The sequence below is a fragment of the Streptomyces sp. NPDC055815 genome (assembly GCF_053616475.1).
The window spans coordinates 1-57,671 of the sequence record NZ_JBSHDU010000013.1 but is presented as its reverse complement, the minus strand read 5'-3'; the positions used below and the strand labels follow the sequence as shown (position 1 = coordinate 57,671).

Below are 57,671 nucleotides of genomic sequence, written 5' to 3'. Positions count from 1 at the left end.
CGTCCGGCTTCGTCTTGATGATCTCGAAGGCGGGCCGGATGGTCGCCGCCGTGGAGTGCACGGACCCCGAGACCATCCCGTCGGCCAGACCCTCCTGGACCATCAGGGTGCCGAAGTAGTTCACGTCCGAGACGACGTCGTACGCCAGCTCGACGGTGACGCCCTTGTGGGCCCGCAGCGCCGCGTACTGCTCGGCGAAGGTGTCGCGCAGCTCGGAGGTCTGCGGGTCGATCAGCTGCGTGTCGCCCAGGTTCACGCTCAGGTCGGCGGCCTTCTTGCGGATGGCCTCGACGTCGCCGAGCAGCGTCAGGTCGCAGACGTCACGGCGGATCAGCACGTCGGCGGCGCGCAGCACCCGCTCCTCGGTGCCCTCGGGGAGCACCACCCGGCGCCGGTCGGCCCGCGCCTGCTCGAGCAGCTCGTGCTCGAACATCATCGGGGTGACCCGGCCGCTGCGCGCGACGGAGACCCGCTTGAGGAGGTCGGCGGTGTCCACGTGCCGCTCGAAGAGACCGAGGGCGGTCTCCGCCTTGCGCGGGGTGGCGGCGTTCAGCTTGCCTTCGAGCGCGAACAGCTCGGCGGCGGTCGGGAAGCTGTTGCCGGGCACGGAGATGACCGGGGTGCCGGGCGCGAGGCGGGCCGCCAGGGTCAGGATCTCCTCGGTGGGCCGCTCGTTCAGGGTGAGCAGCACGCCGGCGATCGGCGGGGTGCCGGCCGAGTGGGCGGCGAGCGCGCCGACGACCAGATCGGCCCGGTCCCCGGGGGTGACGACCAGACAGCCCGGGGTCAGCGCGTTCAGGAAGTTCGGCAGCATCGCGCCGCCGAAGACGAAGTCCAGCGCGTCCCGGGCGAGCCCGGCGTCGTCGCCGAGGACGACGGTGGCGCCGAGCGCGTGGGTGATCTGGGCGACGGTCGGGGCGGCGAGCGCCGGCTCGTCGGGCAGGACGTAGCAGGGCACGGGGAGCCGGGCCGCGAGCCGCTCGGCGATCGCCTCGCGGTCCTCGCCGGCCACCCGGTTGACGACCATCGCGAGGACGTCGCAGCCGAGGCCGTCGTACGCCCGGAAGGCGTTGCGCGCCTCGGCCCGTACGGACTCGGCGGGCTGGCCCTTGCCGCCGACCACGGGGATGACGGAGGCGCCGAACTCGTTGGCGAGGCGGGCGTTGAGCGCGAGCTCGTCGGGGAGCTGGGTGTCGGCGAAGTCGGTGCCGAGGACGAGGACGACCTCGTAGTCGCGGGCGACGGCGTGGAAGCGGTCGACGAGCCGGGACACCAGCTCGTCGGTGCCCTGCTCGGCCTGGAGCGCGGAGGCCTCGTGGTAGTCCATGCCGTAGACCGTGGAGGGGTCCTGCGTGAGCCGGTAGCGGGCGCGCAGCAGGTCGAAGAGCCGGTCGGGACGGTGGTGCACGAGTGGCCGGAACACCCCCACCCGGTCCACCTGGCGGGTGAGGAGCTCCATGACTCCCAGCTCGACGACCTGGCGGCCGTCTCCGCGGTCGATCCCGGTCACGTACACGCTGCGCGTCACGCCGTGGTCTCCTGTCCAGTCCTGCGGAAGGGGCCGAGCGGTGCCCTCGCGGCACCTTTGCGCGGCCCGTGCGTCAATCGACAGTGCTCAGAAAGCCCCGATAGGGCGGCATTACCCCCTTGACAATACCCCCGCCAATGGTTAGGTCGCCCGCCGGACGAAGGGCTCCCTCAGCCGGGCCCAAAGGCCTCCGCGGAGCCTCCGCAGGGGACGCGCGGACCGGCGACGAGCGCACCCGTCACGCGGAGCGTGTGAGAATCGAGGTGGCTCATAACGGACCGCGACCGAGCAGGAGACACAGCACGATGCGCATCGGAGTTCTCACCGCAGGCGGCGACTGCCCCGGCCTGAACGCAGTGATCCGGTCGGTCGTGCACCGGGCCGTCACCCACTACGGCGACGAGGTCATCGGCTTCGAGGACGGCTACGCGGGCCTGCTCGACGGCCGCTACCGCCCCCTCGACCTCAACGCCGTCAGCGGCATCCTCGCCCGCGGCGGCACCATTCTCGGCTCCTCCCGCCTGGAGCGCGACCGCTTCCGCGCGGCCTGCGACAACGCCAAGGAACTCATCGAGAAGAGCGGCTTCGACGCGCTCGTCCCGATCGGCGGCGAAGGCACCCTCACCGCGGCCCGGATGCTCCACGAGGCCGGCGTGCCCGTCGTCGGCGTCCCCAAGACCATCGACAACGACATCTCCTCCACCGACCGCACCTTCGGCTTCGACACCGCCGTCGGCGTCGCCACCGAGGCCATGGACCGGCTCAAGACCACCGCCGAGTCCCACCAGCGGGTGATGGTCGTCGAGGTGATGGGCCGCCACGCCGGCTGGATCGCCCTGGAGTCCGGCATGGCCGGCGGCGCCCACGGCATCTGCCTGCCCGAGCGCCCCTTCGACCCGGCCGACCTGGTCAAGATGGTCGAGGAGCGCTTCTCCCGCGGCAAGAAGTTCGCCGTCATCTGCGTCGCCGAGGGCGCCCACCCCGCCGAGGGCACGATGGACTACGGCAAGGGCGCCATCGACCAGTTCGGCCACGAGCGCTTCCAGGGCATCGGCACGGCCCTCGCGTACGAACTGGAGCGCCGCCTCGGCAAGGAGGCCCGGCCCGTCATCCTCGGCCACGTCCAGCGCGGCGGCACGCCGACCGCGTACGACCGGGTGCTCGCCACCCGCTTCGGCTGGCACGCGGTGGAGGCCGTGCACCGCGGCGACTTCGGCCGGATGACGGCCCTGCGCGGCACGAACGTCGAGATGGTGCCGCTGGCCGACGCCGTGACCCAGCTGAAGACGGTCCCGGCGGACCGCATGCGCGAGGCGGAGTCGGTCTTCTAGCGGCTTCCGGAGGACCCGGACGACGGGGCCCCGGCCCGGACGACGGGGCCCCGGCCCGGACGACGGGGCCCCGGCCCGGACGACGGGGCCCCGGCCCGGACGACGGGGACCCGGCCCGGACGACGGGGCCCCGGCCCCGAACGGCCCGGCCCGAACGGCCCGGCCCGAACGGCCCGGCCCGAACGGCCCGGCCCCGAACGGCCCGGCCCCGAACGGCCCGGCCCGCCGGGACCTCCGCCCCGATCTCTCCCGGATCCGCTCCGGGACCCCGCAGCACCCGAGTGGCCCCCCCCCGCCCCCCCGGGCAGGGGGGGGCCCCCCCCCGGCCCCGCCAAACCCCCGGCCCCCCCCGCCCCCCCCCCGCGCCCCCCCCCCCCCGCGCCGCCCCCCCCCCCCCCCCCCCGTGGACGGTCGGGGCCACTCCGCGTGCCCGGCATTCCCCCGGAAATGCCGGATTCCACTCTTGAGCCAAGGCGCGAGATCAACAAGGCTTGGGCCTGTCCCGGACATGTCCCGACCGTGTCCGGCCGAGGGGGGAGACGCGGATGACACCGGGGGAGCACGCTCCTGATCCACGGGAGGCACGGAGCCCCGCCGAGTTCCTCGCACGCCTCCAGGCCCTCAAGGAGTGGTCGGGCCTGACCTTCCGCGAGCTGTCGGCGCGCGCGGAGACGAACGGCGACGTGCTGCCGCGCTCCACCGTGGCGAACATGCTGTCCCGCCCGACCCTGCCCCGCGAGGAACTGCTCACCGTCTTCGTCCGCGCGTGCGGGATCGCACCGGGCGAGGTGGAGGCCTGGCTGACGGTACGGAAGGACCTCGCGCTCAGAGGGGTGTACGAAGCGGGCCCGGCGGCCACGGGCCCTGCCGCCGCCGAGGCCCCCGCAGAACCGCCCACCTGGCCCGGCACCCCCGAGGCCCCCCGACCCGGCGACGCCCGGCCGGGGCCCCGGTCCCGGCTACGGCGCGGCCTCGTCGCGGCCGTCGCGCTCGCGGGGCTCGTGCTCGCCGCCGTCAGCGTCGTCGCCTTCCTGAAGGACGGCCACGCCGGGCATCCGCCCCGTACCCCCACCGCCCCCGCCGCCGGGGACGTCCGCATCCGGGTGACCGGCACCGATTTCTGCCTCGGCGAGCGGCGCGGCACCCGCACCGGCCAGATCCACCAGCTGCCGTGCGCCGGCGCGGGCCTCCCGGGCTACTCGCTCGCGGACCTGGGCGGCGGCCGGTGGAGGATCGTTTCGCACCACCCCGACTTCGGCCCCGGCTGCTCCGGCCTACCCTCCGGCGGCCGGATACCCGACGCCGCGTACGAGGACTCCGAGTGCGGCGACCCGACCCGCGTCGAGGCCTTCACCCTGGAGGCGCACGGGACCCCCGTCGAGGGCTACCGGATCGTCCCGGTGGGCTCCGCGACCCCCGGCAGCTGCGTCACCGTCGTCGGCGACCGCTCGACGGCCTGGGCCCGGCTCGCCCAGGCGCCGTGCGCGCCGGACGCGGCGGGCCAGCTCTTCGACTTCGACCGGGACGACTGACGGGCCGGGCTCCGGGCAGCGGGCCCTCCTGACGCCGGCGGACGCCGGGCGGCCGCTACGGGACCTCCACCAGCCGGGCCCTGAGCGCCGTCACCACCGCCGGATCGAGACCGACGTGGCCGGTCGCGTACCCGTACACCGAGCCGTACCGCTCCCGCAGGTCCGCGAGGAACAGCCGGATGATGTCGGCGGGCGCGCGGCCGTAGCCCGGCCAGCGCGGTTCCCGGCCCGGGTGCGTGGCCTTCCAGTCCTCGATCAGCCGCTCCGTGGCGAGTTCGGTCAGCGCGAAGTCCGCGAGGATCTCCTCGTCGGGGACCTCCAGGAGGCCGAGGACGACGGCCGCGAGCAGACCCGTACGGTCCTTCCCGGACGCGCAGTGGAAGACGAGCGGCTCCTCGGCGGCGGCGATCAGCTCCAGGGCCGCGCGCAGCTCCGCCGCCCCGTCCTCGGCGACCTCGGCGAAGCGGTCGGCGAGGTAGCGCCACGGGTCGAGGGCCGGGTCGATCGCCTCCTGGTCGTAGGGGCGGTGCTCGATGGAGAGGTTGTGCCAGGAGACCTCCTCGGCCTCCGGCAGGCGGCCCTTGCCGGCGATCTCCCACGGATAGCGCAGGTCGATCACCGTGCCCACGCCCAGCGCGCGGAAGCGCTCCAGGTCGGCCGGGCCGGCGTCCGCGAGCTTGCCGAGGGAGTCGGAGCGGTAGAGGGTCCCCCACCGAACGGTTCCGCCGTCGGCGGTCCGATAGCCGCCCAGATCACGGAAGTTGTGGAGTCGCTCGAAGGGTATGTGTCGCATCACGGCGCCACTGTACGGGGCGGCCGGAGCGCGGGACCGGTCCGACGGCTACGGGCCGACCGCCGCCCAGAAGTGGCCGGTGATCCCGTCCAGATAGGCGCGCCCCTCGTCGCCGGTCCCCTCGGCGGCCCGCCCCCAGCTGCTGATCGCGACCATCCGCGCGTGGTACTCCGCGTGGAGCTCCCGGAGCGCGGCCTCCACGACCCGCTTCGGCAGCGGCACCAGCTTCGCCGCCGGCTTCACGTACGCCTGCCAGCGGGTCGTCGCCGCGTCGCGCAGCAGCTCGGCGAGGGGCTCGTCGCCGCCGGTCGCGGTGACCAGGGCACGCGGGCCGAGACCGAGCGCCTCGCCGAGGGCGAGCGTCTGGCGTTCGGTGCCGTTCCAGCGGCCCTCGTCCTCCATCCGCTGGTACGCGGCGGGCGAGACGCCCGTCCGCCGGGCCAGCTCCTCGACCGAGAGCCCGCGCGCCACCCGGTGCTCGCGCAGGCTCGTGGGCGCGGCGATCAGCTCCGCGGGGGAGCACCACAGGACGCCCGCGAGGGCGGTGAGCTCCTGCTCGCCCGGGACCGCGAGGCCGCGCTCCCAGGCGACCACGGTCTCGGGGTCGACGAAGAGGCCGTACTGCGCCCGCAGGCCGTAGGCGACATGGCCGGGCGCCATGCCGAGGGCCTCGCGGAGACGGTGCGCGGCACGGGCGTCGAAGGGAGGGGAGGGTGGGTGCACCCCGTCACGGTAGATACAAAAAGTGACGGTTGGCTACGGTGCGTTCCCCCAACGTGCGTCGTCGTAGGAACATGGGAACCAGGCGGTAACCCGGGGGCGTTCAGCGCGCCCGGCCGTCGAGCCAGCGGTACTGGAGCTCGGGCCGCCCGATCTGCCCGTACTGCGGGGCGCGCACGGCCCGGCCCTCCGTGACCAGGTGCTCCAGATAGCGGCGCGCGGTGATCCGGGAGATCCCGACGGCCGCACCGGCCTCGGCGGCCGTGAGCCCCGCGGGGGTGGCGCGGAGGGTGCGGGTGACCGCTTCGAGCGTCGGGGCGCTCAGCCCCTTGGGGAGCGTGGCGGGGTGCGGGGCCCGGAGCGTGGCGAGCGCCCGGTCCACCTCGTCCTGCCCGGAGGCCTCCCCGGCGGACGCCCGGAACTCGGCGTACCGCACGAGCCGGTCCCGGAGGGTCGCGAACGCGAAGGGCTTCAGGACGTACTGGACGACGCCGAGGGACACGCCCTCGCGGACGATCGCCAGGTCGCGGGCCGAGGTCACGGCGATGACGTCGGCGGAGTGCCCGGCGGCCCGCAGTGCGCGCAGGAGCTGCAGGCCGTGGCCGTCGGGCAGATAAAGGTCGAGCAGGATCAGGTCGACCGGCGTCCGGTCGAGGATCCGCACGGCGGCGGCCCGCGAGTGCGCGACCCCGACGACCTGGAAGCCCTCGACGCGCCCGGCGTACAGCGCGTGGGCGTCGGCCGCGACGGGATCGTCCTCGACGACGAGGACACGCAGCGGAGCCGTACTCACGCGCCCACCTCCTCTTCCACCGACAGCGTGGCCGGGACGACCGGCGGCCCCGGCAGCGGCAGTCGCACGGTGAACTGGGCACCGCCCTCCGCCGCGTCCGCGACGTCCAGAGTGCCCCGGGCGCGGGTGACCGCCTGGCCCACCAGGGCGAGGCCGAGGCCGCGGCCGGGCCCACGCGTGGTCCAGCCCCGGCCCAGGACCGCCTCCCGGTCGGCGGGGCGGACGCCCGGGCCGCTGTCGCCGACCCGGAGCAGCAGCTCCCCGTCGCCCGCGCGGGCCGCGACGGTGACCGTCACGCGCGCGTGCGGGCTTCCGCCGGCCGCCTCCACCGCGTTGTCGATGAGGTTCCCGAGGATCGTCACCAGGTCCCGCGAGGGCAGCGCCGCCGGCACCCGGCCGTCGTCGATGCGGCTGTCCTCGGTGAGGACCAGCTCCACGCCCCGCTCGTTGGCCTGCGCCGCCTTGCCGAGCAGCAGTGCCGCGAGGACCGGTTCGCCGACGGCGTCGACGACCCGGTCGGTGAGCGCCTGGGCCAGCTCCAGCTCCGCCGTCGCGAACTCCACCGCCTCCGCCACCCGGCCCAGTTCGATCAGCGAGACGACCGTGTGCAGCCGGTTCGCCGCCTCGTGGGCCTGCGAGCGGAGCGCCTCCGTGAAACCCCGCTCGGAGTCCAGCTCGCCGGAGAGCGCCTGGAGTTCGGTCCGGTCCCGGAGCGTGACGACCGTGCCGCGCCGCTCCCCGCCCACCACCGGGCGGGTGTTGACCACCAGCACCCGGTCGGCCGTCAGATGCGTCTCGTCGACGCGCGGCTCCGAGGAGAGCAGCGCGCCGGTCAGCGAGGCGGGCAGGCCCAGCTCCGCGGCCGGACGGCCGACGACGCCCTCGTCCAGAGCGAGGAGCTCCCGGGCGCCGTCGTTGATGAGGGCGATCCGCCGCCGGCCGTCGAGCATCACGAGCCCTTCCCGCACGGCGTGCAGCGCGGCCTCGTGGTAGTCGTGCATCCGGCTCAGCTCGGTGGCGTTCATACCGTGCGTGTGGCGGCGCAGGCGCGCGTTCACGACGTACGTCCCCGCGCCGCCGAGCGCGAGCGCCGCGCCCGCCATCCCGAGCAGGGCGGTCACCTGCTCCCGTACCTGCTCGCTGATCTTGTCGATCGTGATGCCCGCGCTGACCAGGGCCACGACCCGGCCGCCGTCGAAGACGGGCGCCACCGTCCGCACGGAAGGACCGAGGACGCCCAGGTGCGTCTCCGAGTAGAACCGGCCCTGCCGGGCCTCCTCTATGTGACCCAGGTACGTGCGGCCGATCTGCGCCGGCTCCGGGTGCGTCCAGCGGGTGCCGTCCGGGGCCATGATCACCACGAAGGCGACGCCCGCGTGCCGCCGCAGCGACTCCGCGTACGGCTGGAGGGCGGCCGTCGGGTCGGCGGAGCGGGCGGCGGCGACGACGGACGGGGAGTCGGCGACGGCGGCGGCGGTCGCCGTGGCCTGCCGCCGCGCGGTCTCCTCGGCCTGCGCCCGGTCCGTGAGGTACGCGAACACCGCGCACCCCGCCACGACGACGGCCACCAGCACGACCTGCATCGCGAAGAGCTGGCCGGCGAGGCTGCGGGGGCGGGGGAGGGGGAGTCGCATGCGGGTAAGTGTGCACGTGGGAACGTGCGCGGGCGGCACCTCGTTCCCGAATCGTGCCCTTGCCGCCGGGGGTGCGCCACCGGGCCCGTCGTTTCGGCCGTGAACGAAACGTACGCAACCGTGACCCGGGTCACAGGCTGATGGATAGTCGCGGAGGTCCACCGGGACGTGGACACCCATCAGCACGAGGAGGACCCCGTGGCCGCAAGACGGGACCGCACCCACTATCTGTATCTGGCCGTCATCGGCGCCGTACTGCTCGGCATCACGGTCGGGTTCCTGGCGCCGGGCGTCGCCGTCGAGCTCAAGCCGCTCGGCACCGGCTTCGTCAACCTGATCAAGATGATGATCTCGCCGATCATCTTCTGCACGATCGTCCTCGGCGTCGGATCGGTACGGAAGGCCGCGAAGGTCGGCGCCGTCGGCGGCCTCGCCCTCGGCTACTTCCTCGTGATGTCCACCGTCGCACTCGCGATCGGTCTGCTCGTCGGCAACCTCCTGGAGCCCGGCTCCGGACTCCACCTCACCAAGGAGATCGCCGAGGCGGGCGCGAAGCAGGCCGAGGGCGCGAGCGAATCGACCTCGGACTTCCTCCTCGGGATCATCCCGAAGACCCTCGTCTCGGCCTTCACGGAGGGCGAGGTCCTCCAGACCCTCCTCGTCGCCCTCCTCGCCGGCTTCGCGCTCCAGGCGATGGGCACGGCCGGGGAGCCGGTCCTCCGCGGCATCGGGCACATCCAGAAGCTCGTCTTCCGCATCCTCGGCATGATCATGTGGGCCGCGCCGGTCGGCGCGTTCGGCGCGATCGCGGCGGTCGTCGGCGCGACCGGCGCCGCGGCCCTGCAGTCGCTGGCCGTCATCATGATCGGCTTCTACGTGACCTGCGGGCTCTTCGTCTTCGTCGTCCTCGGCACGCTGCTCCGCGTCATCGCCGGCATCAACATCTGGTCGCTCCTGAAGTACCTGGGCCGCGAGTTCCTGCTGATCCTCTCGACCTCCTCCTCGGAGTCCGCGCTGCCGCGGCTCATCGCGAAGATGGAGCACCTGGGCGTCAGCAAGCCGGTCGTCGGCATCACCGTGCCGACCGGGTACTCCTTCAACCTCGACGGCACCGCGATCTACCTCACGATGGCCTCGCTGTTCACCGCCGAGGCGATGGGGAACCCGCTCTCGATCGGCGAGCAGATCTCGCTCCTCGTCTTCATGATCATCGCCTCGAAGGGCGCGGCGGGCGTCACCGGCGCGGGCCTCGCCACCCTCGCGGGCGGCCTCCAGTCGCACCGGCCCGAGCTGGTCGACGGGGTCGGCCTGATCGTCGGCATCGACCGCTTCATGAGCGAGGCGCGCGCCCTCACGAACTTCGCGGGGAACGCGGTGGCGACGGTGCTCGTCGGCACGTGGACGAAGGAGATCGACAAGGCGCGGGTGTCGGAGGTGCTGGCGGGGCGGGTGCCGTTCGACGAGACGACGCTGGTGGACGACCACGGGGCGACGGTGCCGGACCAGCGCACGGACCAGGGCGAGGAAAGGGCCCGCACGGGCGTCTGACGGCACGGCCGCGGAGCCCCGGGCCACGGCCTCCCGGGCCTTGGGCACCCGGAGGCCGGTGCCCCACCGCCCGCGTGGGACCCGCGCCCGCGCTGGGCGGCGCCCCGGCCCACCGCCGTGTGGGCAATCGTCCCGCAGGGCGGGACGGGTGGGCACACGGGACGGCGCCCTCTCGCGGCGCCTCCGCCTTCCGTGCCTGGACCCGCACCCCGATGCGCGGCGCACGACGTGGTGCGGGTCAGGGCGCGGAAGCCTCGGGCGCCGGCAGGGGCGCCGTTCCGTTGTGCCCACCCGTTCCGCCCCGGCGGAACGCATGCCCACAACGGGCGGAAACGCGCCCACAACGGGCGGAAACGCGCCCACAACGGGGGCGGAAGCGGGCCCGCAGCGAACCCCCGTGTCCCGGGTCTTGAGCCGGATCCGGGGCTCGGGTGGAGGACGGCCCCCATCCAGGGGGCCGTCCTTCGTGCGTCAGCGACCGCCAAGCTCCGTCAGCTCCGCGCCCGTCAGCACCAGCGCCCCCGCCCCCGCCGAGTCCCGCACCGTTTCCGGGCGGCTCGCGCCCGGGATCGGGAGGACCGTCGGGGAGCGGGTGAGCAGCCAGGCGAGGGCGACCTGCTGCGGGCTGACCCCCCGCGCCCGCGCCACCCGGTGGAAGGCGCCGAACTCCGGGTCCTCCTCCAGGGCGGAGGCCCCGTCGAGGGAGCTGCGCGAGATGCCGCCCAGCGGGCTCCACGGCAGGAAGGCGAGCCCGAGTTCCGCGCAGAGCCGCAGCTCCGCCTCGCTGTCCCGCACGGCAGGGGAGTACCGGTTCTGGACGGAGACCAGCCGGTCGCCGAGGATCTCGCGGGCCAGCAGGATCTGCGGGACGTCGACGTTCGAGATGCCCGCAAGCCGGATCGTGCCCGCGTCCAGCAACTCCCGTACCGCTCCGAGCGATTCGGCGTACGGGACCGCGGGGTCCGGCTTGTGCAGCTGGTACAGGCCGATCGCCCCGCCGCCGAGCCGCCGCGCCGAGCCCTCCGCCGCCCGCCGCAGGTGCTCGGGCCGGCCGTCGACGCTCCAGTCGCCGTCGGCCGTACGGCCCCGGCCGCCCTTCGTCGCGACGAGCACGCCCGAGGTGTCGCCGCCGTACGAGGCGAGGGCCCGGGCCACGAGGAGTTCGCCCTCGCCGGGTGTGCCGCCCGGCGGGTGGTAGGAGTCGGCGGTGTCGAGGAGCGTCACCCCGGCGTCCAGCGCCGCGTGCACGGTGGCGATCGCCCGCGTCTCGTCGGGCCGGCCCTCGATGGAGAGCGGCATCGTGCCGAAGCCGATCGCCCCGACCCGTACGTCCCCCAGTATCCGGTACCGCATCAGTTCTCCGCTCCGATCGTCTCCGCGACCGCCTGCGCCAGCCATTCACCGGAATCGCGGAACGCATAACCCAGGGAAATCGCCCGGGAGTTGTCCATTCCGTAGGAGCGGGCGAAGGAGAACGGCGAGACCTCGCCGACCTCCACCCCCTGGAACACCGTCCGGCCGCCCACCAGTTTCTCGATCTCCGCGCAGATGTCGGCGGTGGTGAGCGGGCCGTGGGAGTGCGCGTTCACCGGTCCGGTGAACTCCGCCCCGACCGCCCAGGCGAGGAACGCCGCGATCTCCTCCACGTACACATACGTCGCCGGGTGGTTCACCACCGGCACCGCGATCGACTCGCCCGTACGGATCCGCCGGGCGTAGTGGTCAAGGCGGCCCGTGAAGTCGTCCGCGCCGCCCAGGACGTGCGCCACCCGCACCGAGGCCCAGGCGAAGGGCGTGCCGGCCGCGAAGACCGCCTCGGCCTGCCGCTTGCCCTCCCCGTAGTGCGCGCCGAGGAACTCGGGGTCCTCCCAGGGCAGGGCCGTGTCGACGGTCACCGTGGCCAGGTCGAGGGCGGACTCGGCGACCGGGACGGTCGAGTCCTCGTACTCGTACACCTCGACCGTCGACGTCATCACGTAGCGGGCGGTGCGCGTCGCGAACACCCGCCGGGCGATCTCCGCCTGCCGCGGGGTGTAGCAGACCTGGTCCACGACGACGTCGAACGAGCGGCCCGCGAGAACGGATTCCAGCGCGTTCTCGTCGTCGCGGTCGGCGACCAGCTGCTCGATTCCTTCCGGCGCGGCGGAAGAACCCCGATTGAGCACCGTGATGCGGTGCCCGGATTCCCGGAGCAATGCGATGAGCCGCTTTCCGAAATAGCGGTTGCCGCCGATGACGAGAACGTCCATGAATCCCAACTCCCTTGCTCGCTGGGACAAGTGTTACGTTGTGCGCTCGCCGTTTGAAGGGGGAAACATGGGAGTGCAGGCCGTCCCGCCGAAGGAACCACGGCATTCGCGCGCCGCCGCCGACGAAACCTCGGCGACCGCTTTCGACCCCATCGACCGGCAGATCCTGGACCTCCTCCAGACCGACGGCCGCATCAAACTGAGCGAGCTCGGCCGCCGCGTCCGGCTCAGCCCCGCGGCCGTCACCGAGCGCGTCCGGCGCCTGGAGGCGAGCGGCGCGGTCACCGGCTACGGCGCGCACGTCGCCCCGGCCGTGCTCGGCTACGGCATCCAGGCCTTCATCCGCGTGAACCCGCACGGCGGCTACAACCTGAAGCACCCCCGCACCCTGGAGCTGACCGCGCGCCCCGAGGTCCTGGAGGTGCACCACGTGGTCGGCGAGGACTGCTGGATCCTCAAGGTCGCCGTCACGGACACCGTCCACCTGGAGGAGATCCTGGAGCAGACCTCGGCCCTCGGCCGGACCACGACCTCCATCGTGCTGTCCTCCCCGGTGGTCCGGAAGCCGCTCCTGCCGCAGACCTCCCGCTGACTCCTTGCCCTGACGTCGGCGTCAAGGCCTACCGTCGGGGACATGCGCATCGGAGAGCTGGCCGAGCGGGCCGGGACGACCACGCGGACCCTGCGGTACTACGAGTCCCGCGGTCTGCTGACCGCCCGGCGTACGGAGCAGGGGTACCGCACGTACGACGAGGACGACCTGCGGCTGCTCCAGCAGATCAGGACCCTGCAGGACTTCGGGTTCGAGCTGGAGGAGACGCGGCCGTTCGTCGACTGCCTGCGCGCGGGGCATCCGGCGGGGGACTCCTGTCCCGCGTCGATCGCCGTCTACCGGCGGAAGGTCGCCGAGCTGGACGGGCTCATCGCACAGCTGCAGGCGGTACGCGCCCAGGTGGGCGCCCAGCTCCTGCGGGCCGAGGCGGAACTGCCGCACGGCCCTGAGCCCCGGTGCGAACTGGAAGCGGTCACGGAGACGGAGGGGTGAGGGGCATGACGACGTACGCGGAGGGCGTGGCCGAGGTCACGGACGCGGACTTCGGCACGGAGGTGCTGGGCGCCGGGCTGCCGGTCCTGGTGAAGTTCACCGCGGAGTGGTGCGGCCCGTGCCGGCAGCTCAAGCCGGTGCTCGGCGCGATCGCCGCGGAGGAGGCGGAGCGGCTGCGGATCGTGGAGATCGACGTGGACCGCAACCCGGAGACGACCATGAGGTACGGGGTCCTGGCGACCCCGACGCTCATGGTCTTCCGGGACGGCGAGCCGGTGAAGTCGATCGTCGGCGCCCGCCCGAAGCGCCGCCTCCTCGCCGACCTGGAGGACGTACTGGCCTAGGCCGTCTCTTCCGGATCTTGCCTGAGCCGCGACGGAAGAGACGGCCTAGGACACGGGCCACAGCCCGGTGCTGTGCGCCCCGACCAGGTCCCCGATCCGGCCGAGGACCTCCTCGGCCGGTGCGGCGGGGAGTCTGCGGCCGTCGCGCAGCCGGAGGGCGACCAGGTCGTCGGCGGCCTCCCGGGCGCCGACGACCGCCTGGTACGGCACGAGCCTGGCCTCCCGGATCCGGGCGCCCAGGCTGCCCCGGTCGGGGCCCGCGACCTCGGCCCGCAGTCCGCGTGCGAGGCATCGCGCGGCCAGCGCGTCCGCCTGCGGGAGTTCGGCCTCCGAGACGGGCAGGATCACCAGCTGCACCGGGGCGAGCCACGCGGGGAACGCGCCGCCGTGCTGTTCAAGCAGGTGGGCGACGGCCCGTTCGACGCTGCCGATGACGGCACGGTGGATCATCACCGGCCGGTGCTTGGCGCCGTCCGCGCCGATGTAGCGCAGGTCGAACCGCTCGGGCTGGTGGAAGTCGATCTGCACGGTCGACAGGGTGGACTCGCGGCCGGCGCCGTCGGCGACCTGGACGTCGATCTTCGGCCCGTAGAACGCGGCCTCGCCCTCCGCGGCCTCGTAGGGCAGCCCCGAGGCGTCGAGGACCTCGCGCAGCAGGGCGGTGGACCGGGCCCACAGCTCGGGGGCGGCGACGTACTTGCCGCCGGGCCCGGGCAGCGAGAGCCGGTACCGGGCGGGGACGATGCCGAGTGCCTCGTACGCCCGCCGGATCAGCTCCAGGGCGCCGGCCGCCTCCCCGGCCGCCTGCTCCAGGGTGCAGAAGACGTGCGCGTCGTTCAGCTGGATGGCCCGGACCCGGGTGAGACCGCCGAGGACGCCGGAGAGTTCGGAGCGGTACATGCCGCCGAGCTCGGCCATGCGCAGCGGCAGCTCGCGGTAGCTGTGCGGGCGGGAGCGGAACATGAGCGCGTGGTGCGGGCAGAGGCTCGGCCGCAGGACGAACTGCTCGCCGCCGAGGTCCATGGGCGGGAACATGTCGTCGCTGTAGTGCGACCAGTGCCCGGAGATCTCGTACAGCTCGCGTTTGCCGAGGACCGGGGAGTACACGTGCCGGTACCCGGCGCGGCGCTCGGCCTCGCGGACGTACTCCTCCAGGGCGTGGCGCACGACGGCGCCGTCGGGCAGCCAGTACGGCAGCCCGGAGCCGATCAGCGGGTCGGTGTCGAAGATGTTCAGCTCGCGGCCGAGCCTGCGGTGGTCGTGCACGGTGGTCTCCTCGCGTACGTGGGGCGAGTGACCACAGCGCGAAGCCCCGGGGCACTCGCCCCGGGGCTTCGTCGGTGGAACAACGGTCAGCGCGCCGGGACACTCTCCGGCGTCGTCGTCCTCATCGCAGCGCGCTTCATGCGGGGGACCGTAGCAAGGGCGGCCGCGGGGGCGCACCCGGTTTTCCGCCGGGCGGCCGGCTCCGCCGAGGCATACAGAAATACCCCGACTAGAATTGACAGTCGGGGTATTGCCTCGCGTATATTGATGAATTCCGTGTCCAGGGCTGTGTCATTGAGGCATGGCGAAGACGCGGAGAAGTTCAATAAACGCACTGTATCGCGCCGGGAGTCGAATTGTCAACCGAGGAATTTCGGAATGAGCAGCAATTCATCACCGATCTCTACGCACGACTCGACGACCTCAGGGACCAGGCCGAAGCCGCCGTCGAGCAGGCGCTCCGCACCCCCGGGGTCGGCAGCAGCCAGGGCCGCCTCGAACGGGACGTGATGGTCGCCGAGCAGTCGGGGCTGCTCGCCGCGCTCAACGCCGGGGAGAGCGGCCTCTGCTTCGGCCGGCTCGTCTTCAAGGACGGCCGCGACCACCACATCGGCCGCCTCGGCATCCGCGAGGACGACCCGAACCGCACCCCGCTCGTCGTCGACTGGCGCGCCGAGATCGCCCGCCCCTTCTACCTCGCCACCGGCTACGAGCCGATGGGCCTCACCCGCCGCCGCCACATCACCACCCAGGGCCGCGAGGTCGTCTCCCTCCACGACGAGGTCCTCGACCTCGCCGACGCCACCCGCACCGGCCACGAGAGCCGGAACGCCGACGAGGTGCTGCTCGCCGCGCTCGACGCCGCCCGCACCGGCCGCATGCACGACATCGTGCAGACCATCCAGGCCGAGCAGGACGCCATCATCCGCTCCCCGCACCGCGGCGTCCTCGTCGTCGAGGGCGGCCCCGGCACCGGCAAGACCGCCGTCGCCCTGCACCGGGCCGCCTACCTCCTCTACGCGCACCGCGAGCAGCTCGCCAAGCGGGCCGTCCTCATCGTCGGCCCCAACCCCGCCTTCCTCGGCTACATCGGCAACGTCCTGCCCTCCCTCGGCGAGACCGGCGTCCTCCTCGCCACCCCCGCCGAGCTCTTCCCCGGCGTCCGCGCCACCGGCACCGACACCCCGCGCGCCGCCGCCGTCAAGGGCGCCGGGGCCATGGCCGACGCCCTCGCCGCGGCCGTACGGGACCGGCAGCAGGTCCCCGAGCGCGGCGAGCCGCTGATCGTCCCGCACGAGGACGGCGACCTGGTCATCGACTGGGACATGGCCCTCGAAGCCCGCCACAAGGCCCGCGAGACCGTCCTCCCGCACAACCTGGCCCGCCCCTACTTCGTCTTCCGGATCCTCGACGCCCTCGCCGAACAGCTCGCCGACCGCATCGGCGCCGACCCCTACGGCGGCCCCAACTTCCTCGGCCCCGACGACATCGCCCTGCTCGCCAAGGGCATCGCCGCCAACCCCGACGTCCACGCCGCGATCGACACCCTCTGGCCGCCCCTCACCCCGCAGGCCTTCCTCGCCGACTACCTCGCCGAACCCACCCACCTCACGGACGACGACGCCGCCGCGATCCGCCGCGACGGCGGACCCTGGACCGCCGCCGACGTACCGCTCCTCGACGAGGCCGCCGAACTCCTCGGCGAGGACGACTCCGCGCTCCGCGCCGCCGAGGAGGCCGAGCGCCAGAAGCAGATCCAGTACGCGCAGGGCGTCCTCGACGTCTCCTTCGCCTCCCGCACCTACGAGTTCGAGGACAAGGAGGAACTCGACAAGGACGCCTCCGAGGTCCTCTCCGCCCACGACATCATCGACGCCGAACGCTTCGCCGAACGCCACGAGGAGGCCGACCACCGCACCGCCGCCGAGCGGGCCGCCGCCGACCGCACCTGGGCCTTCGGCCACATCATCGTCGACGAGGCCCAGGAACTCTCCGCCATGGCCTGGCGGCTCCTCATGCGCCGCAGCCCCAGCCGCTCCATGACCCTGGTCGGCGACCCCGCCCAGACCGGCGACCCGGCCGGCGTCGGCGCCTGGAAGAACATCCTCGGCCCCTACGTCGAGGACCGCTGGGACCACGTCCGCCTCGGCGTCAACTACCGCACGCCCGCCGAGATCATGGCCGTCGCCGCCGAGACCCGACGGGCCGCCGAACCCGGCTTCGAACCGCCCCGCTCGGTCCGCTCCACCGGCGTCGAACCCTGGGACCGCACCGTCGACGACCCGGTCAAGGAGGCCGCCGACGCCGTCGCCGCCCAACTCCACGAGGAGGGCAGGACCGCCGTCATCGCCCCGCCCGAGCTCCACCCCGGCCTGATCGCGGCGCTCCCCGACGCCTCGTACGGCCCGAAGCCCGACCTCACCCGCCCGGTCGTCCTCCTCGACCCCCGGCAGGCGAAGGGCCTCGAATTCGACACCGTCCTCGTCGTCGACCCCGACGGCATCCGGGAGGGCGCCACGCACGGCATCAACGACCTGTACGTGGCGCTCACCCGGGCCACTCAGCGGCTGGGCGTCATCAGGCCGGCCGTCACGCGGGCCTGAGCCAGACCGTCGCCAGCGGCGGCAGCGTCATCCGCACGCTCGCCTCACGGCCGTGCCACGGCACCGACTCGGTCTTCACCGGGTCGGTGCCGACCACGTCCGAGCCCCCGTACCGCGCCGCGTCCGTGTTCAGGACCTCCGCCCAGGCCGCGAACGCGTCCGGCACCCCGAGCCGGTAGTCGTGCCGCACCACCGGAGAGAAGTTGCAGACCGCGAGCAGCGGCGCACCGAAGGCGTCGAACCGAAGGAACGCGAAGACGTTGTCCTCCGCCGCGTCCCCCACGACCCACTGGAAGCCCTCCGGCACGGTGTCCCGCTCCCAGAGCGAGGGCGTCCCCGCGTACACCGTGTTCAGGTCACGGACGAGATCCCGCACCCCCCGGTGGTCCGCCTCCGCCCCGTACGCCGGATCGAGCAGCCACCAGTCCGGGCCGTGGTCCACCGACCACTCCGCGCCCTGCGCGAACTCCTGCCCCATGTAGAGCAGCTGCTTGCCCGGATGCGCCCACATGAAGCCCAGATAGGCGCGGTGATTGGCCCGCTGCTGCCACCAGTCGCCCGGCATCTTCGACACGAGCGACCGCTTGCCGTGCACCACCTCGTCGTGCGAGATCGGCAGGATGTAGTTCTCGCTGTACGCGTACACCATCGAGAACGTCATCTCGTGGTGGTGGTACTTGCGGTGCACCGGCTCCTTCTGCACGTACTGCAGCGAGTCGTGCATCCAGCCCATGTTCCACTTCATGCCGAAGCCCAGACCGCCGAAGCCGCCCGGACCCACCTGGTCCGTCGCCCGCGTCACCCCGTCCCAGGCGGTCGACTCCTCGGCGAAGGTGACGACGCCGGGGCAGCGGCGGTACACGGTGGCGTTCATCTCCTGCAGGAAGCGGACCGCGTCCAGGTTCTCCCGGCCCCCGAACTCGTTCGGCACCCACTCGCCGTGCTCCCGCGAGTAGTCCAGGTAGAGCATCGACGCCACCGCGTCCACCCGCAGCCCGTCGATGTGGAACTCCTGGCACCAGTACACGGCGTTCGCGACCAGGAAGTTCCGCACCTCCTTGCGGCCGTAGTCGAACTCCAGGGTCCCCCAGTCCGGATGGTGCGAGCGGCGCGGGTCCTCGTGCTCGTACAGCGGACGCCCGTCGAACTCCGCGAGCGCCCAGTCGTCCTTCGGGAAGTGCGCGGGCACCCAGTCCATCAGCACGCCGATCCCCGCCCGGTGCAGCGCGTCGACGAGGAACCGGAAGTCGTCCGGAGTGCCCATGCGGGCCGTCGGCGCGTAGAAGCCGGTGACCTGGTAGCCCCACGAGCCGCCGAAGGGATGCTCGGTGACCGGCATGAACTCCACGTGCGTGAACCCGAGGTCACGGACGTACGCGGGCAGCTGCTCGGCCAGCTGCCGGTAGGTCAGCCCCGGCCGCCACGACGACAGATGCACCTCGTACACGGAGATCGGCGCCTCGTGCGGCGGGCGGGACCCGCGCCGCTCCATCCACTCCGCGTCGTCCCAGGCGTAGCGCGACTCGGTGACGATCGAAGCGGTGTTCGGAGGGCACTCGGTCCGACGGGCCATCGGGTCCGCCCTGACCGTGTGCGAACCGTCCGGCCGCGCGATGTCGTACTTGTACACGGCGCCCTCGCCGAGCCCCGGCACGAACAGCTCCCACACGCCCGTCGAACCCAGCGAACGCATCGGCAGCGCCGTGCCGTCCCAGTGCGTGAAGTCACCCGTGACCCGGACGCCGCGCGCGTTCGGCGCCCACACGGCGAAGCGGGTGCCGGCCACGCCCTCGTGCGTCATCGGGTGCGAGCCGAGCGCCGTCCACAGCTCCTCGTGCCGGCCCTCCCCGATGAGATGCAGGTCGAGATCCCCGAGGGACGGGAGGAAGCGGTACGGGTCGTGGACGGGCATCTCGTCCCCGTCGTACCGCACCCGGAACTCGTACGCGGGCACCTTGCGCAGCAGCGGGACGAACACCGAGAAGAGCCCGTCGCCGTCGTCGTCCATCGGCAGCCGCTTGCCCTTGGTCAGGACCGCGACCTCCTTGGCCCAGGGGCGCAGCGCCCTGATCACGACCCCGCCCTTCACCGGATGCGCACCGAGCAGCCCGTGCGGGTCGTGGTGCTCCCCGGCGAGCAGCCGGGCCCGGTCGCCGGGGTCGAGCGGGGGCGCCTTACGGGGCGACTTGCCGGCCGTCTTGCCTGCGGATCGGGCGGTCACGGGGGTGCCTCCTGGGGGGTACGGGGGGTACGAATGCGCAACGGTCTTGCAGGGCCCGGGGAAACTCGGCCGAACGGGCCCCGTTGTCGCTGTGGGCGGCGCCCACACCGTTGTGGGCAGGCGTCCCGCCGGGGCGGTGCCCACCCCGTTGTGGGCAGGCGTTCCGCCGGGGCGGTGCCCACCCCGTTGTGGGCATGCGTTCCGCCGGGGCGGAACGGGTGGGCACAACGGACGGCGCCCTTGCCGGCGCCCGAGGCTTCCGCGCCCTGACCCGCACCACGTCGTGCGCCGCGCATCGGGGTGCGGGTCCAGGCACGGAAGGCGGAGGCGCCGCGGAGGGCGCCGTCCCGTGTGCCCACCCGTCCCGCCCTGCGGGACGATTGCCCACACGGCAGCGGGCGCGGGCCCCACACGGCAGCGGGGCACCGCCCACACGGCAGCGGGGCACCGCCCGCCCGGGCGCGGGCGCCACACGGGCGGGGCGCGGGGCCACAACGGGGCGCGGCGTGGGCGTCACAGGGGTGCCGCGAGGCGTTCGATGGCGGACATCGGGACCGGGAGCCAGTCCGGCCGGTGGCGGGCCTCGTAGAGGACCTCGTACACCGCCTTGTCCGTCTCGTAGGCCCGCAGGAGCGCCGGGTCGGCCCGCGGGTCCACCCCCGCCGCCTCCGCGTACCCCGTGCAGTACGCCGCCCGGCACCGCGCCGCCCACTCCGCGTTCCACGGCCGGTGCGTGCGGGCCGCGTAGTCGAAGGAGCGGAGCATCCCGGCGACGTCGCGGACGGTCGGCTGCGGGCTGCGCCGTTCGTCCAGCGGCTTCGCCGGCTCGCCCTCGAAGTCGATGACGGCCCAGCCGCCGTCGGAGCCGCGCAGGGTCTGCCCGAGGTGCAGGTCCCCGTGGATGCGCTGCACGGCGGCCCCGCCGCTGGCGGCGGCGAAGACGGCCCGCAGGCCCGGCACGTGCGGCAGCAGCGCGGGGACCGCCTGCGCGGCCGCGTGCAGCCGCCGGTCCATCGCGGCGGCCAGCTGCTCGGTCTCCGCGCGGGCGAGCCGCCGGGTCGGCAGGGCGGCGGCCAGCGCCAGGTGCACCTCGGCCGTCGCCCGGCCGAGGGCCCGCGCCTCGGTGGTGAACTCCCGCCCGTCCGCGAGCGCGTCGAGCGCGAGCCGCCAGCCGTCCCGCGAGTCCCGGAGGTAGGGCTGGAGGACGCCCAGGGTGGAGGCTCCCGATTCGAACCAGGCGACCGGGGCGGGGACCCGGGCGCAGCCGGCCCCGGCCAGGGCGAGCGGCAGCTCAAGGTCGGGGTTCGCCCCCGGGCTGACCCTCCGGAAGATCTTCAGGATGAACGAATCCCCGTAGACGATCGAAGAGTTGGACTGCTCCGCGTCCAGCATCCGGGGGGCGAGCGCCGGGGGCAGGGCCGTCGTGGCGTGGAAGCGCAGCGGGCCCGTCCGGCCCGGGGTGCGCAGCCGCTCGTACAGGAGCCCCGCGAGGCGCGGGTCGCGCAGCCCCTCGTACACCGCCCGCCCGGCGAGCGGGCCCTGCCGGATCCGTCCGATCAGGGCGGGGCCGAGGCGGGGCGGCAGCTGGGTCCGTACGCCGAGGAGGAGTTGGTAACAGTCGGCGGGCGATCCGGCCGGGCGGCCCGGCTGTTCGACCCGTACGAGGAGATGGAGGAGGCCGGGTCCCGCGCCGTCCAGGGGCAGCAGCTCGGTGGCCGCGTCCAGCGTGAATCCGGTGACCCGGCGGCCCTTGCCCGCGAACCAGCGCTGCCGTGGCAGCCATTCGTGGAGCAGGGGGGCGAGGGACGGAAGGAGGGCGTCCGGGGCCCGGGTGGTGGATGCGGTCTCCGGCATGGCATCGCGTCCTTTCCCCGGGGCGCGCAAGTGGCTTTCGTATGCGTTCAAATGCGCAGAGTGTCCCGGATGGCGGCTGTGACTGTCCGGATGTGCGGGACGTGTCGGAAAGGGAAGATCCGTATGGGCCCGGCAAGAAGGCCCGGATGGACCTGAATGGCGTGGATCGTGTGTCGTTCACAGTGCCCAGAGTGGGGCGGGGGAAACCGCCCCACTCCGGGCGAGCGAGAACTGGCCCTCGCTCAGGCCCTCTTGAGACGGAACCAGTAGAAGCCGTGTCCCGCAAGGGTCAGGAGGTAGGGCAACTGGCCGATGGCCGGGAACTTCACCCCGCCGATCAGCTCCACGGGCCGGGTGCCGTCGAAGCGGCGCAGGTCGAGCTCGGTCGGCTGTGCGTGCCGCGAGAAGTTGTTCACGCACAGCACCAGGTCGTCCCCGTCCTCCCGGAGGAAGGCGAGCACCGCCGGGTTGGAGGCCGGGAGTTCGGTGTACGTCCCGGTGCCGAAGGCCCGGTTCTGCTTGCGGATCTCGATCATCCGCTTCGTCCAGTGCAGCAGGGACGACGGAGAGGCCATGCCGGCCTCGACGTTCGTCACCTGGTAGCCGTGGACCGGGTCCATGATGGTCGGCAGGTAGAGCCGTCCCGGGTCGCAGGAGGAGAAGCCCGCGTTCCGGTCGGGGGTCCACTGCATCGGGGTCCGCACCCCGTCCCGGTCGCCGAGCCAGATGTTGTCGCCCATGCCGATCTCGTCGCCGTAGTAGAGCACCGGCGAGCCGGGCAGCGAGAAGAGCAGCGCGGTGAACAGCTCCATCTGCTTGCGGTCGTTGTCGAGGAGAGGGGCGAGCCGCCGCCGGATGCCGATGTTGGCCCGCATGCGCGGGTCCTTGGCGTACTCGGCGTACATGTAGTCGCGCTCTTCGTCCGTGACCATCTCGAGCGTGAGCTCGTCGTGGTTGCGCAGGAAGATGCCCCACTGGCAGCCGGAGGGGATCTCCGGGGTCTTCGCCAGGATCTCGGAGACCGGGTAGCGGGACTCGCGCCGCACGGCCATGAAGATCCGCGGCATGACCGGGAAGTGGAAGGCCATGTGGCACTCGTCGCCGCCCGAGCGGAAGTCGCCGAAGTAGTCGACGACGTCCTCCGGCCACTGGTTGGCCTCGGCGAGCAGCACCGTGTCCGGGTAGTGGTCGTCGATCTCCTTGCGGACCCGCTTGAGGAAGGCGTGGGTCGCGGGGAGGTTCTCGCAGTTGGTGCCCTCCTGCTGGTACAGGTACGGCACCGCGTCGAGCCGGAAGCCGTCGATCCCAAGGTCCAGCCAGAACTTCAGCGCGGAGAGGATCTCCTCCTGCACGGCCGGGTTCTCGTAGTTGAGGTCCGGCTGGTGCGAGAAGAACCGGTGCCAGTAGTACTGCTTGCGGACCGGGTCGAAGGTCCAGTTCGAGGACTCGGTGTCGACGAAGATGATCCGGGCGTCGGCGTACTGCTTGTCGTCGTCCGCCCAGACGTAGTAGTCGCCGTACGGGCCGTCCGGGTCGCGCCGCGACTCCTGGAACCACGGGTGCTGGTCGCTGGTGTGGTTCATCACGAAGTCGATGACCACGCGCATGCCGCGCTGATGGGCCGCGTCGACGAACTCCACGAAGTCGGCGAGGTCGCCGAACTCCGGAAGCACCGAGGTGTAGTCGGCGACGTCGTACCCGCCGTCCCGCAGCGGGGACTTGAAGAACGGCGGCAGCCAGAGGCAGTCCACGCCCAGCCACTGGAGGTAGTCCAGTTTGGACGTGATGCCCTTCAGGTCGCCGACGCCGTCGCCGTTGCTGTCCTGGAAGGAGCGGACGAGGACCTCGTAGAACACCGCCCGCTTGAACCAGTCGGGATCGCGGTCCTTGGCGGGGGTGTCCTCGAAGGTGTCGGGGACGGGCTCGTTGACAGTCATGTGGTGGGTGACCCTCCGGTCTGCGGGGACGGTCGCAGGGCGAGTACGTGCGCGGGCGTGACACCCGGCTCTAGGCGCACGTAAGCGGCCCTGCCCCAGTGATAGGTCTCGCCGGTGAGCTCGTCGCGCACCGGCACGGTCTCGTGCCAGTCGAGGCCGAGTTCCGGCATGTTCAACGAGAGTGAAGCCTCCTGGGTGTGGTGCGGGTCGAGGTTGACGACCACCAGAACGATGTTCGAACCGGAGCGCTTCGAGTACGCGATCACCTGCGGGTTGTCGGTGTCGTGGAAGGTTAGGTTCCGCAGCCGGCGGAGGGCCGGGTGGCGGCGCCTGATCCGGTTCAGGGAGGTGATCAGCGGGGTGATCGTCCGCCCCTCCCGCTCTGCCGACTCCCAGTCGCGCGGCCTCAGTTCGTACTTCTCCGAGTCGAGGTACTCCTCACTGCCGTCCCGCAGCGGGGTGTTCTCGCACAGCTCGTACCCGGCGTACATGCCCCAGGAAGGGGAGAGCGTCGCCGCGAGCACCGCCCGCGCCTCGAACGCGGGCCGGCCGCCCTCCTGGAGGTAGGCGTGCAGGATGTCGGGGGTGTTCACGAAGAGGTTCGGCCGCATCTGCGCGGCCGTCTCCCCGGACAGCTCGGTGAGGTACTCCGTCAGCTCCTCCTTGGTGTTGCGCCAGGTGAAGTACGTGTACGACTGCTGGAAACCGATCGCGCCGAGCGTCCGCATCATCGCCGGCCGGGTGAACGCCTCCGCCAGGAAGATGACGTCCGGGTCGGCCCGGTTGATCTCGCCGATGACCCGCTCCCAGAACACCACCGGCTTGGTGTGCGGGTTGTCGACGCGGAAGATCCGGATGCCGTGGTCCATCCAGAACCGCAGCACCCGCACGGTCTCCGCGACGATCCCGTCCATGTCCTTGTCGAACGCGATCGGATAGATGTCCTGGTACTTCTTCGGCGGGTTCTCCGCGTACGCGATCGAACCGTCCGGCCTGTGGTGGAACCACTCCGGGTGCTTCTCCACCCACGGGTGGTCGGGGGAGCACTGCAGCGCGAAGTCGAGCGCGATCTCGATCCGCAGCTCCCTGGCCCGCGCCACGAACGCGTCGAAGTCCTCGAAGGTCCCCAGGTCCGGGTGGAGCGCGTCGTGCCCGCCCTCCGGCGAGCCGATCGCCCACGGCACGCCGACGTCACTCGGCGAGGCCGACAGGGAGTTGTTGGGGCCCTTGCGGTGGGTCTCGCCGATCGGGTGCACCGGCGGCAGGTAGACGACGTCGAAGCCCATCGCGGCGACCGCCGGGAGCCGTTCGGCCGCGGTGCGGAAGTTCCCCGGGACCGTACGCCCCTTCACCTTGCGCACGCCCTCCGAGCGCGGGAAGAACTCGTACCAGGAGCCGAACAGGGCCCGCTCGCGCTCCACCTGGAGCGGCAACGCGGGGGAGGCGGAGAGCAGTTCGCGCAGCGGATGGCGATCCAGGGCCTCGATGACCCGCGGGGCGAGCGCCGCCGCCAGCCGCACGGCCGCGGGGCGTGACCCGTCGCGCAGCGCGTCCGCCGCCGCGAGCACGGCCTCCCGGCCGCCGCCCTTCTTCGGGACGCCCTTCGCGGCCCGCTCGTGCAGCTCGGCGCCCTCGGCGAGGACCAGTTCGGAGTCGATCCCGGCCGGGATCTTGATCCTCGCCGTGTGGCGCCAGGTGGCCACCGGGTCGCTCCAGGCCTCCACGGTGTACGTCCAGAGGCCCTCGGCGTCCGGGGTGACCTCGGCACCCCAACGGTCGGTGCCCGGGGCCAGTTCACGCATCGGGGTCCACGGACCGGGCCGGCCCGACGGGCCGCGCAGCACGACATTGGCGGCGACCGCGTCGTGGCCCTCGCGGAAGACGGTGGCCGTCACCTCGAAGGACTCTCCGGCCACCGCCTTCGCGGGGCGCCGGCCACAGTCGACCAGCGGGCGGACGTCCAGTACGGGAATGCGTCCCATGAGCGGATTCACAGCATCACCTGACGGGTTACGGGGGTGCGGGTGGTGGTGCGCTCTTTCTAGCTCCGTCGGCGGCCGGCGGGTTGCGGGCATGACGGCTCCTGTCCGCGTTCACTCGGATGGCGGGTCCACAGGGATGAACAGCGAGGAAGGGGAGGCTCGGGGGAGAGGGGTCGGGGGTCGTACCGGAGGAGCCTTCCCACGGTTCTCGGGTGGGCAATCCGGCGCTTTGTTAACTACTAGGGCGTAGCCACCCCGGCAAGCACCCGACCCGGACAAGAAAGAAGCCCCGCCTTTGTGGGGCGGGGCTCGATCTGCGGTCCGGCGTCAGGGGCGCGGCGAGGTGTCCGGGGTCTCCGCGTCCGTCGCCCACACCTGCCAGGGCTGGCGGGCCACCCACTCCTCCACCGGGGCCGGTTCCAGGCCGAGGACCTCCGAGGACACCCCGTCGTCGTCCGTCATCAGGAGCGGATCCGCGCCGCCCGCCATGTAGTGGTAGATCCCCGCCACCCCGGCCGCCGTCGCCGGGCCGAGCAGCTGCGCAAGGCCCCGCTCGAACACGGCCGGATCCAGCTCCTCGTACCGCACCGTCCGGCCGAGGCCCCGCCCGAAGGCCGCCGCGAGCTCGCCGCCGGTCAGGGCGCGGTCGCCGCCGATGTCGAAGGTCCGGCCCTCCAGGCCCTCCCGGGTGAGCGCCGCGAGCGCCGCCTCCGCCAGGCCCCGGTGCGACAGCCACGCCGTCCGCGCCGACTCCGGCAGGGGGTAGGCGAGGACGCCGTCGTCGACCAGCGCAGGACCGTTCCACGGCGAGAACAGGTTGTCCAGGTACACCGGCGGCCGGACCACCACCAGCGGCACCCCGCTGTCCCGCAGCACCCGCTCCGCGAGCCGCCGCGTCTCGAAGGCGGCGACGTCCGTCGGACCCAGCGGCAGCCGGGTGTTGGCGTTGAACACCAGCCGTTCCGTGCCCGCCGCCAGGGCGGCCTCCGCGATGTTCCGCGCGTACGCCTCCACCCGCGTCTCGTCGTACACCAGCGGCATCGTGACGAACGCGTGCGTCGCCCCCGCGAACAGCCGCCGCACATCGCCCGGGACCCCCAGGTCCCCGGAGAGGAAGAAGGCCCCCGGCAGCGGCGGCCGGTCCGCCTCCGGGCGCCGGGTCAGGGTCCGCACCCGGTGGTGGCGCTCGGCGAGCAGGCGGGCCACCGCACCGCCCTGGAAGCCGGTCGCGCCCACGACCGCCACCCGCATCGGAATCTCACTGTCCATCTGTGTCCAAGGCCCTTCGATAGGCTGTCGTCGCTGCCGTGCCGGCGTCCCTCCAGGCTCCCCGCGGTGGCTTCGGCCGTTCAATTAACAAACCGGGGCGGAAGTTGAAGGATCGTCCATGGAAACCGTGGGAACCGACCGTCACGACCAGCGCGACCCCCTCGATCCTCCCGGTGAGGGCGAGCACGAAGACCTGCTGAGCGAACTCCTCAAACCCCTCCGGCTCACCGGGGTCTTCGACAGCCGCTGGCACGTCCGCGCCCCCTGGGCCATCGAGGGCGACGCCGAACGCAGCTGCGCCGTCCTCCACTACGTCGTCGAGGGCGGCTGCTGGATCACCGCCGAGGACGAGACCCCCGTCGAACTCCACGCCGGCGACCTCGTCGTCTTCCCCACCGGCGCCGCCCACCGCCTCTCCGACCGGCCCGAACGCCAGGGCGTCCCGCTCAAGGCCGTCCTGCCGGAACGGCAGCCCGGCACCTCGGGCGAGATCCTCATCGAGGGCAGCGGACCCGAGAGCCGCCTCCTGTGCGCCGGACTCCACTACGACGCCAGCGCCGCCACCGGCCTCTACACCTCCCTGCCCTGGGCCCTCGTCCTCGACGGCCCCCAGGTCGACCGCGAGCCCCTGCTCCGCGACACCCTCCGGCTGCTCGCCGCCCCCGACCGGCCCGTCGGCCCCGGCGACCGCCTCATCACCCTGCGCGCCTTCGAGATGGCCCTCGTCCTCGCGCTCCGCCCGCTGCTCCGCGAGCTCGCCGGCAACCCGGCCTCGCTGCCGCTGCTCCGCCACCCCGGTATCAGCCGGGCGGTCGTCATGATGGCGACCCGGTTCGCCGAACCGTGGACCATCGACTCCCTGGCCCGCGAGGTCGGCATGTCCCGCTCCGCGTTCACCGCCGCCTTCCGGGAACTCGTCGGCGACTCCCCGGCCCGCTACCTCGCCGCCCGCCGCATGCAGGAGGCCGGCCGGCTCCTCACCGAGACCTCCCTGCCGCAGTCGGCCGTGCCCGAGCGCGTCGGCTACCGGAGCGCCGTCGGCTTCCACCTGGCCTTCCGGAAATGGTTCGGGGTGACCCCCGGCGAGTACCGGACCGCCTAGCGCCCGTCCGGCGGCCGGCGCCCCGACCTGACATCTTTCGGAGCCCCTGGACGGTTCTTAAGGACCCCTGGACGGACGTTCATTGTCCGTCCGGGGCGCCCCCGGACAGGCTCGGGACCGGCACAGCCGTGACACCCGAGGAGAGGCGAGACACCGGTGACGAGGTCCGGGCAGGAGTATCTGGAGGGACTGCGCGACGGGCGCGAGATCTGGCTCGACGGGGAGCGGGTCAAGGACGTCACCGCCCATCCCGCCTTCCGCGCCACCGCCGCCTCCTTCGCCGGTCTGTACGACCTCGCCGACGACCCCGTGCACCGGCCCGTCCTCGTCCAGGGCGGCGTCCGCCGGGCCTGCGCCGTGCCCCGCTCGTACGAGGACCTCGTCGCCCGCCGCCGCGCCTTCCGCACCACCGCCGAGGCGAGCTACGGCTTCCTCGGCCGCACCCCCGACTACATGGCCGCGGGCGCCGCCGGGTTCGCCGCCGCGCCCGCCGCCTTCACCGGCGAGGCCTTCGACGGCGCCGAGCACGCCCTCGCCTTCCACCGGCGGCTCGCCGAGGGCGACCTGCACACCGCGTTCACCCTCACCAACCCGGCCTCGGGGCCCGGCGAGGACGACCTCACCCTGCGGGTCGTCGCCGAACGCGACGGCGGGATCGTCGTCCGCGGCGCCAAGACCATCGGCACCGGCGCCGTCTTCGCGGACGAACTCCTCGTCGGCACCATCGAACCGCTCGCCGCCGACGACACCGAGCACGCCGTCACCTTCGCCGTACGGCTCGACACCCCCGGCCTCAAACTGATCTCCCGCACCTCCTACGAGGAACGCGCCCGGTCCGTCTTCGACCACCCGCTCTCCTCCCGGTACGACGAGAACGACGCCATGCTCGTCTGCGAGGACGTCTTCGTCCCGTGGGAACGCGTCCTCACCTACCGGGACCCGGCCACCACCGGCGCGATCTGGTGGCAGACCCCCGCCTACCTGAACTTCGTCCACCAGTCCGCCACCCGCTTCTGGACCAAGCTGGAGTTCCTCACCGGCCTCGCGATCCTCCTCACCCGCTCGAACGGCACCGAGAAACTGCCGCCCGTCACCCAGGCCGTCGGCCGGCTCCTCGGCATGGTCGCCCAGGCCAAGGCCTTCGTCCTCGCCGCCGAGGCCTCGTACGAGGAGGTCGACGGCGGGCGCGGCGGCGTCCGCCCCGGGCAGGAGATCTCCTTCGCCCAGCGGATCATGGCCGGCGAGCTGTACCCGCGCGCCGTGCAGGACATCAAGCTCCTCGCGGGCGGCGCCCTCGTCCAGCTCCCCGCGAGCGGTCGCGACCTCCTCCACCCCGAACTCGGGCCGCTGGTCCGCCGCTACTTCGCGACGCCGGGCCACCCCGCCGAGGACCGCGTCAAACTCCTCAAACTCGCCTGGGACGCCCTCGGATCGGAGTTCGCCGGCCGCCACGAGCAGTACGAGCGCTTCTACCACGGAGCCCCGCACGTCTACCTGACGATGCAGACCTGGGCCGGTGCGGCGGGGCAGTGCGAGAGCCTCGCCCAGGCCTGCCTCGACGGCTACGGCCTGGGGACCACCCGGTGACGACACCACCACCGGCCCCCCGGCGCGGGGCGCTCGCCCTGCTCGCCTCCACCCAGCTGCTGCTGATCATGGACACCGCGATCGTCAACGTCGCGCTGCCCTCCGTCGGCGAGGACCTCGGCTCCGGCTCCACCGGCCTGTCCTGGGTCGCCAACGCCTACCTCATCGCCTTCGGCGGACTGCTCCTCCTCGGCGGACGCGTCGCCGACCTCCTCGGCCACCGGCGGGTCTTCCTCGGCGGCCTCGGCCTGCTCGCCGTCGCCTCCGCCGCCGGTGGTCTCGCCCCCGGCGCCGACGCCCTCGTCGCGGCCCGCGCCGCCCAGGGCGTCGGCGCCGCCCTCGCCGCGGCCGCCGCCTTCGCCCTGCTGCTCCTGCTCTTCCCCGACGGGCCCGCCCGGCACAGGGCCCTCGGCGCGTTCGCCGCCATGGGCGGCCTCGGCGGCGTCCTCGGCACGGTCCTCGGCGGCGTCCTCACCGATCTCCTCGGCTGGCGCGCCACGTTCTGGCTGAACGTCCTCCTCGCCGCCGTCCTCGCCGCCCTCGCCGTCCGGCTCCTCGCCCCCCGGCTCCTCGCCCCCAGGCCGGGAGCCGCCTTCCGCGGCGGCTTCGACCTCGCCGGGGCGCTCACCGCCACCGCCGGCCTCGGCCTCCTCGCCTACGCCCTCGTCGGCGGCGCCGAAGCCGGCTGGCTCTCCGCCCGCACCCTCGGCTCCGGGGGCGCCGGCCTCGCGCTGCTGCTCGCCTTCGCCGCCGTCGAGACCCGGGCCGCCGCCCCGCTCGTGCCGCCCTCCGTCCTCGCCCGGCCCGCGCTCCGCCTCGCCAACGTCCTCGCGGCGCTCGCCCAGACCACGCTGTTCCCGATGTTCTTCCTGGTCAGCCTCTACCTCCAGAGCGTCCTCGGGTACGCGCCCCTCGGCGGCGGCCTCGGACTCCTGCCGCTCTCCCTCGTCGTCGTCGCGGTCGCCCCGCAGACCGGCCGGATCATCTTCCGCATCGGCCTGCACCTGACCATGACCCTCGGCTTCGCCCTGCTGTGCGCCGGCACCCTCTGGCTGGCCCTCGCGCTCACCGCCGACGGCACCTTCGCGAGCACCGTCCTCGCCCCCAGCCTCCTCCTCGGCGCCGCCCTGCCGCTCGTCATGGTCACCACCAACGTCGCCGCCACCGCCGACGCCACCCCCGAGGAGACCGGACTCGCCTCCGGACTCGTCAACACCAGCCAGCAGTTCGGCTCCGTCCTGGGCCTCGCCGTCCTCGTCGCCGTCGCCACCACCCGTACGGGAACCCCCGGGGCCACCGACGCGGCCCGGGCCGCCGCCGAGACCGCCGGCTTCCGCGCCGCGCTGCTCACCGGCGCCGCCTTCGCCGCCGTGGCCGCCCTGCTCTCCGTACGCCTCCACCTCCCGCGGCGGGCCGAGGCGGCGAAGGACAGAGTGCCGGACCCGTACTGACCGGACCACGACGCCCACGACGCCCATGACCCGCCCCTGGAAGAAGGAGCCCGTTTTGCTCGGCGACCCGCGTCACACGACCGAGGACATACGCGCGGCCGACCCGCTGGGCGCCGACGCCCTGCTCGCCGCGGTGCCCGGGATGAACGCGCGGGCCGACACGGCCGCGCTGACCGTCGCCCTGCGCGCCCTGGTCCCCGACCCCGAGGAGGCCGCCCAGTGGAGCGTCGGCGGCGCACTCGCCGCCATGCGGGACCTCGGCATCCTCCTCGGCTCCCTCAAACGCCACGGCGTGCAGCCGCTGGCCGCCGTCCCCGAGGCGCTGGCCGTCCTCGAACTCCTCGGCCGCCGCACCGACATGATCCCCCGGGACACCGTCCACCACTACACGACCTGGAACCCCGTCGGCCCCCGCCGCCGCACCTACACCGGCCACCCCACCGAGGCCCGCCTCCAGGACGCCGTACGGATGGTCTTCCCCGGACTCGTCGCCGCCCTGGAGGACTGCGCCCGGGTCGCCCGCCTCGAACCGTACGACCCCGGATTCCCCGCCGCCCTCGACCGCATCGCCGGACACGTACGGGCCATGGTGGAGTCCATCGACCTCACCGTCGCGCACGTCCCGCCCGCGTACTTCGCCCTCACCCTCCGCCCGTACTTCGAGGAGGTCGAGATCGCCGGCCGCGACTACCTCGGCCCGGCCGCCGCCCAGGTCCCGCTCTGGCTGGTCGACCTGACGCTGTGGCAGTGCGACCGCTCCGACGCCGCCTACGACGCCTTCCTCGCCGAATCCCTGCCGTACGCCCTGCCGTCCTGGCGCGCCTTCCACGCCCGGCACCGCGGCGGGGTCTCCGCCGTCAGCAAACTGTCGGCGGCCGTCAGCTGGGAGGGCGCCGACCGGCTGCCGCCCGCGCTCACCGCCTCCGCCGAGGCGCTCGGCCGCGTCCTGCGGATCCTGAAGACCTTCCGGGCCCGGCACATCGGCATCGCCCGCAAGGCGTACAGCGACGACCTCCGCCTGTACGAGGAGGGCAGCGGCGGCGCCCCCGTCGCGCTGCTGCGCTCCATCCTGGACCTGACCAGGGAGAACGAGACCATGGTGCGCAGCGCGGCCACGCAGCGCCGTCCCGCCGGGGCCCCCGTCGGCCCGCCGGCCGCGTAGGGCCTGTCTGACAATTCCCGCCGGGTCCGGCCCGCCCGGCACGCACGCTCGCCGCACGGCCGAAACGCCCAAGTAGCTCCGCTACGAGGGCGCCCCGGCCGCACGCCGATCGCACGCACCGGACGACCCGGCCTGATCCGGCGCGAATTATCAGACAGGCCCTAGGACACCCCCCACCGGCGCGAAGGAGCAGTCGAGATGTCCCCCCACACCCCGTACGGCCCGCAGTACGGCCAGAGCCCCCACATCGTGATCGCCGGCGGCGGCATCGCCGGACTCACCGCCGCCCTCGCCCTGCACGCCGCCGGATTCGAGCGGGTCACGGTCGTCGAGGCCTCGGCGGCCATCCGGCCCGTCGGCGCCGGACTCAACCTGATGCCGAACGCCGTCCGCGAACTCGACGCGCTCGGCCTCCTCGACGCCCTGGAGGCCGGCGCCCTGCGCACCCGCGAACTGCGCTACTACCACCGCTCCGGCGGCCTCATATCCCGCGAACCGCGCGGCCTCCACGCCGGCTACCGCTGGCCCCAGCTCTCCGTCCACCGCGGCCACCTCCAGCAGGTCCTCGCCGGCGCCGTCCGCGCCCGGCTCGGCACCGCCGCCCTCGTCACCGGCGTCAGGGTGACCGGCGTCGAACTCCTCCCCGACGGCCGGCCCCGGCTCCGCCTGGAACACCGCGACGGACCCGTCAAGGGCCGGGCCTCCCTCGAACCGGACGTCCTCATCGGCGCCGACGGCATCCGCTCCGCCGTCCGCGCCGCCCTCAACCCGGCCGAGGCGGGGCCCCCGTGGAACGGGATGCTCGTCTGGCGCGGGGTGTCCCGGATGCCCGCACGGGCCGTCGGCTCCTTCATGTTCATCGCCGGCGACGACCGGCAGAAGGCCGTCGTCTACCCGATGAGCCGCCCCACCGGACCCGGCCGTGAGGTCCTCGTGAACTGGGCGCTCGCCCGGCCCGCCGAAACCCCCGGCGACCCCTGCGAGGAACGCCTCCGGGGCGACTGGAACCGGCCCGTCCCCGTCGACACGTTCCTCCCGTACTACGAGGGCTGGGAGTTCGACGGCGTCAGCGTCCCCGCCGTCCTGCGCGCCGCCGACACCGCCCACGTGTACCCGATGGTCGACCGCGACCCCCTCGACCGGTGGACCCACGGCCGCACCACCCTCATCGGCGACGCCGCCCACGCCATGTACCCCATCGGCTCCAACGGGGCGACCCAGTCGATCGTCGACGCCCGCGCCCTTGCCCACTCCCTCGCCCTCCACACCGACCCCGCCGAAGGCCTCGCCGCCTACGAACGGGAGCGCCGCCCCGCCATGACCGCGCTCCAGCACGCCAACCGGGAACTCGGCCCCGAGGTCGTCATCAACCTCGCCCACGCGCGCGCTCCGCACGGCTTCAGCGACATCCACCAGGTCATCCCCGCCGAGGAACTCGCCGCCATCGCCGCCCGCTACGCCACCACCGGAGCCTTCGACCCGACCACCGTCAACCAGGGCTCCCCGTACGACACCGTCGTGCCCACGCCATAGGGCCTGTACCGTCGGAGCGGTATGCCGGGCACACAGCGTGGTGCGCCCGCTCCGCTCCGTACTCGCCTGCGAAGGTGGACAGCGTGAAGGCAATCCGTCGATTCACCGTGCGTCCCGTCCTCCCCGACACCCTTCGACCCCTCGCCGACCTCGCGCACAACCTGCGCTGGTCCTGGCACGAGCCCACCCGGGCGCTCTTCGACGCCCTCGCGCCCGAGGGCCTGGCCGGCGCCGACCCCGTCCGGGTGCTCGGCGCCCTCGAAGCGACCCGGCTCGCCGCGCTCGCCGCCGACCAGGAGTTCCTGGGGCGGTTGCGTACCGCCGCCGAGGATCTCGACCACTATCTGCACGCTCCCCGCTGGTACCAGGAGCGGCCCGGCGACGCCCCCGCCGCCGTCGCCTACTTCTCACCCGAGTTCGGCGTCGCCGCCGCCCTGCCCCAGTACTCCGGCGGCCTCGGCATCCTCGCCGGCGACCACCTCAAGTCCGCCAGCGACCTCGGCGTCCCGCTCGTCGGCGTCGGCCTGCTCTACCGGCACGGCTACTTCCGGCAGTCCCTCGGCCGCGACGGCTGGCAGCAGGAGCAGTACCCCGTCCTCGACCCCGGCGAGCTGCCCGTCACCCTGCTCCGCGAGGCCGACGGCACCCCCGCCCGGATCACCCTCGCCCTGCCCGGCGGGCGGAGTCTGCACGCCCAGCTGTGGATCGCGCAGGTCGGCCGTGTTCCGCTGCTGATGCTCGACTCGGACGTCGAGGAGAACGCCCCCGGCGAACGGTCCGTCACCGACCGGCTGTACGGCGGCGGGAGCGAGCACCGGCTCCTCCAGGAGATGCTCCTCGGCATCGGCGGCGTCCGCGCCGTCCGTACGTACACCCGGCTCACCGGCCACCCCGCACCCGAGGTCTTCCACACCAACGAGGGCCACGCCGGCTTCCTCGGTCTCGAACGCGTCCGTGAACTCCAGGGCGCGGGACTCGACTTCGACAGCGCTCTGGAGACCGTCCGGGCCGGCACCGTCTTCACCACCCACACCCCCGTCCCGGCCGGCATCGACCGTTTCGACCGGGCCCTCGTCGCCCGCCACCTCGGCGACGACGGCGCCCTCCCCGGCGTCGACCTCGGCCGGATCCTCGCCCTCGGCGACGAGACCCCCCTCGGCGGCGAACCCGGCCTCTTCAACATGGCCGCCATGGGCCTGCGCCTCGCCCAGCGCGCCAACGGCGTCTCCACCCTGCACGGCGCCGTCAGCCGCTCCATGTTCGCCGGACTCTGGCCGGGTCTCGACGCCGACGAGGTGCCGATCACCTCCATCACCAACGGCGTCCACGCCCCCACCTGGGTCGCCCCCGAGGCCGCCCGGCTCGGGCCCGACGCGAGCGACCGGGAGCTGTGGGACCTGCGCCGCACCCTCCGCGAGCGGCTCGTCTCCGACGTGCGCGACCGGCTGCGGGCCTCCTGGCGGCAGCGCGGCGCCGCCGACGCCGAACTCGGCTGGACCGAGACCGTCCTCGACCCCGACGTCCTCACCATCGGCTTCGCCCGCCGCGTCCCCTCGTACAAGCGGCTCACCCTCATGCTCCGGGACAAGGACCGGCTCCGGTCGCTGCTGCTCCACCCCGAGCGGCCCGTGCAGCTCGTCGTCGCCGGCAAGGCCCACCCCGCCGACGACGGCGGCAAGAAGTTGGTCCAGGAGCTCGTCCGGTTCGCCGACGACCCCCGCGTGCGGCACCGCATCGTCTTCCTGCCCGACTACGGCATGGAGATGGCCCGCGGCCTCTACCCCGGCTGCGACGTCTGGCTCAACAACCCCCTGCGCCCGCTGGAGGCCTGCGGCACCAGCGGCATGAAGGCCGCCCTCAACGGCTGCCTCAACCTCTCGGTCCTCGACGGCTGGTGGGACGAGTGGTTCGAGCCCGACTTCGGCTGGGCCATCCCCACCGCAGACGGCGCGGCCGCCGCCGACGAGGACCGCCGCGACGACCTGGAGGCCGCCGCCCTCTACGAGCTCGTCGAACGCCGGGTCGCCCCCCGCTTCTACGACCGCGGCCCCGACGGCGTCCCGGCCGGGTGGACCGCCATGGTCCGCCGCACCCTCGCCGACCTCGGCCCGAAGGTGCTCGCCGACCGGATGGTCCGCGAGTACGTCGAGAAGCTGTACGTGCCCGCCGCCGGCGCCCGCCGGGCCCTCACCCCCGACCGGGCGCGGGACCTCGCCGCCTGGAAGACCCGGGTCCGGGAGGCCTGGCCGGCGGTGGCCGTGGAGCACGTGGAGATCGGCGACGACCTCGCCGAGGCGGACGCCGAACTCGGCGCGACCCCGGTCGTCCGTGTCCGGGTCGCACTCGGCGGCCTCGACGCCGGCGACGTCGAGGTGCAGGCCGTCACCGGCCGGGTCGACGCCGACGACACCCTCACCGCCACCCGCACTGTCACCCTCAAACCGGCGGGCGGCCCCGACCTGGAGGGACGGCTGCCCTACGCGGGCACTCTGGAGCTCGACCGGACCGGTTCCTTCGGCTGCACCGTCCGGGTCCTGCCCGCCCACCCGCTGCTCGCCCACCCGGCCGAACTCGGCCTCGCGGCCCTGCCGGAGGAGACGACGGGGGAGGGGGCGGGGGTGCTCCTCAGGTAGCCCCCGTCACGGCACCTCGGCCTTGTCGGCGAGGTGCCCGTCGACGAAGCAGAGCCGGTACACCGGGATCGCGGCCAGCATCGTGGACCGGTAGTACCGGCACTCGTCCATGCCGGGCGGCTCCGCCGGCACCCGGGTCGGCGGGCCGTCCAGCGGGCGGTCCGGCCACCCGTCGGTCCGCTCGGCGATCTCCGTGAGCGACTGCCCGATCCGCAGCCGGGCGTAGTCCTCCGGCTCCAGATACGACTGGGCCTGCGTCCAGACCGCGACCCCTGCCATGAGCAGCCCCAGCGCGGCGAGGAGCGCGAGCGGGATCCAGATCGCCCGCGCGAGGCCCTTGCGGACCTCACGGCGGGCCCGGTCCAGCTCCCGCGCCGAGGTCGGCGCGGCCGGCAGCGGCGCCGGGGCGTCCCGGGGCAGGACGGCCTCCAGGACGAACCCGCCGTCCCCGGCGTCCCGGTGCGCCAGCCGGCCGCCCGCGAGCCGCACCCGCTCCGCGAGACCGACGAGCCCGGTCCCGCCGGAGGGGAGCGTCGCCCGCGCCGTACCGGGGCCCGTGACCACGCGAACCGTCACGTCGCCCGTGTCCTGGGTGACCGCGACCGAGACCGGCGCGCCGGGCGCGTGCTTCGCCGCGTTCGTCAGGCCCTCCTGGACGACCCGGTGCAGTGCGAGGCCCGACATGCCCGGCAGCGTCGGCACCGGGATCGTGCCGAGGGCGACGTCGAGGCCCGACGCGCGGGCCCGGGCCACCAGCTGCTCCACCGTCTCCCCGGACGGGGTCGTCGGCGCCCCGGCGTCCTCCTCCCGCAGCACCCCGATGATGTCCCGCAGCCGGGCCGTCGCGTCCGCCGCCGCCCGCCGCAGCTCACCGGCGGCCTGCTGCTGCGCGGCGCCCAGACCCGGATCGACCTCCAGGGCGCCCGCCCGGACCGCGATCAGCGCCAGGTCGTGGCCCAGGGAGTCGTGCATGTCGCCCGCGATCCTGGACCGCTCCCGCAGCCGCTCCCGGTCGGCGACGGCCGCCTGCTCCCGCTCCATCCGGTCGGCCAGCTCCCAGCCGCTGCGCACCAGCCGGTCGTACTGGCGCACGTAACGGCCGATCAGCCAGGGCGCCACGACCGCCAGGGCGAGCGTGAGGAGCAGCGTGAACCACTGGCCGAGCGAGGTGTGCGTGACCGTCGTCAGGACCAGCCCCGCCGCCGCGACCGCGCCGAACAGCCACAGGGCCGCCCGGGTCTGCTCCTCCCGCCGCCCGGCGAGATAGCCGAAGGCCACCAGGGCCAGGCTGTACGAGGCGGTGAACAGCTCCAGGGAGGAGGAGAGGCTCACCGCGACCACGACCGCGACCGGCACCGGCGGCCACCTCCGGCTGACCGCCACGCAGCCGCCGAGCAGGGCCACGCCGATCGCGACCTCGGTCCAGCTTCCGCCGTCGTTCGGGTCCGACCTGAGCAGCACCGGCACGCACAGGAGCAGCCAGAGCCCCAGGTCGAACAGGCGCTCACGCATCGGGGACCAGGCCCGCCTCGTACGCCAGGACCGCGAGCTGCACCCGGTTGCGCAGGCCGAGCCTGCCGAGGACGGCGCTCACGTGGGCCTTGACGGTGCCCTCGACCACGTACATGCGGTCGGCGATCTCCTGGTTGGAGAGCCCGGCGCCGAGCAGCGCGACGACCTCCCGCTCCCGGCCCGTGAGCGGCTCCAGGCGGGTCCGTGCCTCGGCCGCGCGGGTGAGCCGTTCCCCGCCGAGGGTGTCGATGACCCGCCGGGCGACGGTGGGGGAGAGCGCGGCGCCGCCGCCGGCCACGGCCCGGACCCCGGCGATGAGCTCGCGCGGATCCCCGGACTTGAGGAGGAAGCCGCTGACGCCGCTGCCGAGCGCCCGCGCGACGTAGGCGTCCTCCGAGAAGGTGGTGAGCATGACGACGGCCGCGCCCGGTACCGCCGCACGCAGCTCCTCCGCCGCGCCGAGCCCGTCGAGCCGGGGCATCCGGATGTCCAGGAGGATCACGTCGGGGCGGTGCCGGCGGGCCAGTTCGACGGCCTCGTGCCCGTCGCCGGCCTCGGCGACCACCTCGATCCCGGGGTCGGTGGTGAGGATCGCCCGCACCCCGGCCCTGATCATCGTCTCGTCGTCGGCCAGCAGCACTCTGATCATGCGGTCCAGGGTATGCAGAGGACGCGGACGCGCGGGCGCCCGGAGGGAGGATCCCTCCGGGCGCCCGTTGCTTCGTTCCGGCCTTACGGGAAGGTCAGCTTGAAGCTGTTGATGTAGCCGGTGTCGATCGAGGCCTTGTCCTGGACGCGGAGCTTCCAGGCGCCGTTGGCGACCTCGGAGGAGGCGTTCACGGTGTACGTGGTGTTGATGTTGTCCGCGCTGCCGCCGGCCCGGTTGCTCAGGCTGTAGACCGAGCCGTCGGGGGCGATCAGGTCGACGACGAGGTCACCGATGTAGGTGTGGACGATGTCCACGCCGACCTTGAGGGTGGACGGGGCGTTGCCCGTGATGCCGGAGACGGTCACGGACGAGGTCACCGCGGCGCCGGGGGAGTCCGGGATGGACACGTCGGCGTCGTTGGTGAACACCGTGCCGCCGCCGGGGCCGCCGGGGCGGGAGCCGACGTTGACCGCGGCCCACGCGTTCTCGACGGCCGCGACCTCGGCGCTGCCCGCGCCGTACAGGTCGGTCGCCGCCGCGACGGTGCCCGTGCGGGCGCCGGCGTAGTTGGTCGAGGAGTTCCACTTGGTGGTGAGCGCCTTGAACCAGATCAGGCGGGCCTTGTCGATGCCTATGCCGGTGACCGGCAGGCCGTCGGAGGTCGGCGAGTCGTAGTTCACGCCGTTGACGGTCTTGGCGCCGCTGCCCTCGGAGAGCAGGTAGAAGAAGTGGTTCGCCGGGCCCGAGGAGTAGTGGACGTCGATCGAGCCGATGCCCGAGTACCACGCGTCCTTGGACGAGCCGTCCTTGCTCGGCTTGTCCATGTAGCGCAGCGGGGTGCCGTTGCCGCGGATGTCGATCTTCTCGCCGACGAGGTAGTCGCCCTTGTCGTTGGCGTTGTTGGCGTAGAACTCGACGGCCGCCGCCATGATGTCCGAGGTGGCCTCGTTGAGGCCGCCGGACTCGCCGCTGTAGACCAGGCCGGCGGTGTTCGAGGTGACGCCGTGCGTCATCTCGTGCGCGGCCACGTCGATGGACGTGAGCGGCTTGGCGTTGCTGGTGCCGTCGCCGTACGTCATGCAGAAGCAGGAGTCGGACCAGAACGCGTTCACGTAGGCGTTGCCGTAGTGGACGCGGGAGTACGCGCCGACGCCGTCACCGCGGATGCCCGAGCGGCCGTGCACGTTCTTGTAGTAGTCCCACGTGAGGGCGGCACCGTAGTGCGCGTCCGCGCCCGCGGTCTCCTTGTTGGACGGGAGACCGTTGCCCCAGGTGTCCGTCGTGTTGGAGAACAGGGTCCCGGTGCCCGACGTACCGCCGTTGAGGTTGTACGTCTTGTGGTTGCCGCGCGCGGTGTCGGTCAGCGTGTACGAGGGCGCGGTGCCGAGCGTCACCTGGCCGCTGTACATCGTGTTGCCGATGCCGGTCTCGATGGCCTGCCACTCGTAGAGCTTCGCGCCGGTGTTCGCGTCCGTCACGACGTGCAGCTCGTTCGGGGTGCCGTCGTGCTGGAGGCCGCCGACGACGGTCTCGTACGCGAGGACGGGCGCGCCCTGGGCCATCCACACGACCTTGCGCGGGGCGCGGTCGGCGGCGGCCTTCTTCGAGCCCTCCGCGGCGGCGGCGCCCAGGGCCTGCTTCTCGGCGGCGGCCGGGGCGACGTCGGCGGCGAGGTCGACGTTCTTGAGCTCGGCGCGGTTCGACTTGATGACGCCCGTGGTGGCGCCGGCCTTCGTCTCGGCGACGATCAGGTCACCGCCGAGGACCGGGAGTCCGGCGTAGGTGCGCTCGTAGCGGGTGTGCGTCGTGCCGTCGCGGTCCTGGACGACATCGCGGACGACGAGCTTCTCCTGGGCGCCGAGGCCGAGGGACTTGGCCGTGGCGGCCTTGTCCGCGTCCGCCGCCTTGATCAGCGCGGCGCGCTGGGCGGGGGTGAGGTCGGCCGGGAGCTTGCCCGGGTTGACCTTGCCGAGGGGCGACGCCGCGGGGGCTGCCCCGAAGGTGCCGGCGGAGGCGGTGCCGGCCTGCACACCGAGGGTGAGCATGGCGGCGGCGGCGATCAGAGCGCCGGTCGCGGTGGCGCGACGGCTGGGCGTGGATCTCACGCAGACTCCTTATGCGAGGGGGGTACCGGCGGGCTTGGGTGAGTCCGTCCGGGCGGAGCAAGGAGAGCTGTGGAGCGAGTACGTGTGACGCGGCACCGGGTCGGGTCCGTGACGTCGGATGGGACGGCGAACCCGTTCGGGTGAAGCGGTGAACCTTGGTACGAACAACCGGGGAGAGAGTGACAGGGATGACGGGGACCTGTCAGGACCGCGTCAGGAAGTTGGCCGGAAATCGTCCGCTGCCCGTACGGCCGTGTTCGTTAACCGGACGTTTCGTCGATCATGGCCGCGATGCCGTCCAACGTTCGGCGGAGCCCGAATTCGAAGAGCGCCTCCAGGTCCAGACCGAAGCCCCCGCCGCTGGTGACCGCCGCCAGCTCCGGGTACTGGCCGGCCGTCTGGATCGCGTCGAACCGTGGCTCATTCTGTTCCATCCACTCGCCGTCGGAGATCCCCGTGTCCTGGCGCGCCTGCTCCTCCAGATCGTTCGCCATCGACAGGCCCTGGATGTACGCGAAGATCAGGAGATGGGCGTGGAGCTTGTCCGTGGAGGAGAGCGGCGTGCCCCGCAGCGAGCGCAGGATCCACTCCGTGTACCTCATCGCGTTCGGCGTCGCCACCGGCCGCGTGAACGACGCCATCGCGTGCGCCATCCACCGGTGCCGGGTGTACACCCCGCGCAGCCAGCGCGCCCCCCGCTCAAGGCCCGTCCGCCAGTCCGCCGGCACCGGGCCCAGCGGCACCTCGCCGCACGCCGCGTCCGAGATCAGCCGCACCAGCTCCGCCTTGCCCGGCACATGCCGGTACAGCGCCATCGTCGACGTGTTCAGGGTCGTCGCCACCCGGCGCATCGTCAGGGCGTTCAGGCCCTCCGCGTCCGCCAGTTCGAGAGCCGCGCGGACGATCCGCGACTGGGTGAGGGGCGTCGTCCCGGCACCCCTGCCCGGGTTCACCACCACCGTTCCCACGCCCGGCTCCACCCGCACCAGGCCCTCCTGGCGCAGCGCCGCCAGCGCCTTCGTGGCCGTCGCCATCGCCACGCCCCACTCGCGCGTGATCGCCCGCGTCGACGGCACCCGGTCGCCCGGGGCCAGTTCGCCCGCGTGGACGCGGCGCCGGATCTCGGCGGCGATGGTCAGGTAGGGCGGTTCCGTCGGCATGGCGGGGGAGTGTACTAGTGCACCTGTGCGGTGTACACCCGCCTGAACTGGTGCTCTTTCAGGAGGGCCGTGCGTGCACTAGGGCGTTCGTGGCGTCGTACGCCCCGCGTTGCTTCGCTGCTGCCATGACGCTCACCGCAGGCCCTTCCACGGCCGCAGAACCCGCCCGTGCCGGACGGCGTGAATGGACCGCCCTCGGCGTTCTGATGCTCCCTCTCCTCCTCGTCTCCATGGACGTCTCCGTCCTCTACTTCGCCATCCCCTCCATCGCCGCCGACCTCCGGCCCGGGGCCACCCAGCAGCTGTGGATCCTCGACATGTACGGCTTCGTGCTCGCCGGGCTCCTCGTCACCATGGGCGCCCTCGGCGACCGCGTCGGCCGCCGCAAGCTCCTCCTCCTCGGCGCCGGGCTCTTCGGCGCCGCCTCCGGGGCCGCCGCCTACGCCCACAGCCCCGGCGCCCTCATCGGCGCCCGCGCCCTCCTCGGCGTGGCCGGCGCCTGCCTCATGCCGTCCACCCTCGCCCTGATCCGCACCCTCTTCCAGGACCCGGCCCAGCGCGCCAAGGCCGTCACCCTCTGGACCACCGTCATGGCCGGCGGCATCTCCCTCGGGCCCGTCGTCAGCGGCGCGCTCCTCGAACACTTCTGGTGGGGGTCCGTCTTCCTCATCAACCTGCCCGCGATGGCCCTCCTCCTCGTCCTCGCGCCGGTGCTCGTCTCCGACTCCAAGGGGGCCGCAGGCGGTGGGCGGTTCGACGTCGTCAGCGGTGTCCTCTCGCTCCTCGCCCTGCTGCCCGTCATCTACGGCCTCAAGGAACTCGCCAAGGACGGCTGGGCGCCGCTGCCCGCGCTCGCGGTCGTCGCCGGGCTCCTCCTCGGGCTCGTCTTCGTCCGCCGGCAGGCCCGGCTCGACCACCCCATGGTCGACCTGCGACTCGTCCGGACCCCCGCGTACGGCGGCTCCCTCGTCGTCAATCTGCTCGCCATGGCCGCCACCGTGGGCTTCGCCGTCTTCCTCACCCAGTACCTTCAGTCCGTGCTCGGCCAGAGCCCGCTGGAAGCGGCCCTGTGGAGCCTCGTGCCCACCGGGGGAGTCATGGTCGCCGCGCCCCTCGCCGCGGTGCTCGCCCGGCGGGTCGACCACGCGTACGTCATGGGTGGCGGGTTCCTCGTGTCCGCCGCCGGGTTCGGATGGCTCGCCTTCGTCGAACGCGGCACGCCCTTCTGGGTCGTTCTCGTCGGCAGCGCCGTCTACGCCGGCGGGCTCGTCGCCTCCATGACCCTCGCCAACGAGCTCGCCCTCGGCGCCGCGCCGCCCGAGCGCGCCGGTGCCGCCGCCGCCGTCCTCGAATCCGGGTCCGAGCTGGGCGGGGCGCTGGGCATGGCCGTCCTCGGGGCGGTCGGGGCCGCCGTGTACAGCGCCGCGATGCCCGCTTCGGCGCCGGCCGCCGCTCGGGAGACGCTGGGGGGTGCGCTGTCGGCCGCGCCCGGCGTTGTCGAGGCCGCGCGGGGCGCCTTTGTCGAGGCGATGTCCGGGGCTGCCGTGGGCGCTGCTCTGTTGATGCTCTTCGCTGCCGTGCTGTCCGTGGTGCTGCTCCGAAGGCGGACCGCCTGACAGGGGTCGTCGGGGACGGGCAGGGGGTCGTGTTCGGGACTGCATGATTTACGGCGCCGGGGCGCCACACATCACGCTTTACGTCCCGAACACGACCCCCTGCCCGTCCCCCACTTCTGTCCGACGGCCCCTATCCCTCAACCCACCAGGCTCTCCCGCCACGCCTGGTGCAGGCCCGCGTAGTGGCCCTGGCCCGTCACCAGGGTCTTCGGGTGGCCGTCCTCGACGATCCGGCCCTGCTCCATCACCAGGACCCGGTCCGCCACCTCGACCGTCGACAGGCGGTGGGCGATCACGACCGCCGTACGGCCCGCCAGGACCGTGTCCATCGCCCGCTGCACCGCCCGTTCGCCCGGTACGTCCAGGGAGCTCGTCGCCTCGTCCAGGATCAGGACCGCCGGGTCAGCCAGGAGCGCTCGCGCGAACGCCACCAGTTGGCGCTGGCCGGCGGAGATGCGACCGCCTCGTTTGCGGACGTCCGTGTCGTAGCCGTCGGGGAGCGTGGTGATGAAGTCGTGCGCCCCGATGGCCTTGGCCGCGTTCTCGATCTCCGCGCGCGTCGCCTCCGGGCGGCCGATCGCGATGTTGTCCGCGACCGTGCCGGAGAAGAGGAACGCCTCCTGGGTCACCATCACGACGCTGCGGCGCAGGTCGGCTGTCGTGAGGTCGCGGAGGTCCACGCCGTCCAGCTTCACGTGGCCCTCGGTGGGGTCGTAGAAGCGGGCCAGGAGTTTGGCGAGGGTGGATTTGCCCGCGCCCGTCGCGCCCACCACGGCGACTGTCTGGGCCGGTGGGATCGTCAGGTTGAAGGTGGGGAGGACCTCGCCCCCCGTTCGGTAGGAGAAGCTGACGTTCTCGAAGGTGATTTCTCGGCCGCCCGTTCTGGGCGGCAGTTCCTTGGGTGTCGTCGTCTCCGGGACTCCCGGTTCCTGGGCCAGGAGGCCGGCGATCTTGGTGAGCGATGCCGCCGCCGACTCGTACGAGTTCAGGAACATGCCCAGGCGGTCGATCGGGTCGTACAGACGGCGCATGTAGAGCACCGCCGCCGCCAGGACGCCCAGTTCGAGCGTGCCTTCCGCGACCCGGTACGCGCCCCACAGGCACATGCCGGCCACCGCTGTGTTCGCCACCAGGCGGGAGCCCACCACGTAGCGGGCCATTTCCAGGAGGGCGTCGCCGTTGCTGCGTTCGTGGCGGTGGTTGAGCGTCCTGAACTCGGCGTCGTTCGTTCTTTCGCGGCGGAACGCGCGGACCGGGCGGATGCCGTTCATCGTCTCCGCGAACTTCACGATCACGCCCGCGATGGCCGTGGAGCGTTCCGCGTACACCCTGCCCGCCCGGGTCCGGTAGAGGCGGATGAGGAGGGAGAGGGGGAGGAAGGAGGCCACCGCCACCGCTCCGATGCCCCAGTCCAGCCAGAGGAGGATCAGGGAGATCGACGCGAAGGAGAGGACGACGCCGATCAGTTCCTGGAGGCCCTCCGAGAGGAGTTCGCGCAGCGATTCGACGTCCGTGGTCGAGCGGGAGATGAGGCGGCCCGAGGTGTAGCGCTCGTGGAAGTCGACGCTGAGGAGTTGGGCGTGGCGGAAGATGCGGCCGCGGAGGTCCAGGAGGACGTCCTGGTTGACCCTCGCCGCGCCCCGTACGAACCCGTACTGCAGGGCGCCGGAGAGGGACGCGCAGAAGAGGTAGCCGAGTGCCACGGCGATCACCGGGCCGTCGTCTCCCGCGCGGAAGGCCGGGACCGCCCGGTCGATGGCGTACGCGACGAGCAGCGGGCCCGCCTGGAGCGCCGCCTCCCTGACGAGGAGGGTCAGGGACAGGAGCACGAGGCGGGCGCGGTGGGTGGCCAGGAGGGAGCGGAGGAGGGTCTTCGTCGCTCCCTCGGAGGTCGGGAGGTCGTCCTGGTCGAAGGGGTCGTCCGGTGGTGTCGTCATCGGTTCTCCAGCCCTTCTCCGGACATCAGCCAGGCGTACTCGGCGTTCGTGCGCAGCAGTTCCTGATGGGTGCCCACGGCCGCGATCCTGCCCCGCGAGAGCAGCGCGACCCGGTCGGCGAGCATCACCGTCGACGGGCGGTGCGCCACGACCAGGGCCGTCGTCTCCCGGAGGACCTCGCGCAGTGCCGCCTCGACCCGGGCCTCCGTGTGGACGTCGAGCGCCGAGAGGGGGTCGTCCAGGACCAGGAACCGGGGCCTGCCGACGACCGCGCGGGCCAGGGCCAGGCGTTGCCGCTGGCCGCCCGACAGGCTCAGGCCCTGCTCGCCGACCTGGGTCGCCGTGCCCTCGGGGAGCCGGTCGACGAAGCCGTCCGCCTGGGCGATGGACAGGGCGCGCCGCAGTTCCGGGTCGCCCGCCCGCTCCGCGCCCATCAGGACGTTCTCGCCGACGCTCGCCGAGAACAGCGTCGGTTCCTCGAACGCCATCGAGACGAGGGAGCGGAGTCGGGGCCGTTCCATGAGGGCGATGTCCTCGCCGTCCAGGAGGATGCGGCCCGTCGTCGCCTCGTGCAGTCGCGGTACGAGGGCGGTGAGCGTCGTCTTGCCGGAGCCCGTGCCGCCCACCAGGGCCATCGTCTCGCCGGGGAGGATGTGCAGGTCGATGCCGTCCAGGACGGGGGGCGTGTCGGCGGGGGCGTCCGGGTAGCGGAAGGTGACGCCTTCGAAGCGGACCCCGTCGTGGGTGTCGTCGGTGGTGGTGTCGCCCTTCGTCTCCTGTTCCTCGGGTGCGTCCATCACCTCGAAGTACCGTTCCGTCGCGGTCGCCGCCTCCTTGCTCATCGCGAGCAGGAAGCCGATCGACTCCACCGGCCAGCGCAGCGCCAGGGCCGTCGACAGGAACGCGACCAGGGTGCCGGCGGAGAGGTCCCCGTCCGCGACCCGCACCGTGCCCAGGACGAGGGCCGCCCCGATGGCCAGCTCCGGCAGGACGGTGATGACCGCCCAGATCATGGCGAGCAGCCGGGCCTTGGCCAGTTCCGTGCCGCGGAGGTGTTCGGCGAGTTCCCGGAATGCCCGGGCCTGGCTGCGGTGCCGGCCGAAGCCCTTCACGATCCGGATGCCGAGGACGCTCTCCTCGACGACCGTCGTCAGGTCGCCGACCTGGTCCTGGGCCGTGCGCGCCACCGTTCCGTACCGGCGCTCGAAGAGGTGGGAGACCAGGACGAGGGGGAGTGCGGGCGTGAGGAGGATCAGGCCGAGCGTCCAGTCCTGGGTGAGGAGGAGGACGTAACCGGCGAGGATCGTCACGCCGTTGACCAGGAGGAAGGTCAGGGGGAACGCGAGGAACATCCGGACCAGCATCAGGTCCGTCGTCCCTCGGGACAGGAGCTGTCCCGACGGCCAGCGGTCGTGGAACGCGATGGGGAGGCGCTGGAGTCTGCCGTACAGGTCGGCGCGCATGCGGGCCTCGACGTGGGACAGCGGGCGGGCCACCAGCCAGCGGCGGAAGCCGAAGAGGACGGCCTCGGTGATGCCCAGGAGGAGCAGGTACAGCGCTCCGAGCCAGACGCCTCCGGGGTCCCGGTCGGTGAGGGGGCCGTCCACCAGCCACTTGAGGACGAGCGGGATGACGAGCGAGAGGCAGGACGCGACGATCGCGACGAACGCGGCCGTGAACAGCCGGCCCCGCACGGGCCTCACGTACGGCCAGAGGCGGAGCAGGACGCGGACCGTCGAGCGGTCGGAGGGCGGGGGCAGCGGTTTCTCGGGCATCAGGTCCGACCATACGGTTCACCACTGACGCGTCTCATCCGGTTTTCCCGGAGATTGGTCTTGACCTCTCGAAGTCGCACGTCGGAGACTTGCGCGACCCCACAGGGGGGGGCATGCACAAGGGGAACCACATGACCACGCTCGACGCCTACGGCGACCGCTGCGAGCAGCTTTTCCTCGCCGGCGGCACGGCGGCCGTCCGCAGGGCCGCGTAAGAGGGCATCGACGCACTCGGCCCGCATCCGGACCTGTACTGCTGGCTGGCGCTCGGCCACGCCGTCGAGGACGAGGACGACCACGACGACGCGGCGGAGAAGGCCTTCCGCGCGGGTCTCGCCCTGGACGGCGACCATCTCGGGCTCCTCGCCGGGTACACCGAGCTGTGCCTGCGCGCCGACGAGTTCGACCACCCGGGCCGTGCCGCCCGGGCCGTGGCGCTCTCGCGGCGCCTGAAGGAACTGGCCCCCGAATCCGCCGAGGCCGACCGGGTCGAGGCCGTCGAACGCTGGGCCCGCCGCGGTTACTGGGACGACCTGCGGTGGAACGTCGCGCGTGAGGCTGTCGCGACGCGGGAGACGCATGGGGCGACGGTGACCCAGGCGCGCGCGCTCACCGACGCGCTCGCCAAGGAGGGCCACGAGGCGGCTCTCGCCGCGGCCCGGGCGGCCGAGGCCGCGGATCCGACGGACCGCGAGGCGGCCGTGCGGGCCGCGATGCTCGAAGCGCTCGCGGGCCCGTGGAACGCCCCCGTTCGCTTCCTCGGGCGTTATCGGCCGGCCGTCTGGGCGGTGTCGGTGCTGCTGGTGTTCGTCACCAATCAGCTGCTTCGCCAGACCGGTGTCGTCGACTCGTTCAGCCCTTGGGGCTATCTGTGGCTGGTCCCGGTCCTCCTCGTGGACCGGCGGTTCGCGGCGGTCCGCCGCGAGGCCGAAGCCCACTACCTCGCCCGCCTTGAATCCAACCTCGCCCCCCGCACCTGATCCGCCCGGTGCCCGGAAGCCCACACCCCGTGTGGGCTTCCGCCCCTTGCGGAACGCCTGCCCACAAGGGGGTGGGCCGGCTACTCGCGGACTCGTAGGAGGAGGAACGAGCGGGGGGCCACAGGGATCGGCGCGCCGCCCTCGTGGTGCGTGCCCGGCGGCCCGGACTGGTCCTCCCGGGCGGTGTCCACGACGAGTTCGTACGACTTCGCCCACGGCGGCCCCGGGAGGTGGACGTCCAGGGGCCGGGGCCCGGCGTGGAGGACGGCGAGGAAGCTGTCGTCGGTGATCTGTTCGCCCCGGGCGTCCCGGCCCGGGATGTCGCGGCCCGACAGGTAGAGCCCGAGGGTCGCCGTCGGCGCGTACCAGTCCCGTTCCGTCATCTCGGTGCCCTCGGCGGTGAACCAGGCCAGGTCCCGCAGCCCGTCCGCGCCCTGCGGCCGGCCGGAGAAGAAGGCCCGGCGGCGGAGGACCGGGTGGCGGTGGCGCAGGGCGAGGAGGCGGCGGGTGAGGGTGAGGAGGCCCTCGCGGCCCGGGTCCTCCGGGAGGGTCCAGTCCAGCCAGCCGAGTGCGTTGTCCTGGCAGTACGCGTTGTTGTTGCCGCCCTGGGTGCGGCCCATCTCGTCGCCCGCGACGAGCATCGGGACGCCGGTGGACAGGAGGAGGGTGGTGAGGAGGTTGCGCTGCTGGCGGAGCCGGAGGGCGCTGATGCCTGCGTCGTCCGTCTCGCCCTCCGTCCCGCAGTTCCACGAACGGTTGTCGTGCGTGCCGTCCCGGTTGCCCTCGCCGTTCGCCTCGTTGTGCTTGCGTTCGTACGTCACCAGGTCGCGCAGCGTGAAGCCGTCGTGTGCGGTGACGAAGTTGACCGAGGCGTACGGGCGCCGCCCGCCCCAGGCGTACAGGTCGCTGGAGCCGGACAGCCGGTAGCCGAGGTCCCGGACGTCGGGCAGCGCCCCGCGCCAGAAGTCCCGTACGGCGTCCCGGTAGCGGTCGTTCCACTCCGTCCAGAGCGGGGGGAAGGCGCCGACCTGGTAGCCGCCGTTGCCCACGTCCCACGGCTCGGCGATGAGCTTCACCCGGCGCAGGACCGGGTCCTGGGCGATCACCGCCAGGAACGGGGACAGCATGTCGACGTCGTGCATCGAGCGGGCGAGGGCCGCCGCCAGGTCGAAGCGGAAGCCGTCGACGCCCATCTCCGTGACCCAGTAGCGCAGGGAGTCGGTGATGAGGCGGAGGACCTGCGGCTGGACGACGTGCAGGGTGTTGCCGCAGCCCGTGTAGTCGGCGTACCGGCGGGCGTCGGACTGGAGGCGGTAGTAGCCGCGGTTGTCGATGCCCTTCAGGGACAGCGTGGGGCCCAGTTCGCCCGCTTCCGCCGTGTGGTTGTAGACGACGTCGAGGATGACCTCGATCCCCGCCGCGTGCAGCGCCCGCACCATCCGCTTGAACTCGCCGACCTGCTGCCCGGCCGTGCCCGAGGAGGAGTAGCCGGCGTGCGGGGCGAAGTAGCCGACGGAGTTGTAGCCCCAGTAGTTCCGCAGGCCGCGGCGGAGGAGGTGGTCCTCGTGGGCGAACTGGTGCACCGGGAGCAGTTCGACGGCCGTGACCCCGAGTCGTACCAGGTGGTCGATCGCCGCCGGGTGCGCCAGTCCCGCGTACGTGCCCCGCAGGTGCTCCGGGATGCCGGGGTGCTGTTTCGTGAAGCCCTTGACGTGCAGTTCGTAGATGACCGAGTCCTGCCAGGGCGTCTTGGGCCTGCGGTCGTCGGACCAGTCGTCGTCGTCATGGACGACGACGCCCTTGGGGACGTACGGGGCGGAGTCCCGCTCGTCGCGGACGGTGTCGGCCACGTGCTGCTGCGGCCAGTCCCGGACGTGCCCGTACACCTCGGCGGGGAGCGCGAAGTCCCCGTCGACCGCTCGGGCGTACGGGTCGAGGAGCAGCTTCGCCGGATTCCAGCGGGCGCCCGTCCACGGGTCCCAGCGGCCGTGCACCCGGTAGCCGTACCGCTGTCCGGGGCCGATGCCCGGGACGAAGCCGTGCCAGATCTCGTGGGTCAGTTCGGTCAGCGGGAGCCGTGTCTCGGTCCCGTCCCTGTCGAAGAGGCACAGTTCCACGGCCTCCGCACCGCCCGCCCACAGGGCGAAGTTGGTGCCCGTCACCCCGTCGGGGCCGACCCGGCAGCGGGCCCCCAGGGGGGTCGGCGCCCCCGGCCACACCGGTGGCGCGGCCCGCTCCAGGGCATGCTCCTGTACCGCCTCCTGCTCGGCTGCGCTCGCCACCGTCCCGGCCTCCCGCGGCTCGTCGGGCCCGCACCCGGGGGAGCGGCGGCGTCCCGGCCGCCGCTCCCGCGCGTGGTTCTCCCCCTGTTCTGCCCGCACGGCCGTGCTCCCAACATGACCCGCACGCACGTTTCCCCTGGAGGGTGGCCGTCGTTGGGCCGGGCGTGACATGCGTATGGAAGCGGGCGAGGCACGCCCTGGTGGTGGCGGGACTGATCGCGGGGCTTGCGGGCTGCACCGGGGCGGACGGCGGTGGCGGCATCGACATCAGCCTGCCGGGGAAGGCGCGGGCCCCGGGTGATGTCATCCGGGTGAGTCCTGAGGACGGCAGCCGGGCGGTGCCGGCGGACGGGCCCGTCGAGGTGAAGGTGGACGGCGGGCGGCTCGAACGGGTGACGGTCGTCCAGGTGGAGGACGGCCGGCGGTCCGCGGTCGCCGGGGAGATCTCGGCGGACGGGCTGCGCTGGCGGCCCCGGCCGGACACCCGGCTCGCGCTTGCCGCCAAGTACAGCGTGGACGCGGTCGCGCTCGACGCGCACGGGCGTCGCTCGGCCCGGCACACCGTCTTCACCACCGTGGTGCCGGAGTCCCGCTTCATCGGCTACTTCAAGCCGGAGAACCGTTCCACGGTCGGCACCGGGATGATCGTCTCCTTCGGCTTCAACAGGCCGATCGAGAACCGGGCCGAGGTCGAGCGGGCCATCCGCGTCACCTCGGAGCCGCCGGTGGAGGTCGTCGGCCACTGGTTCGGCAAGGAGCGGCTCGACTTCCGGCCCGCCGCGTACTGGCGGCCCGGCACGAAGGTCACGGTGGAGCTGGGGCTGCGGGACGTCGAGGGGGCGCCCGGGGTGTACGGCATCCAGCGCAAGACGGTCGGGTTCACCGTCGGCCGCTCCCAGGTGTCCCTGGTCGACGCCGCCGCGCACACCATGGAGGTCCGCAGGGACGGCGAGGTCCTCGCGACGGTGCCGATCACCGCGGGCGCGCCGAAGACCACCACGTACAACGGGAAGATGGTCGTCACCGAGCTGTACGACGTGACCCGGATGGACGGCAGGACGGTCGGCTTCGGCGGCGAGTACGACATCAAGGACGTGCCGCACGCCATGCGCCTGACCGACTCGGGGACCTTCCTGCACGGCAACTACTGGGCGGACGCCTCCACGTTCGGCTCCGCCAACGTCAGCCACGGCTGTGTCGGCCTGCGGGACGAGAAGGGCGGCAGCGCGGACTCGCCCGCGGGCTGGTTCTTCGACCGGACGCTCATCGGGGACGTGGTGGAGGTGGTCAACTCCAAGGACAAGGAGGTCGACCCCGACAACGGTCTCGGGGGTTGGAACCTGGAGTGGGGCGAGTGGAAGGCCGGTTCCGCCCTGTCGTGACCTTCCCTGCCCCGTATCACGCCGACTGGGACTGAACGGTGACATTCACGAGGAACTTTCGTGTCCTGCGGTGTGATTATCTAGCGCTGTGTGCGCGAGTGGATGCGCACGGGGGTGGGGCCGTGGCATTGCCAGGCCGTGTGAGGGGAGACGACCACAGTGAACGGTCAGCCGATATCGGGGGCCAAGCGGAGCCGGCGCGGGGGCGCCAGGCTGCAGGCCCTGGCGGCGGGGGCGATGCTCCTGGTCCTGACCGCCTGCGGCGGCGGTGAGACCGCCACCGGTGGCGGTGCGGGGGGGAAGGCGCCGGCCGCCCAGGGCGGCGGCAAGCAGGAGAACGCGGCCTCCCAGGCGGTCGTGACGATCCTTCCGAAGGACGGCGCCGACTCGGTCGCCACCAGCGGGGCCCTCAAGGTCACCGCGACGCAGGGCAAGCTGACCACGGTCACGGTCGCCGACTCCAAGGGCACCGAGGTCGAGGGCAAGATCGCCGCCGACGGCGCCAGCTGGTCGCCGACCGCGCACCTGGCCGCGGCCACCCAGTACAAGGTCCACGCGATCGCGAAGGACGCCGACGGCCGTGAGTCGGCGAAGGACACCACCTTCACCACCCTGGTCCCGAAGAACACCTTCATCGGCCAGTACACGCCGGAGGACGGCTCGACCGTCGGCGTCGGCATGCCGGTCTCCATCAACTTCAGCCGGGGCATCACCGACCCGGAGGCCGTCGAGAAGGCCATCAAGGTGACGGCCGTGCCGGCCGTGCAGGTCGAGGGCCACTGGTTCGGCAACGACCGGCTCGACTTCCGTCCCAAGGAGTACTGGGCCGCCGGCACCAAGGTGACGGTGCAGCTCAACCTGGACGGCGTCGAGGGCCGCCCCGGCGTCTACGGCAAGCAGAAGAAGACGATCAGCTTCACCATCGGCCGCCGTCAGGTCTCCACCGTCGACGCGAGCGCCAAGACGATGAAGGTCGAGCGGGACGGGGCGATCATCAAGACGATCCCGATCACCGCGGGCGCGCCGGCCACCACCACGTACAACGGCCAGATGGTCATCAGCGAGAAGTACAAGGTGACCCGCATGAACGGGGCCACGGTCGGCTTCGGCGGCGAGTACGACATCAAGGACGTGCCGCACGCGATGCGTCTGTCCAACTCGGGCACCTTCGTGCACGGCAACTACTGGGCGCCGTCCTCCACCTTCGGCTCCAGCAACGTCAGCCACGGCTGCGTCGGCCTGGAGGACGCGCGGGGCGCGGGCGACAGCTCGACTCCGGCGGCCTGGTTCTACGACCGCTCGATCATCGGTGACGTCGTGATCGTGAAGAACTCCAAGGACAAGCAGATCACCCCGGAGAACGGCCTCAACGGCTGGAACATGGACTGGTCGGAGTGGATCGCCTAGTCGTACGCGACCGACCGCGGGCCCGGTGCTGTGAGCAACAGCACCGGGCCCGTTGTCGTTAACGGCCACTAACCTTCGTCCCATGACTGTGAACCTCGAAGTCGCCGAAGGCGTCGGCACGATCCGCCTCGACCGCCCCCCGATGAACGCCCTGGACATCGCCACCCAGGACCGGCTGCGCGAGCTGGCCCAGGAGGCGACCGACCGCGACGACGTGCGGGCCGTGGTCCTCTACGGCGGCGAGAAGGTGTTCGCGGCCGGCGCGGACATCAAGGAGATGCAGGTCATGGACCACGTGGCCATGGTCAAGCGCTCGCGCGCCCTCCAGGACTCCTTCACCGCCGTGGCCCGCATCCCCAAGCCGGTCGTCGCCGCGATCACCGGCTACGCCCTGGGCGGCGGCTGCGAGCTCGCGCTCTGCGCCGACTACCGGATCGCCGGCGACAACGCGAAGCTGGGCCAGCCGGAGATCCTGCTCGGCCTGATCCCCGGCGCGGGCGGCACCCAGCGCCTGTCGCGGCTCGTCGGCCCCTCCAAGGCCAAGGACCTCATCTTCACGGGCCGGATGGTGAAGGCCGACGAGGCCCTGACGCTCGGTCTGGTCGACCGGGTCGTCCCGGCCGCCGAGGTGTACGAGCAGGCGCACGCCTGGGCCGCGAAGCTGGCGCAGGGCCCGGCCGTCGCCCTGCGGGCCGCGAAGGAGGCGATCGACCAGGGTCTGGAGGCCGACATCGACACCGGTCTCGCCATCGAGCGGAACTGGTTCGCGGGCCTGTTCGCCACCGAGGACCGCGAGACCGGGATGCGCTCCTTCGTCGAGGAGGGCCCCGGTAAGGCGAAGTTCGCCTGACGATCCTTCACGGGTGGGGGCCGATTCCATCGGAACGGCCCCCGCGGAGGGCTCCGTACGGCCATGATGGGGGGCATGGCGGGCCTGGAGGGTAGGGAACAACCGTGGCAGCGCGCGAGCGCCGCCGCGCCGCGGTGGTCACCGGCCGCGGACGACGAACAGGCCGCCGACGCAGTGGAGTTGTACGGCAATCCGGCCGAGGAGGATGTCCGGCTGCCGTCCCGCCCCGAGTCCGCGTGGGTGGCCCGCAGGCTCACCCAGCACGTCGTGCTGCGGCAGTGGGGGCTCGGTCCGACGATCGCCGAGCACGCGGTGCTGCTCGTCTCGGAGCTCGTCGGGAACGCCGTCCGGCACACCGGGGCCCGGGTCTTCGCGCTGCGGTTACAGCGGCGCCGCGGCTGGATCCGGATCGAGGTGCGCGACCCCTCGCGCGGACTGCCGTGTCTGATGCCGGTGCACGAGCTCGACATCAGCGGCCGCGGGCTCTTCCTCGTCGACAAACTCGCCGACCGCTGGGGCGTGGACCTGGCGCCGCGCGGCAAGACCACCTGGTTCGAGATGCGGGTCGCCGACCGGCCCTGAGGGCTGATCCCGGACGCACGGAAGCCCCCGTGCGCCGTGGTGGGGTGCGTGGGGGCTTCCGTGGGGTGCGCCGTGGACGGGGGGGTGTATCCACAGCGCCGCTATGTCGACCTGGCCCGGGTCAATGGGGGTCGTGTCTCCGACTATGGCAGACGGGGGGCCTTGCCGCCAAAAGTCCCTAGCGGGGCAAGATAGGTCAAAAGCGGACATTGTGATTGTGAATCGTTGGTGACATGCGGCACTGACCTTGTAAACAATGAATGACTATGCGGTTCGCTGGTTGTTCCCCGGGGTCGTCCGCATGGTGGACTCCCGGCGCATGCCCGCAAACGTCCTGAATTGGCCTAATCGTGACCAATCGGGCGACATCCCTCTTGAATGGTCGCGTGAAGCCGACCGACCGCCGAGGAGCCCTCCGGACGGGCGCGGCCGCCGCCCTCGCGGGAGCCCTCGCCACCGCCTGCGGCACGGAACCCCGCCCCGCCCCCGCCGCCGCCGCGCGGCGCCCCGCCCCCGCGCCCGTCGCCGCCCCGGCCCCGCGCCGCTTCCCCGGACAGCCCGACGAGATCGCCCACGGCCCCCGTGACCGGCTCCGCGTCGCCCTCACCTTCCACGGCCAGGGCGACCCCGCCCTCGCCCGGCGGCTCCTCACCCAGGCCGAGCAGGCCGGCGCCCGCGTCACCGTCCTCGCCGTCGGCAGCTGGCTCGACGAACACCCCGCCCTGGCCCGCCGCGTCCTCGACGGCGGCCACGACCTCGGCAACCACACCCAGCGCCACATCGACATCAACGCCATGACCGAGGCCGAGGCCCTCGCCGAGATCGAGGCCTGCTCCGGACGGCTCCGCCGGCTCACCGGCTCCGTCGGCACCTGGTTCCGCCCCTCCCGCGCCCGGAACGCCGCCCCCCACGTCCTGCGGGCCGCCCGGCGCGCCGGATACCCGCACGTCCTCTCGTACGAGGTCGACTCCCTCGACTTCACCTCGCCCGGCGCCGCGGCCGTCGTCCGCAACGTCACCGGGACGGTCCGGGCCGGATCCGTCGTCAGCCTGCACTTCGGCTACCCGGACACCGCCGCCGCGCTGCCCCTCCTCCTCGCCGACCTCGACCGCCGCGGCCTGAGCGCGGTCACCACCACGGAGCTGCTGAGCTGATGGCACACCTCAAGAAGCGCACCCGCGTCCTCCTCGCCGCCGCGCTCCTCACCGGCCTCGCCGGCTGCGGCAGCGCGAACCACCCCGAGGGCGCCGCCCCCGTGAAGAAGGCCGCCGCCCCCGCCGTACCCAAACCGGCCGCCGCCCCCGCCGGACTGCCCGGGATGCCGCCCCTGCTCGACGCCCACGACGTCTACGCCGCCGACCGGCCGAACCGGCTCTCCCCGGTGGTACGGAACTTCCCCTCCCGGGTCTACGTCCCCAACACCAACTCCAACACCGTCTCCGTCATCGACCCCACCACCTACCAGGTCGTCGAGACCATCCCGGTCGGCGTCCAGCCCCAGCACGTCGTCCCCTCCTGGGACCTGAAGACCCTCTGGGTCAACAACAACCGGGGCCACACCCTCACCCCCATCGACCCCGCCACCGGCGTCGCCGGCAAGCCCGTCGAGGTCCACGACCCGTACAACCTCTACTTCACGCCCGACGGCAAGTACGCCGTCGTGATGGCCTCGCTCGACCGCGAACTCGTCTTCCGCGACCCGCACACCATGGAACGGAAGAAGTCCGTCCCCGTCAGCTGCTACGGCGTCAACCACGCCGACTTCTCCGCCGACGGACGCTACTTCGTCGTCTCCTGCGAGTTCTCCGGCGAACTCCTCAAGGTCGACACCGAGAAGATGGAGGTCGTCGGCCAGCAGAAACTGCCCCTCGACGGCGCCATGCCGCAGGACGTGAAGATCTCGCCCGACGGCAAGACCTTCTACATCGCCGACATGATGGCCCACGGCATGTGGGTCCTGGACGGCGACAAGTTCACCACCCCCACCCTCCTGCCCACCGGCAAGGGCTGCCACGGCCTCTACATCAGCCGGGACTCCCGCGAGATGTACGTCTCCAACCGCGGCGAGGGCACCGTCTCCGTCTTCGACTTCGGCCAGGACAAGCTCACCAAGAAGTGGCGGCTCCCGGACGGCGGCTCCCCCGACATGGGCGGCGTCTCCGCCGACGGCAAGGTCCTCTGGCTCTCCGGACGCTACGACTCCGAGGTCTACGCCCTCGACACCACCACCGGCAAGCAGCTCGCCCGCATCCCCGTCGGCAGCGGCCCGCACGGACTCGCCGTCTATCCGCAGCCGGGCCGCTACTCCCTGGGCCACACCGGAATCTTCCGGTAGCCGCTCAGCCGGCGATCAGGAGGGCCTCCGAGGCCACCGGGCGGTAGCCCGCCGCCTGGAACACCCGGACGCTGCGGGCATTGCCGGGAGCCTGCTGGGCCCACACCACCTCGCCCGGGGTGAGGTGGCGGGCCGCCGTCGCCAGGGCCCGCCCCAGGCCCCGGTGGCGCACCTCCTCGTCCACCTCGACCGCCGCCTCCCAGCGGCCCCCGACGCCCCGCCCCAGGACCAGGACACCGCCGTCGGCCGCCCACACCCGGACCTCGTCCCGGAACTTCAGCGCCCGCGCCACCCGGGGATGCGACGGGTCGTCGATCTCGCGGAGCTCCAGCGGCGGCGGGCCCGGCAGCGCGTCGGCCACCGTGAGCAGGTCGATCGTGTTCATGTGCCGGCCGGTGCGGGCCATCAGCGCGAGCAGGAAGGCCGGGTTCATGCTCGCCGCGAGCGGATCGGCCGAGGTGGCCGCCAGCGCTGCCCGTACCCACTCCGGGTCGGCGTCCGTGAAGACCACGGAGTGCGCCGTGAAGGCCAGCACCCCCGCGTCCCGGGGACCCGGCTGGGGCACCACCGTCGTCGAACCGTCCGGGGGCGGGAACTCCCCGCGTGCCGCCGCCGCCAGGATCCGTGCCACGTCGTCGCTCATACCGCCATCATCCGCCAGGACGGGAGCCAGCTAATCTGACCCCCGTCAGACAAGCACCAAGAAGGGGCGGACGCAGTGGCGGACATCGACTCGGCACGCACGGCATTCAACAAGTTCGACGTGGACGGCGACGGTTTCATCACCGCCGCGGAGTACAAGCACGTCATGGCGCAGCTGGGCGACTTCAACGTCACCGAGACGGTCGCCGAGGCGCTCATCAAGCAGCGCGACGACAACGGCGACGGCGTGCTGTCCTGGGACGAGTTCTGGGCGCACTACAGCAAGGCCTGAGACATCGCGAAGACGAAACGGCCGCCCCGGGGGACGACCCCCGGGGCG

The 57,671-nt window shown here is 72.9% G+C and carries 44 protein-coding genes (1 of these 44 running past the window's edge); 22 read left to right on the top strand and 22 right to left on the bottom strand.

Annotation, left to right across the window (positions count from 1 at the left end; all coding sequences use genetic code 11):
- Positions 1 to 1,528, bottom strand: the 5' portion of a protein-coding gene (pta, locus tag ACWGN5_RS11645) for a phosphate acetyltransferase (protein WP_453513658.1). It extends 566 nt beyond the left edge of the window; only the first 1,528 of its 2,094 coding nucleotides appear in the window; the start codon lies at positions 1,526 to 1,528; its stop codon lies off the left edge, out of view.
- Positions 1,529 to 1,833: 305 nt separating this feature from the next.
- On the opposite strand from pta, the gene ACWGN5_RS11640 reads away from it, so the two are divergent.
- On the top strand, positions 1,834 to 2,859 hold the full coding sequence (locus tag ACWGN5_RS11640; protein WP_453513656.1) for an ATP-dependent 6-phosphofructokinase: 1,026 nt from the start codon (positions 1,834 to 1,836) through the stop codon (positions 2,857 to 2,859).
- 545 nt (positions 2,860 to 3,404) lie between these two features.
- Positions 3,405 to 4,391 carry a helix-turn-helix domain-containing protein gene (locus ACWGN5_RS11635; protein WP_453513654.1) on the top strand — a complete coding sequence of 329 codons (987 nt, stop codon included), beginning with the start codon at positions 3,405 to 3,407 and terminating at the stop codon, positions 4,389 to 4,391.
- Positions 4,392 to 4,446: 55 nt separating this feature from the next.
- Here the strand turns inward: ACWGN5_RS11635 and ACWGN5_RS11630 are convergent, their stop codons facing one another.
- The 4 genes from ACWGN5_RS11630 to ACWGN5_RS11615 form a co-directional block, all read right to left on the bottom strand.
- On the bottom strand, positions 4,447 to 5,187 hold the full coding sequence (locus tag ACWGN5_RS11630; protein ID WP_453513652.1) for a tyrosine-protein phosphatase: 741 nt from the start codon (positions 5,185 to 5,187) through the stop codon (positions 4,447 to 4,449).
- A 45-nt stretch (positions 5,188 to 5,232) separates the two neighbouring features.
- A complete protein-coding gene (locus ACWGN5_RS11625) occupies positions 5,233 to 5,844 on the bottom strand; it encodes a helix-turn-helix domain-containing protein (RefSeq protein WP_453513749.1) in 612 nt (203 codons plus the stop codon).
- 163 nt (positions 5,845 to 6,007) lie between these two features.
- Positions 6,008 to 6,697 (bottom strand): response regulator, encoded by a 690-nt coding sequence (locus ACWGN5_RS11620; RefSeq protein ID WP_453513651.1) that lies wholly within the window; start codon positions 6,695 to 6,697, stop codon positions 6,008 to 6,010.
- Positions 6,694 to 8,331, bottom strand: coding sequence for a sensor histidine kinase (locus ACWGN5_RS11615; RefSeq protein ID WP_453513649.1), 1,638 nt, complete (start codon positions 8,329 to 8,331; stop codon positions 6,694 to 6,696). Before ACWGN5_RS11615 ends, ACWGN5_RS11620 begins: the two co-directional genes overlap by 4 nt.
- Before the next feature lie 198 nt (positions 8,332 to 8,529).
- Here ACWGN5_RS11615 and ACWGN5_RS11610 point away from each other — a divergent pair, with 198 nt between their 5' ends.
- Positions 8,530 to 9,879, top strand: coding sequence for a cation:dicarboxylate symporter family transporter (locus tag ACWGN5_RS11610; protein WP_453513647.1), 1,350 nt, complete (start codon positions 8,530 to 8,532; stop codon positions 9,877 to 9,879).
- A gap of 471 nt (positions 9,880 to 10,350) precedes the next feature.
- On the opposite strand, the gene ACWGN5_RS11605 is transcribed toward ACWGN5_RS11610, so the two are convergent.
- Both ACWGN5_RS11605 and ACWGN5_RS11600 read right to left on the bottom strand, forming a co-directional pair.
- Positions 10,351 to 11,232, bottom strand: coding sequence for an aldo/keto reductase (locus tag ACWGN5_RS11605; RefSeq protein ID WP_453513646.1), 882 nt, complete (start codon positions 11,230 to 11,232; stop codon positions 10,351 to 10,353).
- Positions 11,232 to 12,128: an NAD-dependent epimerase/dehydratase family protein gene (locus ACWGN5_RS11600; RefSeq protein ID WP_453513644.1), complete on the bottom strand. Its 897-nt coding sequence runs from the start codon at positions 12,126 to 12,128 to the stop codon at positions 11,232 to 11,234. The genes ACWGN5_RS11605 and ACWGN5_RS11600 overlap by 1 nt, the downstream gene beginning before the upstream one ends.
- Before the next feature lie 67 nt (positions 12,129 to 12,195).
- On the opposite strand from ACWGN5_RS11600, the gene ACWGN5_RS11595 reads away from it, so the two are divergent.
- The 3 genes from ACWGN5_RS11595 to ACWGN5_RS11585 are packed head-to-tail and all read left to right on the top strand — an operon-like array spanning position 12,196 to position 13,517.
- On the top strand, positions 12,196 to 12,720 hold the full coding sequence (locus ACWGN5_RS11595; protein ID WP_453513643.1) for an Lrp/AsnC family transcriptional regulator: 525 nt from the start codon (positions 12,196 to 12,198) through the stop codon (positions 12,718 to 12,720).
- A gap of 42 nt (positions 12,721 to 12,762) precedes the next feature.
- Positions 12,763 to 13,173 (top strand): MerR family transcriptional regulator, encoded by a 411-nt coding sequence (locus ACWGN5_RS11590; RefSeq protein ID WP_369146598.1) that lies wholly within the window; start codon positions 12,763 to 12,765, stop codon positions 13,171 to 13,173.
- A 5-nt stretch (positions 13,174 to 13,178) separates the two neighbouring features.
- On the top strand, positions 13,179 to 13,517 hold the full coding sequence (locus ACWGN5_RS11585; protein ID WP_453513641.1) for a thioredoxin family protein: 339 nt from the start codon (positions 13,179 to 13,181) through the stop codon (positions 13,515 to 13,517).
- A 45-nt stretch (positions 13,518 to 13,562) separates the two neighbouring features.
- On the opposite strand, the gene thrS is transcribed toward ACWGN5_RS11585, so the two are convergent.
- Positions 13,563 to 14,873 carry a threonine--tRNA ligase gene (gene thrS, locus ACWGN5_RS11580; RefSeq protein WP_453513748.1) on the bottom strand — a complete coding sequence of 437 codons (1,311 nt, stop codon included), beginning with the start codon at positions 14,871 to 14,873 and terminating at the stop codon, positions 13,563 to 13,565.
- 266 nt (positions 14,874 to 15,139) lie between these two features.
- Here thrS and ACWGN5_RS11575 point away from each other — a divergent pair, with 266 nt between their 5' ends.
- The gene (locus ACWGN5_RS11575) at positions 15,140 to 17,386 is read left to right on the top strand and encodes a HelD family protein (protein WP_453513639.1); all 2,247 of its coding nucleotides are present in this window, start codon (positions 15,140 to 15,142) and stop codon (positions 17,384 to 17,386) included.
- Here ACWGN5_RS11575 and glgB read toward each other — a convergent pair.
- The 5 genes from glgB to ACWGN5_RS11550 all read right to left on the bottom strand — a co-directional run bounded on the left by glgB (position 17,373) and on the right by ACWGN5_RS11550 (position 26,649).
- Positions 17,373 to 19,607: a 1,4-alpha-glucan branching enzyme gene (gene glgB / locus ACWGN5_RS11570; protein WP_453513638.1), complete on the bottom strand. Its 2,235-nt coding sequence runs from the start codon at positions 19,605 to 19,607 to the stop codon at positions 17,373 to 17,375. The two genes, ACWGN5_RS11575 and glgB, sit on opposite strands and share 14 nt — an antisense overlap.
- A 513-nt stretch (positions 19,608 to 20,120) precedes the next feature.
- Positions 20,121 to 21,461, bottom strand: a complete 1,341-nt coding sequence (locus ACWGN5_RS11565) for a maltokinase N-terminal cap-like domain-containing protein (RefSeq protein ID WP_453513636.1) — start codon at positions 21,459 to 21,461, stop codon at positions 20,121 to 20,123.
- 242 nt (positions 21,462 to 21,703) lie between these two features.
- Positions 21,704 to 23,398: a maltose alpha-D-glucosyltransferase gene (treS, locus tag ACWGN5_RS11560; RefSeq protein ID WP_453513635.1), complete on the bottom strand. Its 1,695-nt coding sequence runs from the start codon at positions 23,396 to 23,398 to the stop codon at positions 21,704 to 21,706.
- A complete protein-coding gene (locus ACWGN5_RS11555) occupies positions 23,395 to 25,380 on the bottom strand; it encodes an alpha-1,4-glucan--maltose-1-phosphate maltosyltransferase (RefSeq protein WP_453513633.1) in 1,986 nt (661 codons plus the stop codon). Before ACWGN5_RS11555 ends, treS begins: the two co-directional genes overlap by 4 nt.
- 327 nt (positions 25,381 to 25,707) lie before the next feature.
- On the bottom strand, positions 25,708 to 26,649 hold the full coding sequence (locus ACWGN5_RS11550; RefSeq protein ID WP_453513632.1) for an SDR family oxidoreductase: 942 nt from the start codon (positions 26,647 to 26,649) through the stop codon (positions 25,708 to 25,710).
- 118 nt (positions 26,650 to 26,767) lie between these two features.
- On the opposite strand from ACWGN5_RS11550, the gene ACWGN5_RS11545 reads away from it, so the two are divergent.
- The 6 genes from ACWGN5_RS11545 to glgP all read left to right on the top strand — a co-directional run bounded on the left by ACWGN5_RS11545 (position 26,768) and on the right by glgP (position 36,117).
- Positions 26,768 to 27,751, top strand: a complete 984-nt coding sequence (locus ACWGN5_RS11545; RefSeq protein ID WP_453513630.1) for an AraC family transcriptional regulator — start codon at positions 26,768 to 26,770, stop codon at positions 27,749 to 27,751.
- 156 nt (positions 27,752 to 27,907) lie between these two features.
- A complete protein-coding gene (locus tag ACWGN5_RS11540) occupies positions 27,908 to 29,338 on the top strand; it encodes a 4-hydroxyphenylacetate 3-hydroxylase family protein (RefSeq protein ID WP_453513629.1) in 1,431 nt (476 codons plus the stop codon).
- A complete protein-coding gene (locus tag ACWGN5_RS11535) occupies positions 29,335 to 30,789 on the top strand; it encodes an MFS transporter (RefSeq protein WP_453513627.1) in 1,455 nt (484 codons plus the stop codon). Before ACWGN5_RS11540 ends, ACWGN5_RS11535 begins: the two co-directional genes overlap by 4 nt.
- A gap of 55 nt (positions 30,790 to 30,844) precedes the next feature.
- Positions 30,845 to 31,951: a monodechloroaminopyrrolnitrin synthase PrnB family protein gene (locus ACWGN5_RS11530; protein ID WP_453513625.1), complete on the top strand. Its 1,107-nt coding sequence runs from the start codon at positions 30,845 to 30,847 to the stop codon at positions 31,949 to 31,951.
- Between the two features lie 198 nt (positions 31,952 to 32,149).
- Positions 32,150 to 33,484 (top strand): FAD-dependent monooxygenase, encoded by a 1,335-nt coding sequence (locus ACWGN5_RS11525; RefSeq protein ID WP_453513623.1) that lies wholly within the window; start codon positions 32,150 to 32,152, stop codon positions 33,482 to 33,484.
- An 83-nt stretch (positions 33,485 to 33,567) separates the two neighbouring features.
- Entirely contained in the window at positions 33,568 to 36,117 is a 2,550-nt protein-coding gene (gene glgP / locus ACWGN5_RS11520; protein ID WP_453513621.1) for an alpha-glucan family phosphorylase, read from the top strand.
- A 6-nt stretch (positions 36,118 to 36,123) separates the two neighbouring features.
- Here the strand turns inward: glgP and ACWGN5_RS11515 are convergent, their stop codons facing one another.
- From ACWGN5_RS11515 to ACWGN5_RS11500, 4 genes are all read right to left on the bottom strand, one after another.
- The gene (locus tag ACWGN5_RS11515; RefSeq protein ID WP_453513619.1) at positions 36,124 to 37,629 is read right to left on the bottom strand and encodes a sensor histidine kinase; all 1,506 of its coding nucleotides are present in this window, start codon (positions 37,627 to 37,629) and stop codon (positions 36,124 to 36,126) included.
- The gene (locus tag ACWGN5_RS11510; protein WP_453513617.1) at positions 37,622 to 38,278 is read right to left on the bottom strand and encodes a response regulator; all 657 of its coding nucleotides are present in this window, start codon (positions 38,276 to 38,278) and stop codon (positions 37,622 to 37,624) included. Before ACWGN5_RS11510 ends, ACWGN5_RS11515 begins: the two co-directional genes overlap by 8 nt.
- Before the next feature lie 83 nt (positions 38,279 to 38,361).
- Positions 38,362 to 40,383: a M4 family metallopeptidase gene (locus ACWGN5_RS11505; protein ID WP_453513615.1), complete on the bottom strand. Its 2,022-nt coding sequence runs from the start codon at positions 40,381 to 40,383 to the stop codon at positions 38,362 to 38,364.
- 260 nt (positions 40,384 to 40,643) lie between these two features.
- Entirely contained in the window at positions 40,644 to 41,543 is a 900-nt protein-coding gene (locus tag ACWGN5_RS11500; protein ID WP_453513614.1) for a TetR/AcrR family transcriptional regulator C-terminal domain-containing protein, read from the bottom strand.
- Positions 41,544 to 41,668: 125 nt separating this feature from the next.
- On the opposite strand from ACWGN5_RS11500, the gene ACWGN5_RS11495 reads away from it, so the two are divergent.
- On the top strand, positions 41,669 to 43,159 hold the full coding sequence (locus ACWGN5_RS11495) for an MFS transporter (protein WP_453513612.1): 1,491 nt from the start codon (positions 41,669 to 41,671) through the stop codon (positions 43,157 to 43,159).
- 137 nt (positions 43,160 to 43,296) lie between these two features.
- On the opposite strand, the gene ACWGN5_RS11490 is transcribed toward ACWGN5_RS11495, so the two are convergent.
- From ACWGN5_RS11490 to ACWGN5_RS11480, 3 genes are read right to left on the bottom strand one after another with little or no spacing between them, the layout of a single operon-like run.
- Complete coding sequence (locus ACWGN5_RS11490; protein ID WP_453513610.1) at positions 43,297 to 45,096, bottom strand: ABC transporter ATP-binding protein; 1,800 nt, start codon at positions 45,094 to 45,096, stop codon at positions 43,297 to 43,299.
- Entirely contained in the window at positions 45,093 to 46,871 is a 1,779-nt protein-coding gene (locus ACWGN5_RS11485; protein ID WP_453513608.1) for an ABC transporter ATP-binding protein, read from the bottom strand. The genes ACWGN5_RS11490 and ACWGN5_RS11485 overlap by 4 nt, the downstream gene beginning before the upstream one ends.
- Positions 46,871 to 47,281, bottom strand: coding sequence for a hypothetical protein (locus tag ACWGN5_RS11480; protein WP_453513607.1), 411 nt, complete (start codon positions 47,279 to 47,281; stop codon positions 46,871 to 46,873). The genes ACWGN5_RS11485 and ACWGN5_RS11480 overlap by 1 nt, the downstream gene beginning before the upstream one ends.
- Positions 47,282 to 47,302: 21 nt before the next feature.
- Between ACWGN5_RS11480 and ACWGN5_RS11475 the strand changes: the two genes are divergently transcribed.
- The gene (locus ACWGN5_RS11475; RefSeq protein ID WP_453513605.1) at positions 47,303 to 47,851 is read left to right on the top strand and encodes a hypothetical protein; all 549 of its coding nucleotides are present in this window, start codon (positions 47,303 to 47,305) and stop codon (positions 47,849 to 47,851) included.
- Between the two features lie 80 nt (positions 47,852 to 47,931).
- On the opposite strand, the gene glgX is transcribed toward ACWGN5_RS11475, so the two are convergent.
- Entirely contained in the window at positions 47,932 to 50,133 is a 2,202-nt protein-coding gene (gene glgX, locus ACWGN5_RS11470; RefSeq protein ID WP_453513603.1) for a glycogen debranching protein GlgX, read from the bottom strand.
- A 203-nt stretch (positions 50,134 to 50,336) separates the two neighbouring features.
- Between glgX and ACWGN5_RS11465 the strand changes: the two genes are divergently transcribed.
- The 6 genes from ACWGN5_RS11465 to ACWGN5_RS11440 all read left to right on the top strand — a co-directional run bounded on the left by ACWGN5_RS11465 (position 50,337) and on the right by ACWGN5_RS11440 (position 56,689).
- Positions 50,337 to 51,515, top strand: coding sequence for an Ig-like domain-containing protein (locus tag ACWGN5_RS11465; protein WP_453513601.1), 1,179 nt, complete (start codon positions 50,337 to 50,339; stop codon positions 51,513 to 51,515).
- A 159-nt stretch (positions 51,516 to 51,674) separates the two neighbouring features.
- Positions 51,675 to 52,922 (top strand): L,D-transpeptidase, encoded by a 1,248-nt coding sequence (locus ACWGN5_RS11460; RefSeq protein ID WP_453513599.1) that lies wholly within the window; start codon positions 51,675 to 51,677, stop codon positions 52,920 to 52,922.
- A gap of 82 nt (positions 52,923 to 53,004) precedes the next feature.
- On the top strand, positions 53,005 to 53,772 hold the full coding sequence (locus ACWGN5_RS11455) for an enoyl-CoA hydratase/isomerase family protein (protein ID WP_453513597.1): 768 nt from the start codon (positions 53,005 to 53,007) through the stop codon (positions 53,770 to 53,772).
- 63 nt (positions 53,773 to 53,835) lie between these two features.
- Complete coding sequence (locus ACWGN5_RS11450; protein ID WP_453513595.1) at positions 53,836 to 54,354, top strand: ATP-binding protein; 519 nt, start codon at positions 53,836 to 53,838, stop codon at positions 54,352 to 54,354.
- A 386-nt stretch (positions 54,355 to 54,740) separates the two neighbouring features.
- Positions 54,741 to 55,508, top strand: a complete 768-nt coding sequence (locus tag ACWGN5_RS11445) for a polysaccharide deacetylase family protein (protein WP_453513593.1) — start codon at positions 54,741 to 54,743, stop codon at positions 55,506 to 55,508.
- On the top strand, positions 55,508 to 56,689 hold the full coding sequence (locus ACWGN5_RS11440) for a YncE family protein (protein ID WP_453513591.1): 1,182 nt from the start codon (positions 55,508 to 55,510) through the stop codon (positions 56,687 to 56,689). Before ACWGN5_RS11445 ends, ACWGN5_RS11440 begins: the two co-directional genes overlap by 1 nt.
- Before the next feature lie 4 nt (positions 56,690 to 56,693).
- Here the strand turns inward: ACWGN5_RS11440 and ACWGN5_RS11435 are convergent, their stop codons facing one another.
- Positions 56,694 to 57,332 (bottom strand): GNAT family N-acetyltransferase, encoded by a 639-nt coding sequence (locus ACWGN5_RS11435; RefSeq protein WP_453513589.1) that lies wholly within the window; start codon positions 57,330 to 57,332, stop codon positions 56,694 to 56,696.
- A gap of 75 nt (positions 57,333 to 57,407) precedes the next feature.
- Here ACWGN5_RS11435 and ACWGN5_RS11430 point away from each other — a divergent pair, with 75 nt between their 5' ends.
- Entirely contained in the window at positions 57,408 to 57,623 is a 216-nt protein-coding gene (locus tag ACWGN5_RS11430; protein WP_453513588.1) for an EF-hand domain-containing protein, read from the top strand.
- The last annotated feature ends 48 nt before the right edge of the window (positions 57,624 to 57,671 follow it).

Excerpts from the sequence above, each read along its gene's own strand:
- ACWGN5_RS11625 (WP_453513749.1), bottom strand. The coding sequence starts at position 5,844 with ATGGCGCCCGGCCATGTCGCCTACGGCCTGCGGGCGCAGTACGGCCTC.
- ACWGN5_RS11550 (WP_453513632.1), bottom strand. The coding sequence starts at position 26,649 with ATGGACAGTGAGATTCCGATGCGGGTGGCGGTCGTGGGCGCGACCGGC.
- ACWGN5_RS11545 (WP_453513630.1), top strand. The coding sequence starts at position 26,768 with ATGGAAACCGTGGGAACCGACCGTCACGACCAGCGCGACCCCCTCGAT.
- ACWGN5_RS11640 (WP_453513656.1), top strand. The coding sequence starts at position 1,834 with ATGCGCATCGGAGTTCTCACCGCAGGCGGCGACTGCCCCGGCCTGAAC.
- ACWGN5_RS11615 (WP_453513649.1), bottom strand. The coding sequence starts at position 8,331 with ATGCGACTCCCCCTCCCCCGCCCCCGCAGCCTCGCCGGCCAGCTCTTC.
- ACWGN5_RS11555 (WP_453513633.1), bottom strand. The coding sequence starts at position 25,380 with ATGGGACGCATTCCCGTACTGGACGTCCGCCCGCTGGTCGACTGTGGC.
- ACWGN5_RS11635 (WP_453513654.1), top strand. The coding sequence starts at position 3,405 with ATGACACCGGGGGAGCACGCTCCTGATCCACGGGAGGCACGGAGCCCC.
- ACWGN5_RS11500 (WP_453513614.1), bottom strand. The coding sequence starts at position 41,543 with ATGCCGACGGAACCGCCCTACCTGACCATCGCCGCCGAGATCCGGCGC.
- ACWGN5_RS11525 (WP_453513623.1), top strand. The coding sequence starts at position 32,150 with ATGTCCCCCCACACCCCGTACGGCCCGCAGTACGGCCAGAGCCCCCAC.
- ACWGN5_RS11490 (WP_453513610.1), bottom strand. The coding sequence starts at position 45,096 with ATGACGACACCACCGGACGACCCCTTCGACCAGGACGACCTCCCGACC.
- treS (WP_453513635.1), bottom strand. The coding sequence starts at position 23,398 with ATGACTGTCAACGAGCCCGTCCCCGACACCTTCGAGGACACCCCCGCC.
- ACWGN5_RS11485 (WP_453513608.1), bottom strand. The coding sequence starts at position 46,871 with ATGCCCGAGAAACCGCTGCCCCCGCCCTCCGACCGCTCGACGGTCCGC.
- ACWGN5_RS11455 (WP_453513597.1), top strand. The coding sequence starts at position 53,005 with ATGACTGTGAACCTCGAAGTCGCCGAAGGCGTCGGCACGATCCGCCTC.
- ACWGN5_RS11605 (WP_453513646.1), bottom strand. The coding sequence starts at position 11,232 with ATGCGGTACCGGATACTGGGGGACGTACGGGTCGGGGCGATCGGCTTC.
- ACWGN5_RS11510 (WP_453513617.1), bottom strand. The coding sequence starts at position 38,278 with ATGATCAGAGTGCTGCTGGCCGACGACGAGACGATGATCAGGGCCGGG.
- ACWGN5_RS11515 (WP_453513619.1), bottom strand. The coding sequence starts at position 37,629 with ATGCGTGAGCGCCTGTTCGACCTGGGGCTCTGGCTGCTCCTGTGCGTG.
- ACWGN5_RS11590 (WP_369146598.1), top strand. The coding sequence starts at position 12,763 with ATGCGCATCGGAGAGCTGGCCGAGCGGGCCGGGACGACCACGCGGACC.
- ACWGN5_RS11440 (WP_453513591.1), top strand. The coding sequence starts at position 55,508 with ATGGCACACCTCAAGAAGCGCACCCGCGTCCTCCTCGCCGCCGCGCTC.
- ACWGN5_RS11495 (WP_453513612.1), top strand. The coding sequence starts at position 41,669 with ATGACGCTCACCGCAGGCCCTTCCACGGCCGCAGAACCCGCCCGTGCC.
- ACWGN5_RS11600 (WP_453513644.1), bottom strand. The coding sequence starts at position 12,128 with ATGGACGTTCTCGTCATCGGCGGCAACCGCTATTTCGGAAAGCGGCTC.
- ACWGN5_RS11450 (WP_453513595.1), top strand. The coding sequence starts at position 53,836 with ATGATGGGGGGCATGGCGGGCCTGGAGGGTAGGGAACAACCGTGGCAG.
- ACWGN5_RS11565 (WP_453513636.1), bottom strand. The coding sequence starts at position 21,461 with ATGCCGGAGACCGCATCCACCACCCGGGCCCCGGACGCCCTCCTTCCG.
- ACWGN5_RS11585 (WP_453513641.1), top strand. The coding sequence starts at position 13,179 with ATGACGACGTACGCGGAGGGCGTGGCCGAGGTCACGGACGCGGACTTC.
- ACWGN5_RS11595 (WP_453513643.1), top strand. The coding sequence starts at position 12,196 with ATGGGAGTGCAGGCCGTCCCGCCGAAGGAACCACGGCATTCGCGCGCC.
- ACWGN5_RS11435 (WP_453513589.1), bottom strand. The coding sequence starts at position 57,332 with ATGAGCGACGACGTGGCACGGATCCTGGCGGCGGCGGCACGCGGGGAG.